This is a genomic window from Pseudosulfitobacter sp. DSM 107133 (assembly GCF_022788695.1).
Taxonomy (GTDB): Bacteria; Pseudomonadota; Alphaproteobacteria; order Rhodobacterales; family Rhodobacteraceae; genus Pseudosulfitobacter.
In genome coordinates this window covers 1-57,671 of sequence record NZ_CP085162.1, presented here as the reverse complement: position 1 = coordinate 57,671, position 57,671 = coordinate 1, and the positions used below count along the sequence as shown (strand labels likewise).

Here is a 57,671-nt window from a genome sequence, read left to right as displayed (position 1 = left end):
CCGCATCGCACAGCAGCCGCAGCTGGGTCGGCGTGGCATAAAGCACTGTCGCGCCTGCCTGCACCAGTTGCGCAACCTGCGCGCGCGGGTGCAGCCCCGCCAGCAAATGCAGATCGGCCCCCAGATGCGCCGCCTCGACAATCGCGAACAGCGCCAGCGAATGCGACGGCAGGCTGAGCACGCCATAGACATCGCGCGCGGACAGATCAAAGTGGTCGCGTGCAATGTCAAAGCTGGCAATCCACGAAGAATGGCTGCGCCGGATCGCCTTGGCCGCGCCGGTGGTTCCGCCGGAACGGCTGTGAGATACCCCCGCCGCCGCAGGCGACTGCGGCAGCACGCCGATTCCGTCCGGGCCGACTGAAAAATCACGACCGCCGAGGATGGCATTGCGCAGGGCACGGATTTCGCGCGCAAGGGCAGGGGCCTGCGATGGCGCGCCACCAATGGGGTGGCCCTGCACGAACAGTTGCGTCGCATCGCTCCAGCGGAAACGGTCCCTGGTCATGGGGTTTCGTTTCTGGCAGTCGTGGGATGTGCTGACGGCATCTGGGATATGTCTTTCGGAATGCAGTTGTGTGGCGCGCGACATAAGCCGGCGTTGTAGCTTTGTCTGGCGGCGCTGACCAGCGGTGCAAAAAGACCGCACAGGTTCAACAGGCTGTCGTCGCGCCAGTATCGGTCGGGGGGCGGCTTTTTGCTGATGACTCAAAGGCGGCTTTCGCACAGCGCCGCCTTGGTGAAGAATGACCGCCTAACAAGAGCGGTCCGGCCCCGAGTCGTGAACCGCCAGCGAGCAGGAGCATCGGCACCAGGTGTCTTATCAATACGCCACAGACCGGCATGGCGACATGTCGGCAAACACAGCCCCGTTCCAGATCCGTGGGCGGTTCCTGACGGCGCTTGCGCTTCGGGTCGACGCGGATGCGGATATGGAATCCTTCTATGCGCAGCTTGACGCGCAGCTGGAGCAAACACCGCAGTTCTATGACAAGGCACCTATGGTCCTTGATCTGACACATGCGCCGGCAACGGCAGAGCCGGATCGTCTGCGCCCGCTGATTGAGAATTTACGGCGTCGGAACCTGCGGGTTTTCGGCGTCCATGGCAGCGGCAGCGTTTCGGCGGATGCCTTGCAGGAACTGGGGTTGATCGAGGTGCCTGCGGGCAAGGATGCGCCGATGCCCGCGGACAGACAGGCGCGGCGCGGGTCGCGTGCCGCGCGGGTGGACATCAAAAACAAGGTGCTGCATGCGCCGGTCCGGTCGGGCCAGACGGTTGTCAGCGAACATGGTGACCTGACGGTGGTAGGCACGGTTGCGTCGGGGGCCGAGCTGATCGCCAGCGGTTCGATCCATGTGTATGGCGCCCTGCGCGGGCGGGCGATGGCCGGCGTGCACGGAGACGAAAGCGCCCGGATCTTCTGCCAGGTGCTTGATGCCGAACTGGTGGCCATTGCCGGACTTTACCAAACCAGCGAGACACTTGCCCCCGTCGCCCGCAAGGGCTGCGCGCATATCTACCTGGAAGAAGAAAAACTGCGTGTAGAGGTGATTTGATGAGCATTGAATTGAAGGAAAAGCCGCCTCTCGGGCGCGTTATCGTGATTACGTCGGGCAAGGGCGGCGTGGGCAAGACCACGTCGTCGGCGGCAATTTCGGCGGGGCTGGCCCAGCAGGGCTTTCGGACAGTCGTGATTGATTTTGATGTCGGGCTGCGCAATCTGGACATGACCATGGGCTGCGAGCGGCGCGTCGTTTTCGACTTTATCAACGTCATTCAGGGCGATGCGCGGCTGAAACAGGCCCTGATCCGCGACAAGCGGCTGGACAATCTGTGCATCCTGCCAACCTCGCAGACGCGCGACAAGAATGCGCTGACCAAAGAGGGGGTTGAAAAGGTTCTGGACGAGCTGAAGCAGGAATTCGACTATATCATCTGCGACAGCCCTGCGGGGATCGAACACGGTGCCCAGATGGCGATGTATTTTGCCGACGAGGCGGTTGTTGTGACCAACCCCGAGGTGTCCTCGGTGCGCGACAGTGATCGGGTGCTGGGGTTGCTCAGCAGCCAGACCCTGCGCGCCGAAAGCAAGGATGCCGCGCCGGTCAAGGCGCAGGTTCTGCTGACGCGCCACGACAAGGCGCGGGTCGAAAGCGGCGAGATGATGACGGTGGAAGACGTGCTGGAAATCCTCGCGGTTCCGCTGTTGGGGGTGATCCCCGAAAGCCAGGCGATTTTGCGCGCCTCGAACATCGGCACGCCCGTTGTGCTGGATCAACCGTCGGCTGCGCGGCGGGCCTATGAGGATGCGGTCAGCCGTCTGATTGGCAACGAGGTCGAGATGCGCATCGAAGGCGAGCGCCGTCCCAACCTGCTGAACCGTTTGTTCGGACGTGCGTCATGAGCTTTTTCAATTTTGCCCGCAAACCGCGCCGCCCCAAAAGCGCGCAAACCGCAAAGGACCGGCTGCAAATCCTGCTTGCGCACGAGCGCAGCGGGGGCGGCACGGCTGAAAACGATTACCTGCCGCTGCTGCAACGCGATATCGTGGCGGCGATCCGCAAACATGTCCCTATTGCCGAGGATGATGTCGAAGTGCGCATGGAACGCGGTGACAAGATGTCGAGCCTGGAGATCAACATCGAACTGCCGCGCTCTGCCGCGTCGTCCTAGGGCCGTAACCCCCTCAGGACACTGGTTGTCAGGAAAATGAGGGCTGCAACGCAGACAATGGAGGGGCCGGCAGGCGTGTCCAGCACATAGGCGGCGCGCAATCCGGCTATGGCCGAGCCGCCACCGATCACGGCGGCAATCACGGCCATTTCCTCGGGGGTGCGCGACAGCGGGCGGGCGGCGGCGGCAGGTATGATCAACATCGCCGCAATCAAAAGGACACCGACAACCTTGATCGCGACGGCAACGGTGACGGCAAGCGCCAGGGTCAGGACCAGCTGTTCGCGCTTGGGGTCGATACCACCGGCATAGGCAAGCTCTTCGCTGAGGGTGGATGTCAGCAGCGCGGACCAGCGCCAGCCGATCAGCCCGACCACCAGCGCGGCACCGCCCCAGATCACCGCCAGATCGCCGCGCGACACCGCCAGAATGTCACCGAACAGATAGGCCATCAGGTCGATGCGGATGCCCGACAGGAACGACACCGCAACCAGCCCGAAGGCAAGCGCGGAATGGGCCAGAACGCCCAGCAGCGTATCCATCGCGTAACCGCGCCCCGTCAGCAGTGTCACGGTCAGGGCCATCACCAGCGCCACGGCAACCGCGCCGGCAAAGATCGAGATGTTCAGCGCCAGCGACAGGGCCACGCCCAGAATCGCGGCATGGGCGGTTGCGTCACCGAAATAGGCCATGCGCCGCCAGACGACAAAGCTGCCCAGAGGTGCCGCGGCACAGGCAACGCCGACACCCGCCAGTGTTGCGCGGACCATAAAATCATCCAGCATCATCCAGCCGCCTTGGTTTTGGTGTTTTCGGGGTGTCCGTGGTCATGGGTGCAGGTTTCATCATGCCCATTCCCGTGGTCATGCCCGTGCCCATTCCCGTGGTTATGGTCGTGATCGTGGCGGTACAGGGCCAGTGCCCCGCCGGTGCCAGACCCGAAAAGCGCGCGATATTCCGGCGCCGCCGAGACGATTTCGGGCGTGCCTTCGCAGCAGACGTGCCCGTTCAGACAGATCACCCGATCCGAGGCGCTCATCACCACATGCAATTCGTGACTGATCATCAGAACGGCGCATCCGGTGTCTTTGCGCACCTCTTCGATCTGGCGGTAGAACGCGGCGGAGCCGGGTTGGTCCAGACCCTGCGTGGCCTCGTCAAGCAGCAGGATTTCGGGGTCGTTGATCAAGGCGCGTGCCAGCAGAACGCGCTGCATCTGGCCGCCCGACAGGGCAGACATCTGACGCCCCGACAGATCCGGCACCCCGGCGCGCGCCAGCGCCCGCGCGCCCGCGCTGCGGGATGTGCCGCCGGTCAGGCGCAGGAACCTTTCCACCGTGATGGGCAGGGTGGGGTCGATGTGCAGCTTTTGCGGAACATAGCCGATGCGCAGAGCGGGTTTGCGGGTGATCCTGCCGGATGCGGGGCGCACCGCGCCGATCAGGGTGCGCAGCAGCGTCGTCTTGCCGGAACCGTTCGGGCCGACGATGGTGACGATTTCCCCCGGTTCGATGGCCAGTGACACATGCGCCAGCACTGTCTCGGCACCATAGCCGACACTGACGTCTTCAACGGTGACAAGGCTCATGGTGCAGCGTTGTCGGCGCAGGCCGGACACAGGCCGACGGCTTCCACCATGGTGCGTTCGATCTGGAACCCGGTCGCGCGGGCCGCGTCACCAAGGGCACCGCGTGCAGGTGCTGACTGTGCTTCGGCAACGGAATCGCAGGCGCGGCAAATCATGAAGGCGGGTGAATGGTTGGCCCCGGGATGGGCGCAGGCAATAAAGGCGTTCAGCCGTTCGATCTTGTGTGCAAAGCCGTTGGCGACAAGGAATTCCAGCGCACGATAGGCCACCGGCGGCTGCGCCCCGAAACCGGCCTCGCGCAGGCGGTCGAGCGTTTCGTATGCGCCAAGTGCGCGGTGTTCTTGCAGAAGAATTTCCAGCGCGGCGCGCCGGACCGGGGTAAAGCGCAGCCCGTTGGCCGCGCAATGCGCCTCGGCAGCGGCCACAGCGGTGGTGATACAGCCCGCATGGTCGTGTTTGTCGAATCCGACCGGATCTGACGGCGTTTCACGATCTGTCTGTGATCCACTTGTCATGTTATTACATTTCCTGTACGCGACCTGTAACGTTATAAAATCACATGGAGTGAAAGATGTCCAGAAACCTCGCGTCCTTGTCGCTTGCGGCCACGCTGCTGGCTGGAACGGCCCTTGCGGATGTCCCGAAAGTGGCCGTGGATATCGCCCCTGTGCATTCGCTTGTGGCGCGTGTCATGCAGGGGGTTGGGGCGCCGTCGCTGATCGTGGCACCGGGGGCCAGCCCGCACGAATACACCCTGCGCCCGTCCGAAGCAGCGGCCTTGCAGGACGCGGATCTGGTGTTTTGGATCGGCCCCGATCTGACCCCCTGGCTGGAAAGCGCGATTGATACGCTGGCCGGAAATGCGACCGCTGTCGAACTGATCGAGACCGAAGGCACCACGGAACTGCCGATGCGTGAAAGCGCCTTGTTCGAGCCGCATCAGCATGGCGACGAAGGCCACGGTGAAGATCATGAAGGCCACGATCATGCGGGTCATGACGAAGGCCACGATCACGCGCACGAGGGTCACGACCATGCGGGGCATGAGGGTCATGACCATGCAGGGCATGAGGACCACGACCATGAAGGGCACGAGAACCATGACGGGCACGAGGGTCACGACCATGAGGGCCACGATCCACATGCCTGGCTGTCGCCGGACAACGGGGCGGTCTGGTTGAACGCAATCGCCGCCGCGCTGTCGGCGGCCGACCCGGACAATGCGGGCGCGTATTTTGCAAATGCCGCAGCAGGGCGCGAGGAACTGGCAAATCTGCGGACCCAGATCAACACCATCCTGGAACCCGTGCGCGGTGCCCATTTCATCGTTTTCCACGACGCCTATCAGTATTTCGAACAGGCATTCGACTTCCCGGCCTCGGGTGCGATCTCTGTTTCGGATGCGACCGATCCAAGCCCGGCCCGTATCGCCGGAATTCAGGCGCGCGTCGCGGATCAGGATGTGACCTGTGTTATGTCAGAACCGCAATTCAATCCGGGCATTGTGGCCTCGGTTATGGACGGTTCGACTGCGCAAACAGGGGTGATGGACCCGTTGGGATCCGACCTTGAACCGGGGGCGGACCTGTATCCGCAATTGTTGCGTAACCTTGCAACCGCGCTGGCGGGCTGCCTGTGACCGTCTGACGCTTTCCGCGCTGTTTTCCGACGGGTCGCGCCAGCGGCGCGTTGTTGCGAATGCCAGCGGACGGCCCGGTCGGGCGTCCGCTGGCAGATCAATCCTGATTGAATTCGCGTTGCAGGATGTACAAGGTCGCCAGCGTTACCAGCACGCCGGACACCAGATACAGGGCCGCCGCCCAAAGCCCGAATCTGCTGGCCAGAAACAGCCCGACCAGCGGCGCAAAGGCGGCTCCGAAAATCCATGACAGGTTGGTGGACAGCGCAGAACCGGAATACCGGCAATCGGGCGCAAAACGGTTGGGCACGATGGCGCTGGACTGACCATAGGACAGGCCGAAGATCAGGAAGCCGGGGATGATGTAGATGGCAGGATTGTCGTTCAGCGTACCGATCGTCAGGCACAGCAGCAGTGTCAGGACGCTTGACCACAACAACACGGCGCGCTTTGTGTAGCGGTCGGCAAGCACACCGGACAGAATGACAGTTCCGACCGACAACGCGCCTCCGACAAGCTGCCACAGGATGATCCGGTCAATCGCATGGTCGGTAAAAAGCAAGGTATAGCTGATCGGGAAAACCGTCAGCATGTGCAACAGCGCATAGCTGGACAGGGGCAAGAACGCCGACAACAGAATTGTGCGCCATTCCGTCCGCACCAAAAAGCCGAACGGAGCCGATTTCATCAGCGTTTCCCCGTCCGAGCCGAAATCTGTGGTCAGCAGCCGCAGACGTGCAAACAGGGACACCACATTTACCGCCATCACCGCGAAAAACGCGAAGCGCCAGCCGTGTTGATAGAATTCCTCGGGTGTCAGGAAACCGGTCAGCACAAAGAACATCGCGGCGGCCACGCAAAACCCGATGGGCCCGCCCAGTTGCGGCACCATGCCATACAGGCCGGTGCGATCCTGCGGGGCGGCAGATTTGAGTTGCAGTGTCAGCCCGTCCCAGGAGCCGCCCAGACCAAGGCCCTGAATAATGCGAAATCCCGCCAGCAACGCAGGGGCCACCCAGCCAAGCCGGTCGTAGCCCGGCAGCAGGCCAATCGCGACCGTCGAGGTGCCCAGAAGCATCAGGGCAACCGTGATCTTGCCGGCCCTGCCGATGCGTTTTTCCAGTTTCCGCCCCAGCAGACTGGCCACCGGACGCGCGAGGAACGCCAGCGCGAATATACCGAACGACGCCAGGGTCGCAGGGACCGGATCAAGGAAGGGAAAGAAGATCTTGGGGAAAACCAGCGCCGAGGCGATGGCAAAGACAAAAAAGCCGAAATAATCCGTCACCCGCGCCATCACCACCGTCGTGATGACATCATCAAGACGGACAGATTGCGGCACATATTCTTGCGCGTCATCCGAGCCAGGTGCGCTTTCGTAGGTCATGACAGAAATCCTTCGTCCTTGTTCTGCTAAGGATAGTGACAATATCAAAATTCGCCACAAGTTCCGACACCTGCGCCAATACAGCGCAGCTTTCGCGCTGTCCCACGACCGCCAGAGTGCTAATATTAAGGCGCTGACAAATCATGCAATAGGTCACCAATGTCTCTCACTCAATTCAGGATCGGCGGCAAAGCCTGCCGGTTTGCGCCTCTGGCCCTTACACTGATGACGTTGTCGGGGTGCAATCTGGTGGTGATGAACCCTGCGGGTGATGTCGCGTCACAGCAGGCTGACCTTATCATCTATTCCACCGTCCTGATGCTGATCGTGATTCTTCCGGTGCTGTTGTTGACGGTCTTTTTTGCCTACAAATACCGGTCCGCGAACAAAGAGGCGCGTTATGACCCTGAATGGGACCATTCCGTCAGCCTGGAAATCGTTGTGTGGACGGTCCCTCTCGCGATTGTGATCTGTCTGGCGGGGCTGACGTGGGTGGCAACGCACCGGCTGGATCCCTACCGCGACTTGCCGCGCATTTCCGAAACCCGGCCGATTGATGCCAACGTGACACCCCTTCAGGTGCAGGTCGTGGCGATGGATTGGAAATGGCTGTTCATCTATCCCGAATACAATATCGCCACCGTGAACGAGATGGCGGTGATCGAAAATCGTCCGGTCGAGCTGAAGCTGACATCAACCACGGTGATGAACGCGTTTTACGTCCCCGATATGGCCGGAATGATCTATGCGATGGCAGGGATGGAGACCGAGCTGAATGGCGTTATCAACAGCGTCGGCACCTATGAAGGCTTTGCTTCGCATTACAACGGTGCGGGTTTCTCGCGGATGCGGTTTGACGTTCAGGCGCTGGATCAGGCCGGTTTTGACAGCTGGGCGGGCGCTGCGGCGGCCAGCAACGATCCGCTGGATCGCGCGGCTTTTGTGCAACTGGACCAGCCCAGCATCGGCAACGACGTGCACTATTACGGGTCTGTCGAGGATGGGCTGTGGCAGCGCATTCTGAACATGTGTGTGGGCGATGACGACCTGTGCCTGAACGACATGATGATGGTCGATGCGCTTGGCGGGGGCGGCATTGACGGGCTGCTGAACCGCGAACTTTATCGGGGCCTGTGCTCTGCCGATGATCCGCAGGGCATGTTTTCGATCCTCCGCCCCGATCTGGCCGACCGCGCCGAAGAAATCAACGCATTGCTGGACTTTCTGCCGCCAGAGACTCCGCCGATGTCTGTGCCAACCGGGAATTAAACATGTCTACATCACCTTCCGAGGCTCTCGAACACTTTCCAGACGTCGCCAATCAGGTCCACTGGCTTTGGGGCAAGCTGGGCTGGGATGTCTTTCCCTTTTTCTATGACCCGCTGATTTTTGGCACCTTCATGGTGACCATGTTGCTGGGGGCCGGGCTGGTTGGATGGCTGACCTACAGGCGTCTGTGGGGCTATCTGTGGACCGAGTGGTTTACCTCTGTCGATCACAAGAAGATCGGCATCATGTATATGGTGCTGGCCATCGTGATGCTTGTGCGCGGCTTTTCCGATGCGATCCTGATGCGCATTCATCAGGCTCTTGCCTCGGCGGGCATTGTCGAATTTCTGCCGCCCTATCACTACGATCAGGTCTTTACCGCCCATGGCGTGATTATGATCTTTTTCGTGGCGATGCCGTTTATCACCGGGTTCATGAACTATATCATGCCGTTGCAGATCGGTGCGCGGGATGTGGCCTTTCCTTTCCTGAACAACTTCAGCTTCTGGCTGACCTTCGGGGGTGTTGTTCTGATTATGATGTCGTTGTTCGTGGGCGAATTTGCGGCAACCGGCTGGCTGGCCTTTCCACCGCTGTCGGGGCTGCAATTCAGCCCGGGTGTCGGCATGGATTACTACCTGTGGTCGCTGAACATCGCCGGGATCGGCACGACGCTGTCGGGGATCAACCTGATCGCCACCATTGTGAAAATGCGGGCGCCGGGCATGACCTGGATGAAACTGCCGATCTTTACCTGGGCTTCGCTGGTCACCAATGTTCTGATTGTCGCCTCTTTCCCCGTTCTTGCCGCCACCCTGGCCTTGCTGACGGCGGATCGTTATCTGGGCACCCATTTCTTTACCAATGAAATGGGCGGCAACCCGATGATGTACATCAACCTGATCTGGATCTGGGGCCACCCCGAAGTGTACATCCTGATCCTGCCGATCTTTGGCATCTTCTCGGAAATCGTACCGACATTTTCGCACAAACGGCTGTTTGGCTATACCTCGATGGTCTATGCGCTGGCTGTCATCATGGTGCTGAGCTATGTCGTCTGGCTGCACCACTTCTTTACGATGGGGGCGGGTGCGGATGTGAACTCGTTCTTCGGGATCACCACGATGATCATTTCGATCCCGACGGGGGCCAAGCTGTTTAACTGGCTCTTTACCATGTACAAGGGACGCATCTCTTTCGAGCTGCCGATGATGTGGACCGTCGCGTTCATGATCACCTTTACCATCGGGGGCATGACCGGCGTTCTGCTGGCGGTGCCGCCTGCCGATTATGTGCTGCACAACTCGCTGTTTCTGGTGGCACATTTCCATAACGTCATTATCGGCGGGGTGGTGTTTGGTGTGTTTGCAGGCATCACCTATTGGTGGCCCAAGGCGTTCGGGTTTCACCTCGACAAGTTCTGGGGCACCGTCAGCTTTGTTGGCTGGGTCGGTGGCTTTTGGGTCGCGTTCATGCCGCTGTATGTTCTGGGCCTGATGGGCGTGACACGGCGTCTGAGCCAGTTCGAAGACACCAGCTATGCGGTGTTGTTCGGCCTTGCTGCGGCGGGCGTTGCGTTGATTGCCATTGGTCTGGTGGCCTTTATCGTCCAGATTTTTGTGTCGATCCGCAACCGCGAGGCGCTGGCCTGCGGCGGTGACCCCTGGAATGGGCGCACCCTGGAATGGGCGACGACATCGCCGCCCCCCTATTACAACTTTGCGCATGTGCCGCGTGTCTATGCGCTGGACGCCTGGCATCACATGAAGGCCAACAACGGCCAGACGCCGCCAGAGACCTATGCGCCGATCCATATGCCCAAAGGCACGGCAACCGGGGTCGTGGTCGCGGGGTTGATGACCGCGATGGGTTTCGCGCTGGTCTGGCACATCTGGTGGCTTGCCGTGGTCGGTTTCCTGGGGTCGATAGCCTATGCGATCTTCCATACGTTCGACTATGATCGTGATTACTATCTGCAACCTGATGAAATCCGCGCCATTGCAAATGCCGGCAAATCGAATGTTCCGGCGGAGTAAACGGCCATGACAGCAACAACACATCCCAAGGAACCCGCCGAAGGGTTCGACTTTTACGGCGAACATCACGAAGAGGCCCATCACGAACCCAGCACCATGCTGGGGTTCTGGCTGTACCTGATGAGCGACAGCCTGATATTCGGCATTCTCTTTGCGGTCTATGCGGTGCTGGGCACCAGCTATGCCGCTGGCCCTGCGCCCTCTGATCTGTTCGAGATCGAAAAGATTCTGTTGTCGACCTTCTTCCTGCTGTTCTCGTCGATCACCTACGGGTTTGCGGTGATCAACATGCAGCAGGGCAAGCAGGGCCAGATGGTGACATGGCTTGTTGTTACCGGGGCCTTTGGTCTGGGCTTTCTGGGCATGGAAGTGCTGGAATTCCACCACCTGTGGCACCTTGGTGCCGGACCGGGGGCCAGCGCGTTTCTGTCGTCATTCTGGGTTCTGGTCGGCACGCACGGGCTGCATGTTACGGCGGGCACGATCTGGCTGGTGGTGCTGCTGGTGCAGGTGCAAAAGCACGGGCTGACCACCGAAAACAAGCGCCGCATCCTGTGCCTTAGCCTGTTCTGGCACTTTCTCGATCTGATCTGGATCGGGGTGTTTTCCTTTGTTTACCTCACAGGGGTGTTGCTATGAGCACCGACAACCACGACACGTCAGAAGCCCACGGCTCTTACCGCTCTTATATTATCGGTTTCGTCCTGTCGGTCGTCCTGACACTGATCCCGTTCTGGATTGTGCTTGGCGACGTCAATATCCATATCTGGCTGGCGTTGACGATCATCTTTGGGCTGGGTGCGGTGCAGATCATGGTGCATGTGTTCTATTTCCTGCATGTCACCGTGAAAGCAGAAGAGGGCTGGCAGGTGATGTCGCTGGTGTTCACGGGCATCCTGTTGCTGATTGTGTTGGTCGGGTCGATTTGGGTCATGACCCATCTGAACAACAACATGATGCCCGCCCATGACCAGATCGAGCGGATGCGCGGCCTGGAGTGAGCGGCGCACGTCGACCAACCTGGGCAGATGTGACGATCTTGTTGGTCGCGGGGGTCATGTTTGCCGGCATGATCGCCCTTGGCAACTGGCAGATGCGCAGGCTTGCCTGGAAGCTTGATCTGATCGACGCTGTGCAAACCCGCGCCTTTGGCGATCCGGTTCCGGCCCCTGCGGGTGATGCGCCTGAATATCTGCGCGTGTTCGCGTCAGGCCGTTTTGCCGGTGACCAAAGCCTGCGGATAAAGGCGGTTACAGATCTGGGCCCCGGTTTCTGGATCATGACGCCGCTGATCACCCAGGATGGTGCGATCTGGGTCAACCGTGGTTTCGTGCCAGGCGGCCTGAACCAGGGCGATTGGGACGCCGCCCCCGGTCCTGCCAGGGTCACCGGCCTTGTCCGGCTGGATCAACCCGGGGGGACGTTGCTGGAAAGCAACCAACCGGAAACCGGCCGCTGGGTCTCTGCCGACCTTGCGGAAATGACGCGGGCCGTGGGCCTGACCGAGGCGCAAACCGCCTATTTCATTGATGCAGAGGCCGCCGGAACCGGTGCGTTATGGCCGCGCGGCGGGCTGACCCGCCTGACGTTCCGCAACACGCATCTGGCCTATGCGCTGACCTGGTATGCGATGGCAGCCCTGTTTTTCGGCGCGATGGTCTATGTCGTCAAGGACCGCCTGACCACATTGCCTTGGCGTGGCAGCGACGCGGAATAGGGCTGTTGGCTGCATCCACTTGGGATGCACGGGGCCTGACCCCGCAACAGCGCCCAATTTTTAGACACCCTTTTTGAATTTATTGTAAAAACCAACCTTTGATATGTATTTCTGAAACTTTCGTATGTATCCATGGCCTTGTAAATATTCCCTTATAGGTTGAAGTCCGGTTTCCCGCAAGCTAGGACCAGCCGACGACAGGCTTGGACACTTGGCTTTATGAGCACGGCAATTTCACATGTGCAGCACCGCAGGGGCCCCTGTGTCGCGCGCTTCGAGATGTGCCGGAGCTCTCAGGTATATCCCCATAAAATGTCGTATTTTCAACCGCTTGATTCCCGCTGCACCCTCTACGGCCTGCGAAACCGTGATGGGGCAGGGCAGGGGCGATTGCATGCCCAGGACATTCCCCAGGTGCGCGTCACAACGGATATTCCCCCAGATGACGAAAGGAAGTCCCATGCTTTTGGATAGGCAAAAAGTTACACCGGCAGCGGACACGCTTCTTCAGGCGAATGCAGCACAGAACGGGATCTGGTTTGCCGAGCAGCTTAGCCCGGAGGGCTATATGTTCAACCTTGCCGAGTATCTGGCGTTGGAGGGGGACATTGATACCGCAGTGTTTCTGGAGACCCTGCACTGGCTGGCCAGCGAAATCGAAGCGCCCCGCGCCAGTCTTGTCCCGGACGAAACCGGATTGCAGGTGCGGATCGCGCCGCATTTTGAAGGTGACATTGCGCTGATTGATTTCGGCCACGAGGCCGATCCGATGGCCACGGCCCTTGCATGGATGCAATCCGACCTTGCGGATCACGCACGCGGGTTGTGGCGGTCGGCCCTGATCCGCCTGAACGCGGGTCACCATCTTTGGTATCATTGCGCCCATCATGTGCTGCTGGACGGTTTTTCCGGCGGCCTGCTGGCCCGTCGCTGCGCCGAAATTTATACCGCACGGCTGCGCGGCGACACGCCGCCCCCCCTGGCAATTGCCCCCGCCAAGGTGCTGCTTGAGGCAGAACACAGCTATCTGAACAGCACGCGCGCCGCCCGTGACCGCGCCTATTGGCGGGACAAGCTGGCAGCGGTGCCTGATCCCGTGACCCTGTCAACCGGCGGCACGCGCACCGGCGGCGTGGTCAGCGCAAGCCGTCAGCTGAACCTTGACGACAGCGGTCGGCTGCGCAGGTTTGCCACGCAATCGGGCGTCTCACTGCCACAGGTGATGGTTTCGGCCTTTGCCGGTTATGTGCACAGAATGACCGGCGTTGCCGATCTGGTGCTGGCCATGCCGGTGCTGGGGCGGCTGTCGCGGCGCGAACGTGCGGTGGCGATGATGGCAGCAAACGCCGTTGCGCTGCGTTTTGACTTTACCGGGGAAATCAGCTTCTCGGACCTGGTCCGCCAGGGCGGCCAAACCATGATGAGCGCGCTGCGCCATCAGAAATACCGCTTTGAACATGTCCGCCACGATCTTGGCCTGACGCGGGCCGACCAGCAGGTCGCGCGCATGGCTGTCAATTTCGAACCTTTCGACTATGCGCTGCATTTCGGACCTGTCGCCGCCAAGGTGACCAACCTGTCAAACGGGTCGGTCGACGATCTCACGGCCTTTGTCTTTGATCGCGGGAACGGCGCGGGGTTGACCCTGACCCTGAACGCCAATCCGGGGCTGTATTCCCAGACCGAGGTTGATCGTCACCTTGATCGCCTGCTCCGGTTTCTGCGCGAAATGGTGGCCCGCCCGGATGCCCCGGTGCGCGCCGCTGATATCTATCTGGCGGGCGAACGCCGGAACATCGCGGCGTGGTCCGACGGTGGCCCTGCTCCTGCGGGAGAAAGCTGGCTGGACGCATTCGACACGCATGTTCGCCGAACACCCGATCATACCGCTGTTCATGACGGCACGCGGTCTCTCAGCTATGGCGCGCTTGACGCGACAGCCGCAGGGATTGCCTGCCAGCTGCATCAGCGCGGAGTGAAACGGGGCGACATCGTGGCGCTGCTGCTGGACCGCACGGTCCTGTTGCCGGCCGCGATCCTGGCCTTGCACCGGCTCGGCGCGGCCTATCTGCCTCTTGATCCCGACGCCCCTGAAAAACGCAATGCGCTGATCCTGCAAACCGCCGCGCCCACGCTCGTGCTGGCCGCCCCCGACCGGAGTGATGCCGAAACCACCGGCGGGGTACAAAGCCTGACGCTGGACACCACAAGTCTTGACGGCGCGCCGGCCCGCTGGCCTGCCGACATCTGCCCGCGTGCTGCCGACGATCTGGCCTATGTGATCTTCACATCCGGCTCTACCGGTCAGCCCAAGGGCGTCGATATCGGCCATGCTGCGCTGTGGGCCGTGTTGGCCGCGATGCGTGACGCCATCGATCTGGATGCAACGACCCGCTGGCTGGCCGTCACCACAATCGCCTTTGACATCGCAACGCTGGAAATGCTGCTGCCGCTCTGCACCGGCGGCACGGTCGAAATCGCGCAGCGGCAGGAAACGCGTGATCCCGACCTGCTGAACACACGGATCGAGACATCGAACATCACCCATATGCAGGCAACGCCGTCGCTGTGGTCGCTTGCCCTCGAAGCCGCAGGGCCGGGCCTGCGCGCCGTGACCAAACTGGCAGGTGGCGAGGCTTTGCCAAGCGATCTGGCCCAACGGCTGGTCACGGGCGGGGCTTTGTTCAACGTCTATGGACCAACCGAAACGACAATCTGGTCCAGCATCGCACGGATCACCGCCGACAACGCAGCACGCCCTCCCATTGGCCGCCCCCTTGCCGGCGAACGGATTTTCGTGCGCGACCGGTTCGGCGCACCCGCACCTGTTGGCACCATCGGTGAAATCTGGATCGGGGGCGTCGGACTGGCACAAGGCTATCACGCGCGCCCCGACCTGACGCAGGACAGTTTTGTCGACAGCCCGCTGGGGCGCATCTACCGCACCGGCGATCTGGGCCGCTGGACTGAAACCGGCACGCTTGAACATTTCGGGCGGATTGATTTCCAGATCAAGATTCGCGGCCACCGGATCGAAACCGGAGAGATCGAAGCCGTCGCCCGCCAGTTCACCCCCATCGGGGCCGCAGCCGTCGTAAAGCCGCGCGATCAGGACCGGCTGCTGTGCTATTTCACCAGTGCCGAACCCGTCGACACGGCTTCACTTGATGCGCATTTGCGCGCCCATTTGCCGGGCTACATGATCCCCGCGGCCTATCTGCGCCTTCCGGCCTTGCCGCAGAACGCAAATGGCAAAGTTGACCGCAAGGCCTTGCCGCCGGTTCCAGCCGAGGTCCGTCGCGGCGGCAAATCCGCAACGGGTCCGCTGACGCCAACCGAACACCACTTGCTGGATCGGGTCCGCGCGGTATTGGACAATCAGGACATCGGAATAGACGACGATTTCTTCCAACTCGGCGGGAACAGCCTGACCGCCGCGCGCCTGATTGCCGCTTTGCGCCGCGATTACGGGCCCGATATTGCGCTGACCACCGTTTTTGCCAACCCCGACCTGCGCCGCCTTGCAGCCGAACTGGACCACGCCAGCGGCGCAGATCCGCTGGCCCCTGTTCTTGACCTGCGCAAGGCCGACACCGACGCGCCAACCGTCTTCTGCCTGCACCCGATCCTCGGGATCGGCTGGGGCTATGCCGCCCTGGCGCAAGCGCTGCCCCGGCGGGTGGGCATCTGTGCGTTGCAATCTTCCGCCCTGACCGAACCCGACACCTGGCCCGACATGCGCACCATGGCGCGTGACTATGTGGCCCGTATCCGCACCATCCAGTCCCATGGTCCCTATTATCTGGTGGGCTGGTCGTTCGGCGGCCTTCTTGCTCATGAAATCGCAAGCCAGCTTCAGGCGCAGGGCGCCCAGATCGCCTGCCTGTGCCTGCTCGACGCCTATCCGTTCCAATCCCGCATGGACGCCAACACCGAAGCCAGCCGGGTCCAACAGGCGCTGGCCTTCCTTGGCGAGGCGCCGGACCCCGCGCTGCACACGCTGGATGCGCTGGCCGAAAAACTGGTCACCCGCCCCGAGATCACCGCCCTTCGCACAACCATCGGCAAAGACCGTTTTGACAGGTTGCGCGGGCGCATCCGCGACATGGTCGAGGCCAATCTTGACCTCGCACAGCGTCACCTGCCGGCGCAGATCAACACGCCGGTCATTGACGTCTGTGCAACGCGGGGCAAATCGGCCGCGCTTGATACACTGCTGGAATGGCGCGGCACGCCGTGGGACCGCTATACGCGGGCCGGAACCCGACGGATCGAGGTCGATTGCGGGCATGATGATATGCTGGGACTGCACGGCATGGCGGCCTTTGTGCCCCTCTTGCAGGCCGCCCTTGGTCACCACGGTCCGGGCCCCGCGCTGGTGTCACAGGACCAGACCGGGCTTCATATTCCGTTCATCGAAAAACAGCGCGCCTGATCGCCCGTGCCCGGACGGTTCGGTGTCCAGCGCATCCAGACCCTAAGACCCGATAGGGGTGGATTCCGCCAGGGGGCAGGATCGTAGCATAAGGAATCTCTTGTGGCAGCGTACCAGTTGAACCTACTGTATTTCTTGCTCCGTAAGTCTCTGATTTTGCTAGGCTGAAAAATGTCCCAGGCAAACACTCGTTAAACAGGGAAAGCCAAGGCCGCCAGTGTGGACTTTTCTGCCTTTTGCAAAAAGCATGAAGCCGCGCATCGACGGGCCGAGGTGCGGCGATCCTACAGCTGTGTCTGCCACTTAATGGCAGCCAAACACCTACGACCTATCTGTTCCACACAACAGCAGCCAAATCGCCGTGCCGTGGGGCGGCCCGTCGATGTGCGGCGGCCTGCGGCCTTGTCTCAGACTTTCCGTGGCTCTTCTGCGAAGGTGGAGCCGGTGCCAGCCACCTTTTGGATCGCAGGCACCGGCGACGGGTGGATCGTCTGCGGCCAGGTCTTCGAGGACCGTAATCAAGTGAGATCGCCCGTCGTCTTCGCATGAGGCCTGAACGGATACGCAGCAGCTCACAGGCTCTGCACGACAAGCAAAGGACATGACGAAGATGATCAACGATACCATCGGCATCGACATCTCGAAAGCGCATCTTGACGCGCACCGGCTCAGCACCGCAACCCACGCCCGGTTCGACAATACCGCGACAGGCCTGCGCGCCTTCGAGCGCTGGTTGGGGCAGACAACGCCGGAGCGCGTGGTCTTCGAGCCCACCGGCCCCTACCACCGACGCCTCGAGAGCCATTTCTCAGGCCGCCTGCCGCTCGTCAAGGTGAACCCGCTGCAGGCCCGCCGCTTCGCGCAGGCCCACGGCACACGCGCTAAGACCGACGCGGTCGATGCCCGCATGCTCGCGCTCATGGGGCGCGCGCTGGAGCTGGTTCCGGACCAGCCAACCGACCCCAAACAGCGTGAAATCAAGGAGTTGCATGTCGCCCGCACCGGGCTGGTGCGGGATCGTACCGCGCTGATGAACCGCCTTGGCACGCAACAGCTCGACGTGACCCGCCGCCTGACCCGGGCACGCCTGCGTCAGGTCAACCACCAGATCGACAGGCTTAACGCCGAAATCGAACGGCGAAACCGCGATTGCCCGGAACGCGCCAGGGCAATCGGCATTCTCACCTCGATCCCCGGGATCGGTGCCATCACCGCACGGGCGCTGCTCAGCGAATGCCCCGAGATCGGCACTCTGGGGTCAAAGCAGATCGCGGCGCTCGCAGGTCTCGCGCCGATCACGTGTCAGTCCGGTCAGTGGAGCGGAAAGGCCCACATCCAGGGCGGGCGCAGGCTCCTGCGCGAGAGCCTGTTCATGCCCGCCCTCGTCGCCATGAAGCGAAACCCCGATCTGAGCCAGAAATACGATGCCCTCAGAGCCGCCGGAAAACCCCACAAGGTCGCGCTCGCCGTCCTCATGCGAAAACTCCTGATCCTCGCAAACACTCTCATAAGCGAAAACAGAGAATGGACACCAAAACACCCTTGACCAAGACGGATACTTGATTCCGCGCAGGTGGAAATCGGAATTCCGCAGATTATTTTACATAATTCATATTATAGAGCGTTGCGGTGCGTTTTGGGTGGATTCACAAACGAAGTGCAAATTCTTTACTAAAACAGAGAGTTGCACGGAGGATGAAGAATGGGAACCCACTACTGTCACCTGAAGCTGGACGAACGTCGCAAGCTTGCAAAGTGGCTTGAAGGCAAAATGCCGATTTCAGAGATCGCGGATCGACTGGGTCGCGACCCGTCCACGATCTACCGAGACATTAAGCGTAATCGGTACACGGACGACGAACTTCCTGAGCTAAACGGGTATCACGCGCTCGTCGCTCAGGACAAATATGAGCAGCGCCGCGCGATCCATCGCAAGATGATCATTCACCCTGATTTGAAAGCCGCGATCGAAGACCGCCTGAAGGCTGGCTGGTCCCCCGAACAGATCGCCGGCCGGATGCGGCTCGAACGGCACCCGATCCGCGTGAGCCACGAGACGATCTATCGCTTTGCCTATTCCAAAGACGGTCGCGAGGAACAGTTCTACCGCCATCTCCCTGAGCATCGCCGTCGCCGCCGGCCGCGTGGTTACCGCAGGCACAACAGAACCCACATATTCGACGTTCAAAGCCTGTCACACAGGCCTGAGCGCGTCTCAGAACGCCTGGAATTCGGCCATTGGGAGTGCGACTTGATGATGTTCCGCAAGGAGCATGGGAAGGTAAACGTGACGTCACTGGTCGAGCGCGTCAGCCGCTATGCCGTCGTGATGCGTAATGAAGATCGCCAATCCAAACCGATCATGGAGTCCCTGATCAACGGGTTGGCTCCCCTGCCCGCCGACGCGCGCCAGTCGATCACTTTTGATCGCGGCACCGAGTTTTCGGCATGGAAGCATCTCAAGGCCGGGATCGGTGCGGATGCCTGGTTCTGTGACCCGCAAGCGCCCTATCAGAAAGGCACTGTTGAGAATACGAACAACAGGCTGCGCCGATACCTGCCAAGATCAACCGCACCGACGGCGCTGACAAATCGATATTTGAGGTCGATTTGCCACCGCCTCAACGCAACGCCGCGCAAGTGCCTTGGCTACCGGACGCCCGCTGAGGTCTTTGAAAGCAACCTGATGGAAATACAGAACCGGTTGGAGTAAAACGAGATATCAAGAACTGCACTTCACCGTGAGTTCACATTGCCCGCGAGACCGGTGTTATCCGCGCCCGCGGGTCCAGGGTTCGGCCCCGTGTACATCCACAAATACGCGGTACACATGACTGGTCGCGGTGATGAACATCCTGTGGCCGTCGCGCCCGCCAAAGCACAGGTTTGACACAACCCGGGGCACCAGTATCTTGCCCAAAAGACCGCCTTCCGGGTCAAAGCAATGCACCCCGTCCGCTGCCGAAGACCACAGATTGCCCATCACGTCGCACCGCATCCCGTCGGGCAAACCCCTGTCGATTTCGGCAAAGACACCTTCGTCGCGCAATGTGCCGCCGTCGACCGCGAAGCGGCGGATGACCGAGGGCACCGAAGCGTCATGGCTGGACCCGCTTTCAGAGATATACAGCGTTTTTTCATCCGGTGAAAAACACAGCCCGTTGGGCTGGACGAAATCGGTGACCACGGCGCCGAGATCGCCATCGGGCGACAGGCGGAACACATTGCGCGCAGATTGTTCGGGCGGGCGGCGGCGGCCTTCAAAGTTCGAGAGAATGCCATATGTGGGATCAGTGAACCACACCGCCCCGTCCGAGCTGACAACAACATCATTGGGCGAATTCAGACGCTTGCCCTGAAACCTGTCGGCAAGAACACGCAGCGACCCGTCGGCTTCGGTGCGCACCACGTCGCGCGCGCCATGGCGGCAACCGACCAGCCGCCCCTGCGTGTCGCGCGTATTGCCGTTGTTGAACCCCGATCCTTCGCGATAGACCGACAGCCCTTCGGTGTCTGACCAGCGCATGATCCGCTGGCTGGGAATATCCGAGAACAGCAAACAGTCGTGATCGCCGCACCAGACCGGCCCTTCGGTCCAGGTAAATCCTTCGGCAATCACGTCCAGCGTCGACACAGGATGGACCAGGGTGGCAAAACGGTCATCGTGAATTTCCAGATGTGGCGGCATCGGTTTCATGCGCGGTCCCTCCTTGTGCTGGCGGCGATGACGATGGCAATGATGATGGTTCCGGTCAGCACGTTGCGCACGCCTGCGCCCGCGCCATAGCTGTTCAGCATCGACACCACGAGAAACATGAACAGTGCCGCGCCCCAGACGCCCGGCACGTTGGAATTGCCCCCGGCGATGGAACTGCCGCCGATGACAACCACGGCAATCGACATCAACAGGTATTCGGCCCCCATGTTCAGCGCCGCACCCCCCGAAAAGCTGGCCAGCAGATAGCCCGCAAGCGACGCAAAAACCGCCACCGTGACATAGGTGGTGGCGCGCACCAGCTCGACCGGCACACCGGCCAGACGGGCAACCCGCAGGTTCTGCCCCGTGGCCAGCAGCATCCGGCCCCAGACCGACCGCTCCAGCAGCACCCAGACCACGATGGCAAGGCCCAGCCCGACCCATGCCACATTCGGCAGGCCCAGAAAGCGGCCCGTGGCAAAATCCGCCAGTCCGGCGGGGGGTTTGATGCGCAGACCCCGGTTCGACCAGATCGCAATCGACTGGTAAATCAACGAGGCCGCCAGCGTTGCGATGATGGGCGGCAGGCGCAACAGGAAGATCAGGGCGTAATTGGCCAGCCCGGCCCCCAGCCCCACCGCCAGCGCAATGCCCAGCCCCAGAAAGGCCGTGCCGGCGTCAGAGCTCATCGCCTTGAGCGCCAGCGTCGCCGCCAGCGTCATGGTGGCCGGAATCGACAGATCGACATTGCCCGGCCCCAGCGTAATCACCAGCATCTGCCCAAGGCCCACGATGGCCGCAAAAGCGCCGAATGACAGCGCGGCATAGGCCAGCTCTCCGGCGCCACGCCCCGAGGTCAGCCCAAGGGTCAGACCAAAGGCCGCAGCGGCGGCCAGCCATGACCATATCCACGGTTTGCTCAGCGGATTCATGTCTCGGCCCCCTTGCGGCTGAAGATCAGGCGCGCGGTCAGCACAAGGATCAGGATCGCGCCCTGCGCGCCGATCTGCCAGTCGGGTGACAGCCGCATGAACGACAGGAACGACGCCGCCAGGGTCAGGGTAAACGCGCCGATCACCGCCCCTGTGGGGCTGACCTTGCCGCCGGTAAATTCACCGCCGCCCAGGATCACACCCGCGATGGACAACAGCGTGTAGCGCAGCGCGATATTGGCATCGGCCGATGTTGTCAGCCCGACCAGCGCCATACCGGCCAGCACGCCGAACAGCCCCGCCAGCCCATAGGCCAGCGCCTTGAGCCGGATCACCGACCAGCCCGCCCGCGCGACAGAGCGCGCATTGCCGCCGACCCCGCGCAACACCGTTCCAATGCCCGAACGGACAATCAACAGATGTGTGACAACGCAAATGGCCACAGCGGCCATCACGGCCATCGGCACAAAGGGCGGCTTGACCGTCATCAGCGCACGCAGCCAGCCCGGGCTTGCCCCGCCGGGGGATGCCAGAATGAACAGCGCCAGCCCGCCCCAGACAAAGGACATGCCCAGCGTGACCACGATGGCCGGCAGTTCCAGCGCATGAATGACCGCGCCCAGAACCGCATAGGACAGGATCAACCCCAGCAGGATCAGCAGACCCAGCAACGGCGTATCGTTCACAAAGGTGGCCGTCACGCAGGCCGTCAGACTGACAAAGGCCCCCAGCGACAGGTCGATATCGTTGACCATGATAATCATCATCTGCGCGATGGTCGCCAGCGCAATCGGAACCGCCAGATTGAACAGCAGGTTCACCCCGAAATAGCTCATGGCGCGGGGCTGCATGTAAAAGGTCGCGGCCAGAAGAATGGCCAGGGACACCACAGGCAGGATGATCCTGTGGCGGGCAAGAAAATTCATGATGCCTCCTGCATTTCAAAGGATGCACCCAGGATCTTTTCCTCGGTGATGTCGGCGCCGGTCAGTTCGGCGCTGATCTCGTGATTGCGAAAGACAAAGACACGGTCACACTGGCAGACCTCTTCGGTTTCGGTCGAATACCACAGGAATGTGCGCCCTTTGGCGGCCTCGGCGCGGATCATGGCATAAACGTCCTGTTTGGTGCCCACATCAACGCCGCGCATCGGGTCGTCCATGATGACCAAAGGTGCGCGCGACGCCAGCGCACGGGCAAAAAGCACCTTTTGCTGGTTGCCGCCGGACAACGACAGGATCGGGTTGCGCAGATCATCGGTGCGGATGCCAATGCGGGCCTTCCAGTCTGCCGCTATCGCCGTTTCGGCCTGCCGGTTCACGAAACCGCGCCTTGCGGTCTGTTGCAGAACCGAAATCGAAATGTTGCGCAGGATCGACCACAGCGGCAGCACCCCGTCGCGCGCCCGGTCCCCGGCGACAAAGACCACTTCGGGCGACTTGCTGGATTTCCATGCGGACGAACGCGACAGATACAGCCGCGCCAGCGCCTCTGCCTGCCCGTGCCCTGCCAAACCGGACAGGCCCACGATTTCGCCCTGACGCACCGCCAGCCCCTGCGGGGTGCGCAAGAGCTCGGGGCCAAAATCCCCCTTTGGGCCGGTGTCTTCGCCCGCTTCGGGGGCGACATGCCCCATCGCATCAACCAGCCCCTGACGGGTGAAGTCACCACAGGGGCGCTCGGCAACGATCTTGCCGTCTTTCAACACAATGATGCGGCTGGCGACCTTAAAGACCTCGCCCAGCATATGCGAAATAAAGACAACGGCCCCGCCCGCCGCACAGAACTGCCGGATGTGCTTCAGCAGCTGGTCGGCAATGCCCTCATCCAGCGATGACGTCGGCTCGTCCAGAATAACCAGCCGCGCCTGCGTGCCGCGCGGGGCAAATCCGATGGCAATCTCGATCATCTGGCGTTCTGCGATCGACAGGCTATCAACCTCGGCATTCGCGCTGATGCTGTGCCCCGGAAAGATCGTATCAAGGCTGGCGCGTATTTCGGCCCGCGCAGGGCGTCGCCAGCCGGGGCCTTTCAGCGCGCTGTGCGAAATCCTGAGGTTTTCGGCCACCGTCAGGTTCGGGCACAGCGACAGTTCCTGTAACACCGACCGCACACCGGCATCCAGCGCCGAATGGCCCGCCGAAAAGACAAGGCTGCCCGAAGAGGGCGCAAGCCCCCCGTTGATCAGGTTCACAAGCGTGGATTTGCCCGCGCCGTTATGGCCGACAAGCCCGATGCAATCGCCCGGCCCGACCGACAGGCTGACCCCGTCGAGCGCGCGCACCGGGCCAAAATGCTTGGCCGCGTCAACAAGCGTCACGATCGGGGCACTCTCATGATCTTGCATGAGTGCTCCATTCTTCAATTGGGAAACGCGGGCCGCCCCAAAGGGCGACCCGACGAAACATCACTTGGCGTCTGCGATGACCTGTTTGGCATCATCCAGCGCATAGGTCACATTGGCGACCGAGCCTTCCGGCGTCGTGGCCAGCGCATCGTCCAGCGTGTCCTGGGTGATCTTCAGGAAAGGCACCGTCAGATCCTTGGGCACGTCTTCGCCCGCAAGCACCTGCTGCGCGACCCAGAACGCCAGCGAGGCAACGCCCGGCGCGATCGACAGCGACAGGGTTTCATACCCGTTCGCGTCGCGTTGTTCGGCCCACCACTGAAGTTCGTCCTGACGATTGCCCAGCACGATCAGCGGCGTGTCACGGCCTGCGGCAGCAAAGGCCTGCGCCGTGCCATAGCCGTCACCGCCCTGTGTCACAACGCCCACGACCGGCGGCAGCGATGGCAGAATGCCGGCCACGGCCTTTTGCGCCACGTCTTGCGCCCAGTCGCCATGCACCGATCCGACAATGTCGAACTGGCTGTGCTCGGCCACGCCTTCGTGGATGCCTTTGGAAATCTCGTCGTCCACAAACACGCCTGCAAGCCCCCGGATTTCCAGCAGATTGCCACCATCGGACAGGCGCGTCGCCAGATAATCCACCTGTTCTTTGCCCATGGCGGCAAAATCCACCGCGATCCGCCAGGCGCAGGGCTCGGTCACGATGCCGTCAAAGCTGACCACCGTCACACCGGCGTCGCAGGCTTCCTTGACCGCGCCATTCAGCGCCGTGGGCGACGCGGCGTTCAGCACGATGGCATCATAGCCCTGAAGGATCATGTTCTGAATCTGCGCCGCCTGCTCGGTCGCCTGATTTTCGGATGTGGTATAGGCATCCGCCGCGGCCACCACCCCATCGGCAACCGCCTGCTTGCCGATCTCCTCATAGGTTTGCAGCATCGCCTGTCGCCACGAGTTGCCCGCGTAATTGTTCGAAAGCGCAATCCGCTTGTCGGATGTCGGGGTTTCGGCCAGCGCGGTTCCCGCAACCAGGGCAAGACCTGCCGCCCCCAGCAGCATTTTTGAAATTGTCATAATATTCCTCCCTATCGCGCATTGATCCTGCGCTGAAATCCAGTCCGGCAAGGACCAGGATGGCGGAATGATGTGGCCAGCGCCCCCACCTGTAAAGGCACGCGCCCGCAGAGATGATGCGGGAACCCGCAACCGATCTGCGGTTACAGGTGTTTCCTTTTTGCAATTTGCGGCCCAAACTTGCGGGGACGCGCACCGCGCGACAGGAGGAGACAATGGACAAGGCCCTGCAAGCCAATGCAAAGGGTGACGTATTTCTGCGCATCTCGACCCATCTGGCCGAACGTACCGACATCGCCTCGGCGCTTGAGGCGGTGGCGGATGAAATCGCAGAGGTCATTCCCTTTTCGCACGCCGATCTGTGCCTGTATGACCGGCCCGGCTGGATGGCCAGCTACGAGGTTGGCATTCAAACGCGCTGGTCACGGGCGCGCACGCGGGTTGACCGCTCACCGATCCGCGACCTGATCACCGGCAAATGCGATTTCATGCTGTGCAGCGACGCGATGCAGGATCCCCGCCAGACCTTTGCGGGCGCCTGTTCGGAACCGATCTTCAACCACGGGCTGCGCTCGCGGGTGCATGTGCTGATGAAGGTCATGGGCCAGTCCATCGGAACGCTGAACATCTCGCACGAAACACCGGGCCTATATACCCTGGAAACCGTGCAGCGCGCCCGGAATATTGCAGACGTCCTGTCGCCCTATTTCCATGCGATGCACACCGCCGAACAGGCCCAGCGGGCCACCCAGGTCGGACAGGAAGCGCAAAAACGCGAAGAAGGTTTGCGCCGCGGCGCGCTGGAACTGACCCAAACGCTTGAGCAGGAACGCCAGCGCATCGGCATGGACCTGCACGACCAGACACTGGCCGACCTGACGCGCCTGCTGCGCGAGGTCACGGGCGACGCCCCGCTTGACCGCGCTGCTTTGGCACAGGGCGTATCCGACACCATCGGCAACTTGCGGCAGATCATCGACACCGCGGTGCCGACCCTGCTTGAGCTGTTCGGCTTTGCCCATGCGGTGCGCGTCCACCTGGAACGCGCGGTCGGGATCGCGCCGGTGCGGATTGACGTGACCGACGACACCGGCGGCGCGCCCGACCGGCTGGACCCGACAACGCGCACCGCCCTGTTTCGCATCGCCCAGGAGGCCATCAACAACGCCGCCTATCATTCCGGCGCGCGCACGATCAAAGTGATGATCGAACCCGTGGCCCAATACGGCCTTGTCATGACAATCAGCGACGACGGGCGCGGTATTCCCGCCTCCCTGCACAGAAGCTCGGGCCTGTCGCACATGCGCACCCGCGCGCGTCTGATCTCGGCCGAGCTGGACATCCTGAACGATTACGGATGCAGGGTGCGCGTGATGCTGGAAAGCCGGACATGAAGGTGCTGATCGTAGAAGACGACCAGTTCCATGGCGCCTATCTTCAGGACGCTTTGGTCGAGGCCCTGCCCGAGGTGACTGAAATCATCCAGTTTTCGGATGGCGCGGCGGGCGAGGACGAGGCCCGGCGCGGCAAGATCGAAGCCATCGTGATGGATTTGCAGATGGACCGGCGCAACGGCATCGAAGCGGCCCGCGCGATCTGGTCCGAGCGCCCGCAAACCCGCATCCTGTTCTGGTCGAACTACGCCGACGAAGCCTACTTGCGGGGCATTGCCCAGATCGTGCCCGAGGACAGCGCCTATGGCTATATCCTGAAAACCGCCTCGCGCGAGCGGCTGAAGCTGGCCCTGCGCGCGGTGCTGATCGAAGGGCAGATCATGGTGGACCGTGAAATTCACCGCCTTCAGAAAAGCAGCACCTCGCCGCGTATGCGCATCGACGACAGCGAATTCGCGGTGCTGGTCGATCTGGCGCTGGGACTACAGGACAAGCTGATTGCCGAAAGACAGGGCATGTCGCTGAGAACCGTGCAGAACCGGCTGTTGTCGCTGTATGACAAGCTGGGTGTTGATTCCGAACTGGATGAACATATTGCCCTGAACAAACGTGTGCGCGCGCTGAACCGGGCCTTGTTCACCCGCACGATCAACATCGAAATACTGGATGCCGCGCAGCGCGATCTGGAAAAATGGCTGGCCGGACGCCGGACGTAATCAGCCATATTTTCACTTTTGATGAACTGTGACAGGCTGCCCGCAACCGGACCGGGGGAGCCAAGGCGTTTGGGCAAGGAATTTCAAAAGGCAATCACGCTGCGCCATCTGCGGGTCATTGCGGCATTGGCCGACCTAAAGCTGGTGGCACGGGTGGCGGTGGCCCTGAACGTGACCCAGCCCGCCGTTTCCAAGCAGATTGCCGAGCTGGAAAAGATCGTCGGCGCACCGATTGTGACGCGGGACCGCAACCGGCTGTATCTGACACCTATCGGCAACCGTCTGGCAGATCACGCCCGCCAAACCCTGAACCAGCTTGACCGCGCCGCCTTTGACATCGAAGCGATGGCCAGCGGTGTATCGGGCTCGGTCTCTATCGGGGTTGTCAGCTCGGTCGCGCCGTCCTTGTTGCCCGGAAGCATTGCGATTTTCAAACGCAGCACGCCGCAGGCAAATGTAACCGTTCTGGAAGGCCATTTTGTCGAGCTTTTTCCAGAGCTAGAGGCCGGTGCGATTGATCTGTTGATCGCGCGCATCTGGCAACCGCAGGAACTGCCCGGCATCGACCAGATGCCGCTGTTTTCCGAACCCGTCGTTGTGGTCGCAGGACGTCACCACCCGCTTGCCCAGCAGAACGAACTGGCATGGACCGATGTCATCCCGTTTCCGTGGATCCTGCCGCAAGCAAACTCGGTGGCACGGCGGGCGGTGGATGCGCTGTTTGCCACCAACGGGCTGACCGCGCCCAGCAACACAATCGCGTCAAATTCACTTGCGCTCAATCTTGAATTGTTGCGCGTGATGCCTGCCCTTGGCCTGATGCCGCTGCAACTGGCACAGGCACAGGCCGCGCGCGGGGAAGTCACGATCCTGCCGCTGGACACGCAGGGCCTGCTGTCCGAAGCGCGGTGCTTCTGGCGCGCCGACCAGATCACCCAGAACAGCACCCTGTCGCTGTTCCTGAAATGCCTGCAACAAACCACCGCCGAGATGCAAACCATTCCATTTAGTTAATGTACTGCGCCGAAAACTCACTTTTTTTGGTGATGTGCATGGATTACCTTAACCCGATGCAAGGTTTGGGAGGGCTTTCGTGTTATTTCTGCTGGCTATAGATGCACGGGTGATCCGTTGAACCCTCTGGCGCTTGTGGCGCTGCCCGCGCACGCGGTTCTGGCCCGTTTCGCGGCCCAAACCCTGACGCCCAGCGATTATCTGGCTGCCTGTCTGGAACATATTACGCTGTTCAACCCCAAGGTTAACGCCCTGACCGCGCTGGATGCGGAACGGGCGGTGGCGCAGGCGTCGCAGGCAACGCAGCGCTGGAAAGCCGGCACACCAATCGGCCCGCTTGACGGATTGCCCATTGGAGTCAAAGACCTGCAAGACACCAAGGGGCTGCTGACCACCCATGGCAGCAAACGCGGACGCGCCAATGTGCCCACCCAGGATCTGCCCATGGTCGCACGGCTGCGCGCGGCAGGTGCCATCATTCTGGCCAAGACGAATGTCCCCGAACTGGGCGCGGGCGGCAACAGCCGCAATCCGGTGTGGGGGGCCACGGGCAACCCGTTCAACCCCGACCTGATCGCGGGCGGCTCGTCCGGCGGCTCGGCGGCGGCACTGGCGGCCGATCTGCTGCCGCTGTGCACCGGCTCCGACACGGGTGGTTCCCTGCGCCTGCCGGCGTCCTTGTGCGGCATCGTCGGCTATCGCCCGTCGGTCGATGTGGTCGCACACCCGACACGCCCGCTGGGCTGGTCCGGCATTTCCGTTCTGGGGCCGATGGCGCGGACAATGGACGACTTGCTCTTGATGCTGAACGTCATTCAGGGCCATGACCGCGACGACCCCCTGTCGTCGCCCGCGGCCCCCGACAGGTTCGCCACCCTGCCGCAGGTCGACCTGAAAACCCTGCGCGTCGGATACAGCGAAGACTTTGGCGGCGCGCCCGTCGACCCCGCCATCCGCAAGACCTTTCGCGCGCGCATCGACGCGCTGCGGCCGCATGTGATGGACTGCCGCCCGGCCAGTCTTGATCTGGGCCAGATGGACCGCGTCTTTGACATCTTGCGTGCAGAAAGCTTTGTTGCGGGATTTGCCGAGGCTCTGAAAACGGCACCCGGGGATTTTGGTGACCACATCGCGCAGAACGTCGCGATGGGACAGGCCATGACGCTGGCCGACAGAAGCTGGGCACATGCGGAACAGACCCGCATCCTGCGCAACTTCAACAAGGTGATGGATGCGTTTGACATCATCCTGCTGCCAACCGCGCCGGTCTCGCCCTTTCCGTGGCAGCAATCGCACCCGACCGAAATCGACGGGCAGGTGATGGATGTCTATTACCGCTGGCTGGCGCTGATGTATCGCGGCTCTTTGACGGGCGGGCCCGCACTTACCCTGCCCTGTGGCCGCGATCCGCACGGCATGCCCTTCGGGCTTCAGATGCTTGGCCCCTTGCGCGGTGACGAACGGCTGCTGGCCACGGCCAAAGCGCTGGAAACCCTGTTTGACCGCGACGCAGACACCGCCCGCCCGCGTCCCGATATGGCGGCGCTTGCGGCTTCGAATGTTGACTTGCGTGCGATCGTGACCCATCCGCCCGTCCTGACATCAGCGGTTCCGTCATCAACACCCAACATCAGAACGGCGGTGTAATATCATGTGGTTCATCCCGATCGTTTTCATCGTCTTCCTGATCAGCGGCACCGCCTTTGCCTATCTGATGGGCTCGGTGTCGGTGCTGGCCTTTGTCGCCGTGGGCAAAACCCAGTTCCTGTCCATCATGCCACAGCGCATTTTTGCGCAGCTTGATGTTTTTGCCTTTATGGCGATGCCGATGTTCATCCTGACCGCTGAAATCATGAGCCGCGCAGGCGTCACGCGCAGCCTGATCGACTTTGCCATGTCCATCGTCGGGCGGTTTCGCGGCGGGCTTGGCCACGTCAACATCCTGACCAGCGTGTTCTTTGCGGGCATTTCGGGTTCGGCCATCGCAGACAGCGCCGCGCTGTCGCGCACCTTTGTCCCCGAAATGAAGGCGCGCGGCTACGATCCCTATTATGCCGGAGCGATTACAGCCGCCTCGTCCATGATCGGACCGATCATTCCGCCGTCGATCATCATGATTATCTATGGCGGCCTGACCGGCGCATCCGTCGCCGCCCTGTTCATCGCCGGTGTCGTGCCGGGGTTGCTGCTGGCGGCGGCCCTGATGCTGCTGAATGCGCTGATCGCCAACATCAAGGGGCACCCCGGCGGCAAATCGGACGATCTGCCGCAATTCCTGCCCAGCCTGCTGCACGCCGCACCGGCGCTGTGCCTGCCGGTAGTGATCCTGGGTGCGCTGGTCTTCGGCCTTGCCACCCCAACCGAAGGGTCGGCCATCGCCGTTATGGTCGCGCTGATCGCGGGCCAGTACTACAAGGGGCTGAACTGGAAGATGATCTTTGATGCCGTCGAGGCGACAGCCAAGATGACCGGCACCATCTTTATCATCCTCGCCGCCATCTCGGTGCTTGGCTATCTGGCCGGTCAGCTGGGCTGGTCGCAGGCACTGGCAAACTGGGTCGAATCCTTCGGGCTGACGGGCACGAAATACCTGTTCTTCCTGGTGGCCATCTTCCTGATCGCGGGCATGTTCATGGACACGCCCGTGGCGCTGACCCTGCTGATCCCGCTGTTTGCACCCCAAGCGCTGGCGCAGGGCATAAGCCCGATCCATCTGGGGATCGTGCTGTGTTTCAACCTGTGCGTCGGCCTGATTACCCCGCCGCTGGGCAAATGCCTGGTGGTCGTATCGGCGCTGACAAATCTGAACTACTGGCGGCTGGCCTATGCTGTGCTGCCCTTCATCGCCGTGCAGGTTCTGCTGCTGCTGGCGCTGGTCTACTGGCCTGCGCTTAGCCTGACGTTGCCGCAGCTGTTCGGCTTTTCCGTGAACTGAATAAGGGAGGACGACAAATGAAACTGACATCACTGACACTGGCCGCACTTATGGCCATGGCGGCCCCCGCCATCGCCGAGGTCAAGATTGCACTGGACGGCAAGCCCGATCTGGAACAATCGGGGTCTTACAACTGGGCCCATGCCTTTGGCAACGCGCTGAAAGACGCCGGGATGGAGGTGCGTGAAATGCCGCGCGACTCGGTCGGGAACGAGGCCGAGAAATTCGACCAGATTTCCACCGGATTGCTGGAGGTCTCTTTGTCCGACGTGCGCGCCATCGCCCAGATCGACCCCTTCGTTTATGGCGTGCGCTTGCCCTATATCTTTGATGATGCGGCGCATATGGACCGTGCGCTGGCTGCGGGCAAGGTCTTTGACCGGCTGAACGAAAAGCTGGCCGCCCAGGATGCAATGGTCGTTGCCTTTGTGCCGATCGGGCCGTCATCGGGCATTATCACCACAACCAAGGCCGTGCGCGCGCCTGCCGATATGGCCGACCTGCGGATGCGGGCATTGGATGACGCGCAGATTGCAATGTATCAGGCCTGGGGCTCGACCGGCACGGTGGTGCCCTGGGGTGAAGTGCCCGCAGGCCTGCAAACCGGCGTGATCGACGGCTACCTGAACTCGCCTTTCGTGCCGGTGATTTTCGGCCAGACCGATTTTGTCAGAAACTTCTCGGATGCGGGTGTGATTATCCCGATGCGGGCGATCCTGTTCTCGAAAGGCTGGTATGACGGCCTGAGCGACGACGAACGCGCTGCCGTCGATGCCGCCGTGGCGACAGCCGATGCCGCCAACCGCGCGTGGCTGGCCGAAGCGTCCGAATCCGGGCTGACCGCGCTTGAGGAAAAAGGCGTGACCGTACAGCGCCTGACCGCAGAAGAACGCGCCGTGTTCCGCGCAGCATCCAAGCCGGTGTATGAGTCGGACCTGATGCCTGCCGAAGACGTCAAGATCTGGACAGACCTGTCCGACAGCAACCGCTAAAAGCAACCGCCGGGCCCACAACCGGGCCCGGCATTTCCAGTGGAGACCGGCACATGCGCCACGTCATCATCTCGATCAGCAACAGCGTTCACGCCATCACGCGGCGGGCCGCGATTCTGGCTGTCTGCCTGATGTTCCTGACGGTCATGCTGCAAATCATTGCCCGCTATGTCTTTTCCGCGCCCCCGATCTGGACCGAAGATGTCGCCCGCTATGCGATGGTCTGGACCGGCCTGCTGGGCGCAACCCTGTCTTTCAAGACCCGCTCGGACGCGGTGCTGATGCAAAGCGTCTTTCCCAAACCGCCCCACATTCTGTCCGCACTTGGCGACGCCATCCAAAGCGCGGCCGTGCTGATTTTCGTCCTGCCGGTGGTCTATTTCTGCTTTGTGGGCCTGCGGGGCGGCTTTGCCAAAGGATATCTTGCCAGACAGTCGGGGCTGACCGCAGACACGCTTGGCATTCCGATGGTGTGGATTTCGGTGTCGGTGCCTCTGGCAATGATTATCATCCTGCTGCACCTCGCGGCCAGATGGGCCGGTGATACAGCCCGTGATACCACCCAGTCGCAGCTGGACTGATCTGGCAGGCAACAATCAACCATTGCGAGCGCAGAGGTTGCTGGCTAGAACACTCCCTGTCGGTTTCCGCAAGGAATCAAAAGGGAATCCGCCACCGGTCCGCCGGTGAACCGGAACTGCCCCCGCAACTGTAGGCGATGAGCGTGCAGCGATCATGCCACTGTGGCCCCGTGCCATGGGAAGGCCGCTGCCGTAACGACTCGCCAGTCAGGAGACCTGCCGACACCAAACGTAACGCGGCCCGGGCGGGGAGTCCGGGGAGGTGTCGAATGAAATTAATCCTGCGGTGCCCCCCGGCACCGGCCATCGCAAGCGCCCGTATGTCGACCGTTCCGGTTGCCGTGCAGGTCAGCCGTGGGTTCGCCATTCCCTCTTTGTCTCCGGGCGCATCACACACCGGAGACATACGATGTACAATAACACCCTGACGGCGGCCCTGCTGGGCGCGGTCTGTTTCGCGCCGATGGCGCAGGCCCAGACGAGCTATCCCCTGACGATCGAAAATTGCGGCGTCGACGTCACCTTTGACGCGGCCCCCGAAACGGCGATCACCGTCGGTCAGGCCGGCACCGAGCTGATGTATACGCTGGGACTTGGCGACAAGGTTGCCGGAACCTCGGTCTGGTTTACCAAAGTGCTGCCCGAGTTCACCGAACTGAACGCAGGCATCGAACGTCTGGCCGACAATGACCCCAGCTTTGAATCCGTGGTCGACAAGCGCCCCGATGTGGTTGTCGCGCAATATGAATGGCACATCGGCCCGCAGGGCATCGTTGCCACCCGCGACCAGTTTGCCGACCTTGGCATCGCGACCTTCGTGCTGCCCGCCGATTGCTGGGCCAAGGACAACAGCACCGGATCGGACGGCACCCGTCTGGCCATGTTCGAAATGGACAGCATCTATGCCGGTGTCACCCAGCTTGCGCAGATTTTCGACGTGTCCGAAAAAGGCGCGGCTCTGGTCGCGGATCTGAAAGCCCGCGAAGCGGCGGCCATCGAAAAGGCGGCGGCGCTGGATCTTGACGATGCTTCGGCCGTGTTCTGGTTCTCCTCCGCCGAGATGGACATCGACCCCTATGTCGCGGGCCGCAAGGGGCCTCCGGGTTACATGATGGACAAGCTCGGGCTGCGCAATGTCGTACAAAGCGACGAGGAATGGCCGGTTGTCAGCTGGGAAAGCATCGCCCGCGCCAACCCTTCGGTCATCGTCGTCGCCGAAATGGACCGGCGCCGTTTCGAGGCGGATGATGTGGAGAAAAAGCTGGAATTCCTGCGCAGCGATCCGGTGACCAGCCAGATGGACGCGGTCAGGAATGACCGTATCGTGATCCTGAATGCGCATTCGATGGACCCCTCGATCCGCAATGTCACAGCGCTTGAGACATTGGCCGAGGCCCTGCCGGAGTTTGATCTTCAATGAGTGATCTGGCTGCCCCCCGCGTCACAGGGCGCACACATGGGCTGTGGGTCGCGCAGGGGGCGGCCATATTGATACTGGCCGTTCTGGGCGGTGTCGTCATTGGTGAAACGCCGCTGCCGCTTTCGACGGTGGCGGCGGTCTTTGCCAACCGTATCTGGGACGCGGGGCTGGTCGTGGACCCCATCGACGCCGGCATCATCTGGAGCTATCGTCTGCCGCGCACCCTGCTGGCTGCCGCCTGTGGTGCGGGCCTTGCCCTGTCGGGTGTCGTTCTACAGGCTTTGGTGCGCAATGCGCTGGCCGATCCCTACTTGTTGGGCGTGTCCGCAGGGGCCGGAGCCGGTGCGGTTGCGGTCACCATTCTGGGCGTTGGCGGCGGTCTGCTGGGGATCTCGGGCGGGGCCTTTGTCGGGGCGACGCTGGCCTTTGCCGTGGTGGCAATGCTGGCACGCGCGGCGGGTGGCGGCTCGGCGCAGCTGGTGCTTGCGGGCATCGCCGGTTCGCAGCTGTTCAACGCGCTGACATCCTTTCTGATCGCCAAATCGGCAAATGCCGAACAGGCGCGCGGCATCATGTTCTGGCTGCTGGGCAACCTGTCGGGCGTGCGCTGGCCCGATGTGGTGCTGGCGGCACCCGTCACGGCGGTCGGCTTTCTGATCTGCCTGTGGTTTGCGCGGGCAATGGATGCGTTTTCCTTCGGCGTGTCCTCGGCGGCCTCGCTTGGCATCGCGGTGCGTCGGGTGCAGGTCATGCTGATCGGTGCCGTGACCCTGATGACCGCCACAATGGTCAGCCTGGTCGGCTCCATCGGTTTCGTGGGCCTTGTGATCCCCCATGCCATGCGCTTTGTCGTCGGGCCACGGCATGCGCGGCTTGTGCCTGCCTCGGCCTTGGCGGGGGCGGTGTTTCTGATCGTGGCGGATATCGCCTCGCGCATGCTGATCCCCGGTCAGGTTGTCCCGATCGGCGTGGTCACGGCTTTGGTCGGTGCGCCGGGCTTTGCGCTGATCCTTGTGCGCAACCGGAGACGGCAATGAGGCTCACAGCGAAATCCGTTGGCTGGGCGGCCGGAGCACGCGGCATTGTACAGGATGTCTCGCTGGAGATCGCCCCCGGCGAAACATTCGGCCTGATTGGCCCCAATGGCTCTGGCAAATCCACGCTGCTGCGTCTTTTGGCGGGGCTTTTGAAACGCCCTTCTGGCACCGTTCTGCTGGACGACCAGCCGCAAACCGCGCTCAGCCGGCGCGACATTGCCCAAAAGATCGCCGTCGTGGAACAAATCGCGGAAACCTCCGAGGCGCTGTCGGTGCGCGATGTGGTCGAGCTGGGGCGCACACCATGGCTGTCGGCCCTGTCCCCCTTTGGCGCGCAGGATCGCGCCATTGTTGCGCAGGCGCTGGATGCCGTGGGCATGGCCCATATGACACACCACCGCTGGGCGACCCTGTCGGGCGGTGAACGCCAGCGGGTGCAGATCGCGCGGGCACTGGCGCAGCGGCCTCGTCTTTTGATGCTGGACGAGCCGACCAACCATCTGGATATCCACCACCAGCTGTCGCTGTTGCGGCTGGTGGGCAATTTGCCGGTCACGGTGGTCATGGCGCTGCATGATCTCAATCAGGCGATGGGATGTGACCGTCTTGCGGTGATGGACGGCGGGCGGGTCATCGCCTGCGGACGCCCCGAAGAGGTGCTGAGCACCGCGCGGCTGGCGTCGATCTTTCGCGTCCATGCCACCCGCCTGCGCGACCCCGCCGACAACGCAACCGTCTTTCGTTTTCAATGCCCCGAAGCGTGACCGCGCACGCTTTTGGTCAAATTCTCACCAATGTGCCCATTTGAAACCAGGTCCGATTAATCGCCTGTAAAGGCCGCCGGTGTAAACGGTGCCCGGGAAACCTGTGACAACGCACAAAGGAGAGTTTTGTGATCCCCCCTACCAATGATCCCGTATGGATGCGCGCGCTGAAATCAGACCGCGAACTGTCGTCCGCGACGTTGGCGACAAAAATACTGATGACCCGCCTGCGTCGGGAAGTGCAGACCGAACCGGGCTCTATCGGTAACAAAATCGCGGAATTGCACGCCTATTTTGTCAAAAACAGCTTTGCTGTCAAAGACATCGCCATTTTCTAAGAGGTCTGGAATGAAAAACGCAATGATGACTGTCGCGGATGCGGCGAAACGAATTGAGGACGGTGCCGTGCTGCTGATTGCAGGCGACGAAGCGGTGCTTGCCGCCCTGCCAACCGGACATTGGATTGGTGGCACCTCGCTTTATTTTGTGACCGACACCGGCGGCCGGCTTGACCGGGACCACGTTTTTGTCACCGAGATTGACGAGGCGACAGATGCCCGAAGCGTGCTGCGCACCGGCAATGACCTGCCCGACCTGGCGCGGGACCGGTATGACAGCGGCATAACCATGATCCTGGTCCCCGCATTTTCCTCTGCCCATGCAGACTTTGCGATCCATGGGGCGTCCTATGACGGTCTTTTCGATCAACCCCTGATGGGCTGGGTCACCGGCGTGCATCTTGATGACATTGGCACAGTCAGCCCGAAGGTCTTTGATGGCGCAACGGGCAAAGCCTATGACGAGGGCGCGCTGCTTTTGCATGTTGCCCTGCCCCGGGGGGCCGCCACCGATCTGGATATCGTCAATATCTTCGAGCAGGACCCGGGCGCGGACACGATCGTTTTTGACGAGACGGGTTTTGACGTGACACAGGCCACGGTCAACGGCCAGAAAGTGGATTTTGCCGCCTATGTCGCCGAAAACGGGATCGACGTTAAGCTGCCCCTGGTCGCCAATTATTCGGGCGCCATGATCAATGTTTCGTTCCGTGCGGTCGACGCCAGTGCAGGCAAGGTCGCCTTTTATGCCCCCGTCGTGGCGGGTGTTGAATACCGGCTGGCGAAACCTTCCGGCTCTTATGCGCAGACTTTTGCAGAACAGATCTCGGGGGATGGCAGCACCCAGTTGTCATGCAATTGCATCCTGAACTATCTTTATGGCGAACTCGAAGGCGAGACGACCGGATCTTATACCGGGCCAGCGACCTTTGGCGAAATCGCCTATATCCTGCTGAATCAGACCATGGTGCGGATGCAGGTCGATACCGGGGAACAGCGCGCAGTGGCCTGACCCTAGCCAAAACGCTTTGGGGCAAAGCAGGTCTTTGCCCTTTGGCATTTCCGGCCCGTTCACACGCCGTCAATCAATATGTCCAGCGCCCGCTTCAGCGCGTCCCGCTGCTCTGCCAAAGACCCGACAGCCTCGCGCAACTCGGCCCCCGGCACCGCCGCCAGTTCCTGAACCCTGACAATCCACATCATGCCGTCAAATTCAACCGCCGGCGTCAGGCCCGGAAAGGCCGTGTAGCGCCCCGCCTCGCGCAGGGGTGCAACAACGCGCGAGGCGTCGATGCCAATCAGATCGGTCTGCAAATCCACAACCAGCTGCCCGCCGGTCAGGCGAAAAATGTCAAACTGCGCCACCTAAAAACTTCGAAACTGCGCCAGCGGCAGGCCCTCCTGGGCCACCTCTTCGGCATAGGCGTCGATCGCGGCCTTGTTTTCCAGACGCCACAGCCGGTTGCGTTCAACCTTGGACGCTTCGGCAATGGCCGCCTCTGCGACGCGCGACATGTTCAGGCCCAGCGTGCGCGCGGTTTCCGCGACATCCGCATCCAGCGTCAGATTCACCTTTACACGTCCCATTTTGGCCTCTCACAGAATGCGTATACATCAGGAGTATATAACCTGCGCCCACCATTTCAACCATCGCCCACCAGAATAAACGGCGCCCAATAGCGCGGGTGCGCGTATTTCACCTGTGGGTCGTCCCGCATCAGCCGCAGCATCGACCGGCGCAGCGCAGCGCTACGGGGCACCCCGGCCTGCATTTCGGCCACCATGCCCGTGGTCAGCACCGAGGTCGCATAATCATCCACCGGCCAGTGCGACACCAGTATCGACCGCGCCCCCGCATAGATGAACGACCGCGCCAAACCCGAAAGCCCTTCGGCCCCCGGCGTGCCATCGCCCGAGGCGGTGTTGCAGGCCGACAGGATAATCAATTGCGCCGACAGCCGCAGCCCCGCCGCCTCGGTCGCGGTCAGCAACGCATCGTCTTGCGGCCCCGGCGCGCCCGGCGGGGTGAACACCAGTGCAGGTTCCGCCAGCCCCGACAGCTCGCCCGCCAGCAGCCCGTGGGTGGCAAAGGCGACGATATCCACATCGCGCAAATCCGCGCCACGCACAGCGGTTTCCGTGGCCGCGCTCCCCAGAAACAGATCCGTCGCGGCAGCGCCTGTCAGCTGCGCCAGCCGCCGCAGTTCCCGCGCGGTGCCCGGCAGCGGCGCCAACCCCGCCACACCGCTCAACTGTTCGAACACGCCGCGACTGACATAGGCGCCGTCCGTCACCATGCCGGTCGGCGCATCGCTGTCGCGATAGGCAAAAACCGGATCGCCAAAGCCCACAAACGGGCGGCGCGGCCCACCCAGATCGGTCTTGTCCACCTTGCGCCGCAAGGCCCGCAGGCTGGACACATTGGGCAACACCGTCATTGCCGCCCGCCCGATCAGCCAATCGGTGTCGCGCAGCGCCTGCGGGTCTGCATCGTCGCCCACGGGCGCGCTGGCCACCAGCAAGCCAAAGGGCAGCGCGGTCAACGGCCCGTCCGGCACCACGATCAGATGGTCCGCCCCGTCAATGACCGCCGCCAGCGGGGCCAGCAGCTTTTGATACAATCCATAGGCAACCGCGCGGTCAAAGCCGTCTGCCGACACGCCGATGCTGGTGTCCTCCTCCAGCGCCGCCGCCGAGCGGTTCTGAGTCGTCACGTCCAGCATCCGCCGCAGCAGGCTGATCTGCGCCACCAACGCGTCCTGTTCGAAATTGGCCGCATGCCAGTCGGCTGCGTCAGGCGAAATCGCCCAGACAAAGGAGTCAAATTCAGAGGTCAGCGTGACAATCATCACCTCGCCCGGATGCAGGGTTTTCTGCACTTCGGCCACGCTCATCGGGCGCGGGTTGGTCAGCTCGCGAAACGCCGGAAACCCGTCTTCAATGCGCGCATCCAATGCGGCGATCTGCCGGCGGATGTCATTCAGACTGGCGCGCGCGCGGTCGATCTCGGCCTCGGCGGCGGCGCCGCGGGTGCCGACCGCATGGGCAAGCGCGCCCTGGTCGGCTTCGGCGCGGTCACTCAGGTCGCTGCGTTCACGCAGCAAGGCCGCCAGCGCGGCATTGCCCGCCTGTTGTCGCAGCGCCGCCTGCTGCAACGCCGCGCCCGCCACGCTGGAAGTGGCACGTTGCAGCGTCAGGAACACGTCGTCGCGGATCTGTTCCCGCGTCTGTGCCGGGGTCAGTTGCGCCAGCCCCCCCGTGGCCCACAAACAGGCCCCGCATATAAACAAGGCGCGCAGGATTGCCCCCGCGCGCCCCGTTATTGTGTGGGCAATCACGCCCGGCCTCAGTTGGTCAGGATGTAATAGCTGTTGCGCTTGCGGCCCTGGTTGGCCACGGCAACCAGGAAATACCCGTCCCATGCCGGTGTGAACGAGCAATAGATCTTGTCGGTATAGGTCTTGTCCAGACAGATGGTGTTGCCGTTCTCGTCGGTGACCAGCAGGTCAAGGTTCGCATCACCGTCACCCACAATAGCCAGCTCGGCAAAACGGCCGCCGTAGAAGGGCACTTTGAACAGGTCGACCTTGCCCGCGGGCAGTCGCGACAGGGTGCGCGACGCGCCCCCGATACGGCCCCGCGAACCTTCGGCCTGCGCGTCCTCGATCAGGCCGGTCACGGCAGGATCACCGCCCGCATATTCCAGCGCGGCTGTCAGCATGGCGTCGGCGTCCATCGGCGCATCGGCCCCGTCGGCCTCTTCTGTCACTCCGGCCATGTCTTCGTTGTCAGAGGTGGTTTTTTCACGCTCGACATCCTTGGCATCGACCCCCTGCATGATCTGCGCAGCGGCCAGCGCGGCGACGGCATTCTTGCCCTCCTGCGCATAGGCGAACAGGTCTTGTGCCAGCGCGACCTTGCCAACGGCGCTGACCTCGGCGGTGGCTTCGGTGGGCTGCACATTCTCGCCGGACTTGTCCTGTGCAAAACCCGTGATCGGTGCCATCGCAAGGGCTGCGGCCCCCATCATCGAGATTAAAGTGGTGCGTGTCATCAGTAGAAATCCTTTCAATTAAAGACAGTTCAGGGTTAGGCAATTGATAAGATCATGTCAGCGTAACTGCGCGTTTTCCAGACATTTTTTATGACAAACACCGTCAGGAATACCTTACCTTTGGCGGAAGATGCCCCTTATTCTTGCTGGGGTTGAATTTCTGCCAGCGACTGGCTCAGAACCCAGCCAAACACCGCCTCGTCCACCGCGCGCGCGCGGTCCTCGAAGGGTTGGCGCGCCACTTGCGCCCCGTCGGTGGCATAGCGGTCATAGCGATCGAACCACAATGCGTTCGACTGCGCGATGTCGGCATAGGCCGCCTGCGGTTGCGACTGGTTGTGGTGAAAGGTCGCGCGTTTGCGCAGGGCTTCGGTCATGGTCTGGCCCCCCTTGTATTCAGGATAAGGCACCGCAGCGACAGCGCTGTCAAAGGCAACGGCGGCCTGTTCACTTTCTCCCAACTGGGCCAGAATATCGGCGTATTGCAGCCGCAAGCGCATGGTGTTGGGCGGGGTCAGTCTGGCCATCATCTCGGTCTGCCCCAGCGCCTCTTCGATCACGGTGCGGGCCTCGTCCAGCCGCCCCTGAAACGTGCGCGCAAAGGCCTGCGCCTGACAGACTTCGGCCCAATAGGCAGGCCCCCATGTTTCGGGATCGCGCGCGTGATAGGCCTGCGAAATGATGCTTTGCGCCAGTTCCGGGTTGCCGCTGCCCCAGACCAGCCAGCCATAGGACACCGACAGAAACGCCGCCGTGCCTTCCTGATGCCAGGGCGACTTGCGATAGCTTTCCAGCGCCCCGCGGGTCAATTCCGCGGCTTCGGCCACCTCGCCACGCTGCGACAGCGCCGAGGCATAGGCGAAGCGCGCCGCAATGCTCCACTGGTGTTCCTCTGGCAGCATCGACGCCAGCGACCGCAGATGAAACGCCATCGTCTGAAAGCCCCGTTCGGTCAGCATCGCGTCGGGGTCGGCGTTCAGCGCGAACATCTGGGTGCTGACCAGCGCCAGCCCACGGTCGGGCGTTGCTTCAAGCTGCTCTGAAAAGGCAACCACAAAAGTCCGCGCCCGTTCCAGATCATCCAGTTCCAGCGCCATGTTCAACAGCCCCAACCCCAGGACAACGCCCCAGGGTTCTGTCGTGACACGGGCAAAATCCGCATCCGCATGGTCAAAATAGACCTGTGCCGCTGCCGCAATGTCGCCCGCATAAAACGATTGCGTCGCGCGCAGCATCCGCACGTTGGCCTGTATCATGTCGGGCAGGTCATCGCGCGCCTCAAGCCGCGCCAGCGGCGGCAGTGCCTGGTCCACGTCATAGATGCGCGCATACAGCATCAACAACGCTTCTGCGAAATCCGGCTCCCATGCGTCGGCCGCCAACTGGTCCTCTTCCTCCTCGGCAGCCGCCTTGCGCGCGCGGGCCAGCTGCGCCTGCCCTTCCCCCACATCGCCCAGCATCGCCGCCAGAAAGGCGCGGTTCAGTGCAACTATCGCCGTCGGCACCTCCTTCGCCGCATCCGCGCGCGCCAGCACTTGCGAAATCAGCGCATAACGCCCCGCAAGAAAGGCCGAAATCACATCGGCACCGTCTGCCGTCAGAAACAGCTCGCCGGGGCGGTCCAGACCCAGTTCGCCCGCATAGACAAAGCGGGCCGGATCCACCAGCGCCTTGTCCATTTCGGCAGCCAGTTCCTGCGCCGCAGGGTTGTTCGCCGACCGCGTCTGGCGCACCGCGACATAGGCCCGCTCAAGCGCCTCTTGCGCGATCAGCGCCTCGCCCATCTGAAGCGCGGCAATCCAGATCACCTGTTCCAGCGCCGAGCGGACGGGCGCAAATTCTTCGTCCTGCCCGCCGGGCACCGCATCCAGTTCGCGCAGTGCCGCTTGCGCGGTGCGCAGGGCGGCGGGAAAATCATGCTGAAGGTTGCGAATCCCCGCAAGGTTCTGCGAGGCCCAGAAATATTCGCGCGAGCCCGGCGCGTGCGCGCGCATGTGATCCATACGGGCCTGAAGGATCGGAATCGCGCGGTCAAAGTCTTTGTTGTCGGCAAAAATCCGGCCCAGCATTCCATACAACAGCTGGTATTCGGCCATGTCGCCTTCGTCCGAGGTTTTCATGAAATCAGCGACCAGACGGGCGTCGTCCAACAGTCCGGGGGCGTGGGTCTCGTTCGAGCGGCGGGCCTGAAAATCCAGCAGCCACAGCCGCAGGTACAGACCGTCGGTGCCGCCAGGGCGGTCCAGAAACCCGTCCAGCAAATCGCGCCGGATTTCCGCCGCGTCAGGGGCCAGCGCACGGGTCGCCGCCTGCGCCAGCAAATAGGACGCCTCGGTGATGTCTTTGCCATCCACATGCGTGCCCGGCTCAAGCCCCAGTGACACAAAGCTGCGCAGCACCGCTTCGGCGGCGGTATAGTCTTTCAGGTAATACAGCGCCTGCCCCAACAGCAGCATCGCCTCGACCCGCATCGCGCCGCCGTGTTCGGCGGGCGTGTCCAGTGCGGTGACCATCGGCGCGGCCACTTCGGCGGCCTGTTCATAGTACCGCAGTCTGATCGCCAGCCGCGTCACCAGAAGGTCAGGCACCCAGAACCCTTTGTGATCGCCCATGAAATCGGCATATTTGTCGACTTCGGTGTTCAACGCCTCGGCGGCGGCCATGGCCTCGGCGCGCCTGCCGCCATAGAACGCATCCTGTATAGCCTTCGAACGTTTCAGGATCCATTCGGCATAGCTGTCGGGCGTATGGTCCTGCGCCACAGCAGCAGGTGCCAGCCCAACCGCCAGCACCAGTGCCAAGATGCAGGACCGCGCGCCCATCAGTTCGCGTTGATCGTCTGGTCCAGCCACGGCAGGTAATTCGACACCCGCGTATAGGCCGAGAATTGCGCCGTTTCCAGACAGGACTGTGTGGCCTGATTGCTCAGACCCCAGCTGACGATACCCGCCTGAATGAACGTCCCGTCCTCAAGCGGCACCACCAGCGGCCCGCCGCTGTCACCCGAGCATGACCCCTTGCCGCCACCAAAGGTGCCCGAGCAGATCATGTTTTCGGTCATCGGTTCGCGGACATAGGTGATCAGCTCCTGCCAGACCTTCTCGGCCTCGCTGTCCTTCAGCCCGAACGCCTTGGCGGCATAGCTCAGCCCCTCGGCGGCGGCCTTGGCGCGGCCTTCCAGCATGACCTGGTTGCACTGGTCGCGCGACAGCATCTGGATCTCGGCCTGACGCATCATCTCGGTGCGTTTCGCGCCTTCGATCAGGCCCCAGCCGGTGACGACGGTGCGCACGCCGGGCTGGTCCAGCAGGTCGCCGAACGCGGCATCCGGCACCTTGATCGTCTGGTAAGGCACCTTGGGCGCGCGGGCCAGTTTGATCAGGGCGATGTCGTTGTCGAACTCGGTCCCTTCATAGCCGGGATGGCGATAGATCGCCTCGACCGGCACCGCGTCGCCCTTGCCTTCGGCAATCTCGTTGGTGCCGACCAGCACCGAAATCGCCCGCGGGGCAAGGTCACGGTAGACGCCGTTGGGGTCCTGCATGTGGATGCAATGCGCCGCCGTCAGAACCCATGTGTCCAGCACCATCGACCCGCCGCAAAACTGCGCGTCCACGGTCCGGGGCTGGCCCGCGATCAACAGGGCCACCTGCCAGGGCCACGCGCCCTCGGCGGCCTCTTCACCGCCGATCACACGGCCTGCGCTGTCGGCCTGCTGTGCCGCGGCCTCGGCCTTGGCGCCGCTTTCGGCAAAGGCAAAGGGCGACGCCTGCGCGGGGGGTGTTTCGGGCAATTCCAGCGTCTGCGCGTTCAGCGCCAGCGGCAGGGCCAATGCGGCCATCACTGCGGGTAGAAATCTCATTTGGGTCAGTCTCCTGTTTGGAATGGGGTCAGGGTCAGGTCCAGCCGGTGTACCGACAGGTCCGCGCCCTTGGGTTTCAGTGAAAATCCACGGCTTTGCGCCGGATCGGTGACGCTGGCCATATATTCGGCCACAGCCCCCATGCTGCTGGCGGGCAATCCGCCGCCGCCCAGAAAGGCAAGGGTGGTGCGCATGCTGCCGGGGTCTGCGGGGACCGACACCACGATCACCTGTTCATGCAGCACCGCATCGGCCACCAGCGCAAAGTCCATCTGCTGGCTGCCGCCGGCCTCGATCCTGTTCGACAGGTTGCGGGTGGGCCACAGCGTGTCGATGCTGTTGTCGGCGTTGATGTACAGGACCGTCACGTCCTGCATCCCGCCGGTGGTGTTGTCATAGCGCAGGCCCAGCACATCGCAGCTGTGCGCGCTGGCCCGTCCGGTCACCGGCTGCGGCGTGCCGTCGGGCGTGGCGCATTTGCCGCCGCGCATCCGCCCCGCGGTCAGGGTAAAGCTGACGGTCGGGCCGGTGGGGCCAAGGGCAAAGCCGGTCTTGACCGCCCCCTGCGCCATCTGCGCCAGCGCCTTTTCCAGCCGCAAGCGTCCCACGGCAAGCCCGATGCGCTGCGCCAATGCGTCGGTATCGCCCGCGCCCAGCCGGATGCTGGTGCCGTCACCGCCCGCGTCCAGCACGCCATCGGGACCGATCAGCGCAAATTGCGCCCCGTCCCAGACCACGCGGTGCGACGGGGTGGCGGCGTCCAGCGGCACGTCCACGCGCGCGGCCAGCGCGTCAAACCCATCCGTCAGATGCGCCTGCGCCTCGGCGCTGAAGTTCAGCGCGATCGAGGTGTCCAGCGCGCGGTCGGTGATCTGGGCATAGGCGACCTTCTCGGTCGGAAAGGGTTCCAGATACCGCAAATCCGCCTCGGTCGCGCGGACTTGCGTCACCTCGGCCTGACCGGCGGGGCTGTCGTCCAGCTGTCCCGCGTACAGCGCCACGATGCTGCCTTTGGTCACGCCGCCCAGCAGCCCCGCGCGCAGGGTCTGGCCGTCGACCTGCATCCGCAACAGTCCGGGCGCATCGCCGCCGATCACCGGCGCATCTGCCAGCGGTCCCTCGACATCGGGCGTCTGCGCCGCCTGCCCGCCCGCCGTGCGCATCCGCGCGGCGGCGGCTTGCACAAGGGCGGTATAGGTGATGTCGGGCACCTCTTGCATGACCGAGGTCAGCGCACGGGTGAAATCGCCGTGCCACAGGCGCGCGTCACCGACGGGGTATTCAAACGCCCGCTGGTCGGACTGCGCCGCATAAAGGAACACATAGTCGCCTGCGGGGGCCTGCCCCTGCCCCACCGCATCGCTGACCTGATCGTCAGGCAGGCCAAGCTGTGCCGGCGTGATATACCGCGCCCGCACGTCCGTCTCTGGCCCCGCGCGAAAGCCGGTGCCCGAGTGGCAGGCGTCCAGGATCGCCACCAGCTGCACCCCCTGTGCTGCGGCCTGTTCGGTGAAGGTGCCGAATTCGTCGTCCAGAATCGCGTTTTCGACCGCACCGATGCCACCGTTCCAGCCGCGCGTGTCGCGGGGCAGGAAAATCTCGTCCATGCCGCCGCCCTCGTCGCCGTTCAGGTCGGGGGCCTGCGCGCCGTGGCCCGAGAAATAGAACACCACCGTGTCGCCATGGGCCGAGGCCGCAATCGCCCCGCCCAGGGCGTCCAGTATCGCCACACGGTCCGGCAGCCCGCGCACCGCGCCATCGGGCACCCGCGCCGCCGCGTCAGACAGCACCGTGATCGCCGCCGCCGCGACACCGCGCCGCATCAGCGTGTCGGCCATCAGGCCCACGTCGTTGACCGGCCCCTGCAAATCCGCATCAAGATACAGATAATCCCCCACCCCCACCAGAACCGCGCGGGTTTCGGCGTGGGTGCCAAGCGGCCACAGAGCCAGCAGCAAAGGGATCAGTCGCGTCATCATGCCGGCAGGTTACGAAGGGGAAAGCGTTCCGTCTACGGGGCTGTTCAATCCTAACAGCGTTTTTCACATTCGGGCCAAGCCTCTGGCCCGCAAACACAAAAGCCCCCACACCATCGCTGGTATGGGGCGCGATTTCACACCTTTAAGGCGAGTGAACCCCGCGGGCGGCCACGTCGCGGCTGTGGTTTTCAGCTCGGTGCGGCAGGTCGAGGCCCGTCAGTTCCCCGGCGTGATCCGCCGCGCCCCGATGCGCCGCGCATCCGCAGGGGCGGGCACTGCGTCAATCGCGCGCAGAAAGCCGTTGAATTCCGGCGTCAGCCGCGTCGCCTGTTCGCCCGCCGCAATCACCGCGTCCACCTGTGGCGTTTCCAGCCGCAGGCGCGTGGGGATTTCGTTCAGATCGTCGCGCTGGTCGTTGTCCAGCACCTCGAACGACACCTGCCCCACGAACAGTTTCACGTCCTTGCAATCCCAGCCCGCCAGCGACCCGCGCAACGCCCGCACCCGCGCGGCAGACAGGCTGCACCGGTAGTCGATCAGGTCGTCGGCATATTGGTCCAGCGTCAGCCGCAGCACGTCATAGCCCACACGCGTCGCCGCCCCCATGGACGAATTGGCAATCGCCATTCCCAGCTGCACCCCGCCCGGACCGCGCAGCCGCTGGTTCCATTTGTAATCCTGCTGCACGCCCGCGTTGGCCACCAGAAACAACATGCGGTTGACGCGTACGGCCTGTTCCTCGGTCATCGGGCCGTAAGCGGTCTGCGATTTCACCCGCGCCACCGACAAACCCGTGGTGCCGAAATTGTCGGTGATCGCGCCGTCCAGCAGCTTGACCAGCTTGATCTTGTCCGGGTCGCGGTAGGTTTCCAGCGCCTTGCCATAAGCCCGCAGCGCCGAGGTGCTTTCGGGATTGAACCGCGCCGCGGTCAGCCAGTCGGGTTCGGAATAATCGCAGCCTTCGCGGTGCGCGGCCAGCGTGATCGGCGCGAACACCAGCGGAAAGGCGGCCGAGGCGGCAACAGCTTCGGACACGGGCAGATCGGCCAGATTGGAACACAGCGCGTCAAAGGTTTCCTGCGAGAACAGGAACGGCGTGTTGTTCGCCACGTCCGAGGCGTTGATCCACGTCGTCGCATAGCCCTTGGCCCACAGGTCGCGGAAGGTGGCCTTGTGCAGGATGCTTTCATCCAGGAACCGCGCAAAGGTCTTGCGCCCGTTGGCCCCGCCCGACAGCCCCTTGACCAGCGTCACCGGGTTCCACACGGCGGTGGCCATGTATTTTTCGGCGTTCTGGATCAGGTATTGTTCGCGGTAGACATCCAGCCCCCGCGGCCCGTGCAGCCCGTAATAGGCCGCCGTGACCGACCCGCCCGACACGCCGGTGACCAGCCGCACATGTTGCAACAACCCGTCGGGGTTTTCCGCCGTGCGCGTGGCATCGCGCAGCGCCTTCAGCATCCCGTAAGAAAACGCCGAGGCCCGCGTGCCGCCCCCGGAAAAGGCCAGCCCGATGAACACGTCGTCCCGCCCCATCAGGTTGCCGCCGAATGCGGGTTCCTGCACCGATCCGGGGTCGGCCAGATAGGGGTTGATCGGCGGGTTCAGCGCCGAGCAGGCCGCAAGAACCATGGCGCAGAACAGCGCCGTGCAAAGCCGGATATGAATCATTTCAGGCGCCCCCAAGCGCATGTGGAAAATGGATTAAGCAGCTATTCCTGCGTGGAAAAATGCAAGGCTTCGACTTCGATTGCAAATCCTTTTTCGGTGGCGGGCGCACGCGGGATCGCCCCGTGGCGCAATGCAATCGCCCGCACCAGCGACAGACCCAGCCCGTGCCCCGGTTTCGACCCCGTGTCAAAGCCGCGTGCAAAGGGCGTGAACAACTGTTCGCGCAACGTCGCGTCCACCCCCGGCCCGTCGTCCTGCACGCGCAGGCGCACCTTGGCCCCGTCGCGACGGACGGTGACGGCGATGGTGTCGCCGGGGCGGGTGTATTTCAGGCCGTTCTCGATCAGGTTGGACAGCAGTTGTGCCAACAGGTGCTCATCGCCCAATATCTGCGTGTCAGGGTCGATTTGCGTGGTGATCCTGCGCCCCTCTTCCTCGGCGACGGGCTGGTACAGCTCGACGATACCGGCGGCGATCTGGCCCAGATCGACGGGATGCAGCGTGGTGGTATTGCCCGCCTCGGCGTCCATTTGCGCGATGCTCAGCAGGCTGTCGAACAGGCGGATCGTGGCGCGGATCTCGTCGTCCAGCCCCGCGCGCGCCACCGCGTCCAGATCCAGCGCGTCCAGCCGCGTGCGGATGCGGGCCAGCGGTGTGCGCATTTCGTGGGCCACCGCGTTGCCCAACCGTTGATGCGCGTCGAACAGATGCGCGATGCGTGCCAGCATGGCGTCGATGTGGTCGGCCAGTTCGGCGTGTTCCGACCCGCCCTCGCGCGGCATCCGCAGGCCCAGGCCCCCTGCCCCGCCGACCTGCGCCAGCGCCGCGTTCATCCGCGCCGTGCGCCACTGTGCCTGCCGCGCCACGCCCCATGCGGCGGCCAGCCCCGCGACCAGCATCGCCAGGCCAAAGGCGGCAAAGACGCGGCGCATCTGGGCCAGCGTCTGTTCCACCGGCAACAGGCTGACCCCCACCAACAGGCCAAAGCCGCCGCGCAAGTCCTGCGCACGGGCCAGATAGGGGCGCCCGTCGATCTGGACCTGCTGCGCGGTGTCCTGCACCGCGATGCCATCGGGCCAGCCGTCCAGATTGCCCGCCAGCACCGCGCCCGCCCGGTCGGTCAGCACATAGACGCTGCCCGCAGGGTCGCCGCGCGTGCTGCGATAGGCGATCGCCTCGCGCAGGGCGACGATGCGGCGCTGGTCATAGAGGGCGGCAAACCCCTGCGCCTCGGCCAGCAGGCGGGTCTGCACAGCCTCGACCAGCCGCGCGCGCAACTGCGATTGCAGCACCAGCACCCCCGCCACCGCCATCACCAGCGGCACCAGCGCCACCAGCGCGACCGAACGGAAGGTGCCGTTCCTCATGCCCCGTCCGGCCCGAACCAATAGCCCGCCCCGCGTGCGGTGTGGATCCACGCGCGGTTGGTGTGCTGTTCCAGCTTGCGGCGCAACCGGCCCACATGCACGTCGACCACATTGGTTTGCGGATCGAAATGCAGGTTCCAGACGTGTTCCAGCAGCTGCATCCGGCTGAGCGGGGTGCCTGCGTGGGTGGCGAAATACATCAACAGTTCGAATTCCTTGGGCGACAGGGGAATATGATCCTGTCCGTGATGCACCGTGCGCGCCTTGACGCGGATTTCAAGCCCGTCGAACACCAGAAAATCGTTGTCCATGGGCTGTGCCTTGGTCCGGCGCACCAGCGCGCGGATGCGGGCGCGCAGCTCCTCGGGGGCAAAGGGTTTGGCAAGGTAATCATCGGCCCCCCGGTCCAGCCCGTGACTGCGGTGGCCTGCGTGCGCCAATGCGCTGACCATCAGGATCGCGCCGATGGTGCCCGCGTGCCGCAGTTCGGCCAGCATGTCGATGCTGTCGCCGTCGGGCATCATCCGGTCCAGGATCGCCAGCGGGAACTGCCCCGTTCGCGCGGTGGCAAGCCCTGCGGCGCATGTCGTCTCTAACACGGGGGTATAGCCCAGTTCGCTACATGCCTCGGCCAATGCGCGGGCCATGTCGGCGTCGTCCTCGACGATCAATATTCTGCCTGCCTCAGTCAAAGCTGACCACCTCCATGTCCAGCACGTTGGCACCGCTGGCCAGACGCAGCGCCGGGCCGTCCTCCCACGGGTCCAGCAGGTAATGCCGCGTCGCCCCGTCCGGCAATGAGATGCGCAGCAAGACCGCGCTGTCAAAGGTAAAATTGCGGGTCCAACCGTCGGGCAGATCGGTAATGGCGGTGCCGTTGATCGCGACGATCCGGTCGCCCCCCGTGAGACCTGCAAAGAACCCTGCGCCCTGATTCACAACCGCGCGGATGGTGCCGTCGGGGTCCAGAACCAGCCCCATGTCGGTCAGCTTGTACTGATCGCGGCGCTGGACCTGTTGCGGGGTGGCGGGGGTGATGTCGGATTGGACCACGACACGCGAAACCACCAGTGTCAGAGCCTGATTTCCCCGCTGCACGCCCAGCCGCACCTCTGCGCCCCCCTGTGCCAGCGCAAAGGCCAGATCGCCCGGCATGGTGATCGCATGATCATCCACCATGGTCAGGATATCGCCCGCCTGCACCCCTGCCAGATCGGCGGGTGTGTCGGGCTGCACCTGTTCCACCAGCGCGCCGGTGCCGTCATAGCCCAAGGCCGCCTTGATCCGCGGGACCAGCGGGCGCAGTTGCACGCCCAGCGGCGGATGTTCGGGCAGTGGGCCGCGCGCCACAAAGTCGCTTACGTCCGCCACCGGCACGGCGTAAGCGATGCCGACAAAGAACCGCGAACCGTCACTGATACGGGTGTTTATGCCCAGAACGTCGCCTGCGGCATCCACCAGCGGCCCGCCGCTGCTGCCCGGGTTGACGGCTGCGGAATGTTGCAGATAGCCCACGGGCTGCGTCGAGTCGATCTGGCGGGACAGCGCCGAGACGATCCCCTGCGTCAGGGTAAACGCCGCCTCAAGCGGGGCGCCGGTGGCAAAGACCCCCTGCCCGACCGCAACGCCGGACGCAGGCTGCAACACCGCATCGTGCGGCGTGGCCAGTTGCAGCACCGCCAGATCGCGCAGCGGGTCCACGGCGATCACCGTGGCGTCGATGCGGGTGCCGCCTTGGGTCACGACCACCACCTGCGCGGCCTTGCCGACCACATGGGCGTTGGTCACGGCGCGGTCATTGCTGCCAAAGACAAAGCCCGAGCCGAGGAAACGGTCCCGCCCGTCGGCGCTGCGCAGCATCAGGGTGGCCTCCAGCACGTGGGCGGCGGCCTGTGGGGCCATCTGGGCGGTGGCAAAGCGGGGCACTGCCGCCATACATATTAAAATAACAAGCAATATCAGACGCATATACAATCTTTCATCAATCTGCACAAACCCTAGACCGGAAATCGCCCCCGTACATGTGAAAAATGCCGTCATGAAAATTCGCCCGCTTGGCAGGTCGCGCATGCATCGCTAACTTTGACTTAATTCCAGACCAAAACCTATTTTCAAGGATGTTCCCATGACCCGTTTCACCACCCTGACCGCTGCCCTGATCCTGTCGGCCCTGCCCGCGCTGGCCGCCGACCCCGCGCCGCTGAAACAGGCCGAAGCCAGCCGCGTTATCTATGACACTGGCGTCGCCACCCGCGATCCGCTGCTGGTGCTGGCCGCCGCCAAGATGCGCCGGGGTCTGGGCCTGTCCCCCACCGACCGCATGGCCGAGGATGGCACCCCCGGCGACGGCGCGCTGGATGCCGATGCGATGCTGGCCACCGCGCGGGATCTGGCGGCAGGCGACGACATGATGCTGGGGTTGATCGACGACGTGGCATCCGAAAACACCAAGGGGGTGGTCAGCGGCCCGGTCTACAACAACGCGCGGATCGGCGGCGGCCAGACCGACACCTATCGCGCCGTGCCCTTCGAGGGCGGCACCTATGCCGAGATTTATGTCGAGGCCAAGGGCAGCAACGACCTGAACCTGAAGGTCACCGACGCTCAGGGGCGGCTGGTCTGTTCCGACACCGATTCCAGCGCCATCGCCTATTGCGGGTGGAGCCCGCGCAGCACCGGCGATTTCACCATCGCGGTGCAGAACGCCAGCGGCAGCAGCGCCGATTATGCGCTGATCACAAACTGATGGGCCGCGCTGTGTTGCGCCCCGCGCTGACCGCCCTGAGCTTGCTGGTGCCCCTGCCCGCGCTGGCCGAAAACTTTGCGCTGCTGATCGGCGCGTCGACCTATGACAACCTTGAGGAACGGTATTGGCTGCAAGGACCTGCGAATGACGTCGCCTTGGTGAGGACCTATCTGACGGACAGCGCGCCGGTGCCCTTTGCCGCCGACAACGTGACCGTTCTGGCCGATGGCGTCGAGGGCGCGGGGCGCCCGACCTTGCAAGGCATCCGCGACGGGTTTGCCGCCATGGCGGCGCGTGTGGGTCCGGGCGATTTTGTCTATTTGCACTTCTCGGGCCACGGCACGCAGGCCCCCGCGCTGCACCCTGAAACCGAGGAGGACGGGCTGGACGAGATGTTCCTGCCCGTCGACATCGGGGCGTGGGACGACAGCGTCGGCAGCGTCGAAAACGCGCTGGTCGATGACGAGATCGGCGTGCTGATCGGCAGCCTGCGGGCCAAGGGCGCGACCGTCTGGGCGGTCTTCGACGCCTGTCATTCCGGCACCGTCACCCGCGCCGCCCCAGCGGACGGCGAGGAGGTGCGGATGCGCAAGCTGGACCCGTCGGCTCTGGGTGTGCCTGACAGCGCGATGGCCGACGCCGAGGCGACATCGCGCGCCCTGCCCGACCCGCGCGCGCGCCCTGCCAGCCCGGTCGAGGGCGGCAATGGCGACGGCGCATTCATCGCGTTTTTCGCAGCCCAAACCACCGAGACGACGCCGGAAAAACGTCTGCCCCGTGGCGCGCCCGGACGCGTGTCGCAGGGCGTGTTCACCTATACGATTTTTGAAACCCTGGCCGAAAACCCCGGCGTGACCTATCGCCAGTTGGGTCAGGAAGTGCTGCGCAAATACGCGGTGCAGAACCTGGCCCTGTCCACCCCCATGTTCGAGGGCGATCTGGACGGCTATGTGTTCTCGGGCGAGGCGGGCGAGCAGATCCACCAGTGGCCGGTGCGCGAAGGGGCCTTTGGCCTGACCCTGCGCGCGGGGCAGTTGCAGCACATCGCCGAGGGCGAGATTGTCGCGCTGCTGCCCACCGCCGCCAGTGCCGTCAGCGATGCCGTGGGCTATGCCAAGGTGACGTTCACCGACACCTTCACATCCGAGCTGGAGCCGGTCGCGCACGCGGGCCTGCCGGCGCTGGATGTCGCGGAGCTGCCGAAAGGCAGCTATGCCCGCAAGCTGGCCGATGTGGTCGATTTCACCCTGCGCGTGGCGCGCCCCGATGGCGATGTGCCGGCGGTGGTGACGGCCACGCTGGACCTGCTGGAACAGGACGCGGGCGGGCGGCTGGTGCTGGTCCCTGCGGGGGCCGATGCCGACGTGCGGCTGGCGGTGATGCCCGACAGCACGCGCCCCGATGCAATCTGGCTGTTGCCCGGCACAGGGTATTTCGAGCCGTCCAAGGCCGCGCAAACGCCTTCGGTCGGCACCACCGACCGGCAGCCCGCCGAGGTGGCCGCGCTGATGCAGGATTCACTGGAACGGATGGGCCGCGCGATCAACCTGCTGCGGATGGGTGGACAGTACAGCGACACCGACCTGAACGTGGACCTGCGCCTGCAAACCAAGACCCGCCAACAGCGGGACCTGCGCGATCTGGACACGGTGGCGGTGCCGGTGCTGGTGCCCGACGATCAGGTGCATGTGCTGGCGCAGAACAACGAGGCGTTTCCGGTGGATGCCAACGTGCTGCACATCGGGTCGGATTACGCGATCACGCATTTCTACAGCGGGCGGCTGCAACCCGGTGACACGCTGAAAAAGGGGCTGTTCCGCATCACTGACGAGGCCTTTGGCCGCGACCGCGTGGTGGTGATCCTGACACCGGCCGAGCCACAGTCCGCCATCGAGGATCTGCGGTTTCTGGGACAGTCCGCGGTCGAGGTGATGCGTGGGGGTGCCGCGCAGGACAGCAGCTTTGCTGCGTCGCTGCGCAATGCCGGTTTCGGTCAGGTGACGCGGGGGGCCGTCGCGCTGGAGGACGACAGCGGTCCGGCGCCTGCGATCCTGCAATTCGACATCGACACGGTGGCGGGAAACTAGGCGGGCAGGGGGCGGATTTGGGGAAATTGCCCATGGGCAATTTTTGCCCGTCGCCCCCCTGAAACCAAAAAGTTGCCCATGGGCAACTTTTCAGTGAGTCAGCTTTTCTTGCGGTCTTCCATGAATTTATCCAGCGCCATCTGCAAGGCGCCGTCGGATATGTCCGCGTCAAATTCCAGCGTCACGATGCGGCCCTTTTTGCGCATGGTCACCGGCTTGTCCGCCATGTGGCGCCGGAATTCCTTGCCACCCACGGGGCGCGGTTTCGGCTCGGTGGCAGGGCGGGCCGCGCCCTTGAGCCGTTTGATCACCTCGAACCCGTCCAGCGTGGTGCCGCGCGCCTGTTCGCGGATGATCGCGCGGGCTTCTTCCAGCACCAGCTGACCGGTTTCGGGCCGCGCCAACAGCGGTTTCAGATCGCGGGCATGGCGTTCCTTGATGTCGCGGATCGAGGTGAACGCCTTGACCACGTCGCCGGGCAAATCCGCCAGCGCCAGATAGCGCGAGAGCCACGGCGGGCTGACCTCAAGCCGGGCCGCCATCGCCTTTTGCTTGCCGCCGTAATAGCGTTTGATCGCGTCGGCGTAGTCAATCGCGCGCTCGTAATCCGAGATGTCCTCGCGGTCGCGGTTTTCGATGTCGGCCAGGCGAAACGCCTCTTCGTCGGTCAGGTCGCGCACGTCGATCAGGTATTTGAACTGGGTGTAGTTGTTCGCCCGCAGCCAGCTGACGGCAAAGTGCCGCCGCGCGCCGCAGATCACCTCGTAGGTGTCGCCCTTGCGGCGCACGATTGCGGGAAATTCCTGACGGCCCTGCGCGCGGATACCGTCGATCAGGTCGCGGCAGTTTTCTTCGCTCAGCAGGTCATAGGCGCGGTTGTGGCGGTCCCACATCACGCAATCGGCGGGGTCGACCCAGCGCAGGGTTTTCTCCTCGATCTCGCCGGTGACGTGATCGGCGATGGTGGTTGACCGTTTCAGGAAACGGCTGCCGCGTGCGACTTCGGCGGCGGGGGCGGGTTCCGGTGCGTCGAGGTTTCCCAGAACATCATCATACAGGGCGTCGTGTTTCTTGCTCATAACAGTCCTTCCTTGCGCAGATCGGCGTGGTGGCTGGGCCATGTCTTGCGGATCAGCAATTCGATCTCGCGGTTGACAGAATCCAGATAGGCCCGGCAGCGTTTATGTGTCTCTGTGCGGGTCGCAGGGCCTGTTATTTCATAGACCGTGCCCAGGTCGGCGGCGGCGTTGTCGAACTCGGCGCTGTCTTTCAGAACCGCGCTCATCATGTCCATGGGGAACACCGCGTCCATCATCCGCTTGATCGCGGTGTGGGCCGATTTGTTGTCGTTCATCTTGGTGGCCAGAATGCGCAGGAACGCATAGTCGCGCGGACCACCTGCGGCGGCCAGTTCCTTGAGCGTGGCGCCCATCATCTTCAGGAAATGCGCGGTGCTGCCAAAGTCGATGTTGTTGGGCGGGGCCGGGATCACCAGCGCGTCCGCCGCACGCAGAACCGACAGCGACAGCATCCCCAAGGCAGGGGGCGGATCCATCAGGATCACGTCGAACTGGTCGCGGATCGTGGCGATGCCGTCGCGCAGACGGTCCAGCACAAAGGACTGTTCGCGCACCATCCGTGCCGCGAATTCGTATTCGGCATCGTAGAGCCCCAGGTTCGCGGGGATCAGCGCGATGCCCGGCCAATAGGTCGCCCGCAGCGCATAGTGCAGCGAGGTCGGGCCGCCGTGGCGGAAGAACGGGTAAAGCGTATCCTCATCCTCGTCCACGTCCACATCGGGGTTCAGCCCGAACACTGATGTGGTGCTGGCCTGGCTGTCACAGTCGATCACGCAGACGCGGTAGCCTTTCAGCGCCAGATATTGCGCCAGATGGCAGACGACGGTGGATTTGCCGACGCCGCCCTTGAAGTTCTGAACCGCCAGCACCAGCGCCTCGTCAGTCTCGGCGCGGTGGGGCAGGGTGCTGAACAGCGCGCGCATGCGGTTGATGTCGGCCAGCTCGTATCCGGTGCGCCGGCCGGTTTCGGGGTCCTTGTCCGGCATCGGCAGACGGCCATCGTCCTCGGCGTCGCGAATGGCCTTTTCGCTGCGGCCCACCATCTCGGCGGCGCGGCGCACGGGAAACCGCAGGTCCAGCTGTTTCTCGGTGCCGGGGGCATAGATGCGGTCGCGCAGCCGGCCGATCACGGTGTCGGCGCGGCGGGCGAGGTTTTCAAGGTCTTCCAGACGGACGCGGGGAAGGGCAGGGTTGTCCATGATGGCTCGCAATACAATGAGGATGCGCCGAATCATGAACCCTTGGGGCTGGATGGTAAAGTGCGAAGTTTGACGGAACATGCCCAAAAAACCGCAAGCTGGGGGTTCTGCCGTCAAAGAGTGGAAGTTTACGCGTATCACCAGCCCAACACCGTCATTCTACAGGGGTTTGGGCACGGTGCACCCGATTTGTAAGCTTTGCGTTAGCGGTGCGTGCGGTGATCTGTCGGAACGCGCAACACCCCACAAAAATCAAATATGAAAAACCCTGTCTGGTTCTGGATTCTAATAGTTCTTGTTCATGGCCTGTAATGCACTGGAAATACACGAAAAACAGTCACTACGCTTACATATCGGGGCCGCTTGGCTTACGGTTCGGGGTGGCGGGCCTTACGTCTGGGGGCCTGTCCGCTTACGGATCGGGGCGGGCCCAAAGCTTACTTTTCGGGGGCGTCCCAAGGGGGTGAAAAATGCCGTTTTTTCTGCAACAATATCAGCGTGATGCGAATCGGGTGGGTGTTTTGCCCCGAATCAAAGCTTACGTTTCGGGTGATTTACCAAAGCGCCCTTTCGTGATAGCTTACACGACAACAACTACAAAAGTAAGTTTGAGCAGGTAAGTCCAATGGCGAAGGACGTGAAACCCAAACCCGTTCGCACGGTCGAAGCGCGGCCCAATGCCGACACGCTGGTGAAACCCGGCGAGCTGGTGGACCTTGTCGAGGTCACACCGCTGACGCTGGCCGACCGGCGTATCTACAACCAGCTTCTGGAGAACGCGTGGGATGCCATCGACAAGCCGGTGACCCATGTGATTTCCAAGGGCGACCTGCGCGGGTCGCACAATTCCAACGACCGGGTGGGCGAATCCATCGAGCGGCTGATGGCCTGTATCGTCAAGGTGCGCATCACCCGCGACGGTGCGCCGGCCATCGAGCGGGTGCAGTTGCTGGGCGGGAACATCGAATCCAGCCGCCGCGACGGATTGTTCGAATATGAAATCCCCACGCGTCTGCGCAAGATCATCAAGGACAGCACGGTGTTCGCCCGCCTGCAACGCGAGGTGATGTTTGCGCTGTCATCGAAATATGCGCTGACGCTGTACGAGATGATCCAGAAACGCGGCAAGCTGCGGTGGCGGTCGTCGGAACGGTTCAGCCTGGAGGACCTGCGCGGGATTCTGGGCGTGCCCAAGGGCAAGCTGACCTCGTGGTCGAACCTGAAGCTGCGGGCGATCGAACCGGCGCTGGTCGAGGTCAACGCGCTGAGCGATTACGTGGTGTCGGTCGAGCCGATCAAGACCGGGCGGCGGGTGACCCATGTCGAGCTGCGCTGGTGGGCCAAGGACGCCAGCGGAACGGCGACGGCGGAGCGCGAGTTGCAGTTTTCCAAGGTCGGGCGCAAGCAGCGGACCCAAGGCGACACGGTGCCCGCACGGCCCGGCTGGCTGGAGGCGCGGGGGCAGGCGCTGCGGTCCGAGACCTACGAGACGGCGCGGCTGCGCCATCCGGGGTTTGATATCTACCACGTCGAGGGGGAATGGCGGGCATGGGCCAGGGACCGCGCACCGGCAACAGACCCTGACAAGGCGTTTCTGGCGTTTTTCAGGACGTTTGCAGAGCGGAATCCGCTTTGA

The 57,671-nt window shown here is 63.0% G+C and carries 50 protein-coding genes and 1 riboswitch (1 of these 51 running past the window's edge); of the genes, 27 read left to right on the top strand and 23 right to left on the bottom strand.

The features are described from left to right. Window positions 1–508, bottom strand: the beginning of a protein-coding gene (locus DSM107133_RS24705) for an AMP-binding protein (RefSeq protein ID WP_162791982.1). It extends 686 nt beyond the left edge of the window; 508 of the gene's 1,194 nt are visible here — the first part of the coding sequence; its start codon is at window positions 506–508; the stop codon falls past the left edge of the window. A gap of 307 nt (window positions 509–815) precedes the next feature. Here DSM107133_RS24705 and minC point away from each other — a divergent pair, with 307 nt between their 5' ends. Genes minC through minE form a run of 3 tightly spaced genes read left to right on the top strand, consistent with a single transcriptional unit; the run spans window position 816 to window position 2,676 of the window. Further along, window positions 816–1,559, top strand: a complete 744-nt coding sequence (minC, locus tag DSM107133_RS24700; protein ID WP_240310445.1) for a septum site-determining protein MinC — start codon at window positions 816–818, stop codon at window positions 1,557–1,559. After that, window positions 1,559–2,407: a septum site-determining protein MinD gene (minD, locus tag DSM107133_RS24695; RefSeq protein ID WP_114292503.1), complete on the top strand. Its 849-nt coding sequence runs from the start codon at window positions 1,559–1,561 to the stop codon at window positions 2,405–2,407. Before minC ends, minD begins: the two co-directional genes overlap by 1 nt. Next, window positions 2,404–2,676, top strand: a complete 273-nt coding sequence (gene minE, locus DSM107133_RS24690; RefSeq protein ID WP_114292504.1) for a cell division topological specificity factor MinE — start codon at window positions 2,404–2,406, stop codon at window positions 2,674–2,676. Before minD ends, minE begins: the two co-directional genes overlap by 4 nt. Here the strand turns inward: minE and DSM107133_RS24685 are convergent. Genes DSM107133_RS24685 through DSM107133_RS24675 form a run of 3 tightly spaced genes read right to left on the bottom strand, consistent with a single transcriptional unit; the run spans window position 2,673 to window position 4,779 of the window. Continuing rightward, window positions 2,673–3,461 (bottom strand): metal ABC transporter permease, encoded by a 789-nt coding sequence (locus tag DSM107133_RS24685; RefSeq protein WP_114292516.1) that lies wholly within the window; start codon window positions 3,459–3,461, stop codon window positions 2,673–2,675. The genes minE and DSM107133_RS24685 overlap by 4 nt on opposite strands. Next, window positions 3,461–4,264 carry a metal ABC transporter ATP-binding protein gene (locus DSM107133_RS24680; protein ID WP_114292505.1) on the bottom strand — a complete coding sequence of 268 codons (804 nt, stop codon included), beginning with the start codon at window positions 4,262–4,264 and terminating at the stop codon, window positions 3,461–3,463. Before DSM107133_RS24680 ends, DSM107133_RS24685 begins: the two co-directional genes overlap by 1 nt. Beyond that, on the bottom strand, window positions 4,261–4,779 hold the full coding sequence (locus tag DSM107133_RS24675) for a transcriptional repressor (protein WP_114292506.1): 519 nt from the start codon (window positions 4,777–4,779) through the stop codon (window positions 4,261–4,263). The genes DSM107133_RS24680 and DSM107133_RS24675 overlap by 4 nt, the downstream gene beginning before the upstream one ends. A 56-nt stretch (window positions 4,780–4,835) precedes the next feature. On the opposite strand from DSM107133_RS24675, the gene DSM107133_RS24670 reads away from it, so the two are divergent. Continuing rightward, the gene (locus DSM107133_RS24670; RefSeq protein ID WP_114292507.1) at window positions 4,836–5,903 is read left to right on the top strand and encodes a zinc ABC transporter substrate-binding protein; all 1,068 of its coding nucleotides are present in this window, start codon (window positions 4,836–4,838) and stop codon (window positions 5,901–5,903) included. 97 nt (window positions 5,904–6,000) lie between these two features. On the opposite strand, the gene DSM107133_RS24665 is transcribed toward DSM107133_RS24670, so the two are convergent. Beyond that, window positions 6,001–7,290: an MFS transporter gene (locus tag DSM107133_RS24665; RefSeq protein ID WP_114292508.1), complete on the bottom strand. Its 1,290-nt coding sequence runs from the start codon at window positions 7,288–7,290 to the stop codon at window positions 6,001–6,003. 159 nt (window positions 7,291–7,449) lie between these two features. Here DSM107133_RS24665 and cyoA point away from each other — a divergent pair, with 159 nt between their 5' ends. The 8 genes from cyoA to DSM107133_RS24625 all read left to right on the top strand — a co-directional run bounded on the left by cyoA (window position 7,450) and on the right by DSM107133_RS24625 (window position 19,460). Continuing rightward, the gene (cyoA, locus tag DSM107133_RS24660; RefSeq protein WP_240310446.1) at window positions 7,450–8,559 is read left to right on the top strand and encodes a ubiquinol oxidase subunit II; all 1,110 of its coding nucleotides are present in this window, start codon (window positions 7,450–7,452) and stop codon (window positions 8,557–8,559) included. Between the two features lie 2 nt (window positions 8,560–8,561). Further along, the gene (cyoB, locus tag DSM107133_RS24655) at window positions 8,562–10,595 is read left to right on the top strand and encodes a cytochrome o ubiquinol oxidase subunit I (RefSeq protein WP_114292509.1); all 2,034 of its coding nucleotides are present in this window, start codon (window positions 8,562–8,564) and stop codon (window positions 10,593–10,595) included. Between the two features lie 6 nt (window positions 10,596–10,601). Then, window positions 10,602–11,234, top strand: coding sequence for a cytochrome o ubiquinol oxidase subunit III (cyoC, locus tag DSM107133_RS24650; protein ID WP_114292510.1), 633 nt, complete (start codon window positions 10,602–10,604; stop codon window positions 11,232–11,234). Then, entirely contained in the window at window positions 11,231–11,596 is a 366-nt protein-coding gene (gene cyoD / locus DSM107133_RS24645; RefSeq protein ID WP_114292511.1) for a cytochrome o ubiquinol oxidase subunit IV, read from the top strand. Before cyoC ends, cyoD begins: the two co-directional genes overlap by 4 nt. Next, window positions 11,593–12,312, top strand: coding sequence for an SURF1 family protein (locus DSM107133_RS24640; RefSeq protein WP_240310447.1), 720 nt, complete (start codon window positions 11,593–11,595; stop codon window positions 12,310–12,312). Before cyoD ends, DSM107133_RS24640 begins: the two co-directional genes overlap by 4 nt. Before the next feature lie 460 nt (window positions 12,313–12,772). After that, complete coding sequence (locus tag DSM107133_RS24635) at window positions 12,773–16,747, top strand: non-ribosomal peptide synthetase (RefSeq protein WP_162791983.1); 3,975 nt, start codon at window positions 12,773–12,775, stop codon at window positions 16,745–16,747. A 601-nt stretch (window positions 16,748–17,348) separates the two neighbouring features. Further along, window positions 17,349–18,293, top strand: coding sequence for an IS110 family transposase (locus DSM107133_RS24630; protein WP_114291353.1), 945 nt, complete (start codon window positions 17,349–17,351; stop codon window positions 18,291–18,293). Window positions 18,294–18,449: 156 nt separating this feature from the next. Continuing rightward, window positions 18,450–19,460 (top strand): IS30 family transposase, encoded by a 1,011-nt coding sequence (locus DSM107133_RS24625; protein WP_243253598.1) that lies wholly within the window; start codon window positions 18,450–18,452, stop codon window positions 19,458–19,460. Between the two features lie 57 nt (window positions 19,461–19,517). On the opposite strand, the gene DSM107133_RS24620 is transcribed toward DSM107133_RS24625, so the two are convergent. The 5 genes from DSM107133_RS24620 to DSM107133_RS24600 are packed head-to-tail and all read right to left on the bottom strand — an operon-like array spanning window position 19,518 to window position 24,800. Further along, window positions 19,518–20,444, bottom strand: coding sequence for an SMP-30/gluconolactonase/LRE family protein (locus tag DSM107133_RS24620; protein ID WP_114292464.1), 927 nt, complete (start codon window positions 20,442–20,444; stop codon window positions 19,518–19,520). Further along, a complete protein-coding gene (locus DSM107133_RS24615) occupies window positions 20,441–21,376 on the bottom strand; it encodes an ABC transporter permease (RefSeq protein WP_114292465.1) in 936 nt (311 codons plus the stop codon). Before DSM107133_RS24615 ends, DSM107133_RS24620 begins: the two co-directional genes overlap by 4 nt. Next, window positions 21,373–22,302, bottom strand: coding sequence for an ABC transporter permease (locus DSM107133_RS24610; protein WP_114292466.1), 930 nt, complete (start codon window positions 22,300–22,302; stop codon window positions 21,373–21,375). The genes DSM107133_RS24615 and DSM107133_RS24610 overlap by 4 nt, the downstream gene beginning before the upstream one ends. Further along, window positions 22,299–23,723, bottom strand: coding sequence for a sugar ABC transporter ATP-binding protein (locus tag DSM107133_RS24605; protein ID WP_114292467.1), 1,425 nt, complete (start codon window positions 23,721–23,723; stop codon window positions 22,299–22,301). The genes DSM107133_RS24610 and DSM107133_RS24605 overlap by 4 nt, the downstream gene beginning before the upstream one ends. Before the next feature lie 60 nt (window positions 23,724–23,783). Continuing rightward, window positions 23,784–24,800, bottom strand: coding sequence for an ABC transporter substrate-binding protein (locus tag DSM107133_RS24600; protein WP_114292468.1), 1,017 nt, complete (start codon window positions 24,798–24,800; stop codon window positions 23,784–23,786). A 215-nt stretch (window positions 24,801–25,015) separates the two neighbouring features. On the opposite strand from DSM107133_RS24600, the gene DSM107133_RS24595 reads away from it, so the two are divergent. The 12 genes from DSM107133_RS24595 (at window position 25,016) to DSM107133_RS24540 (ending at window position 37,003) form a co-directional block, all read left to right on the top strand. Beyond that, complete coding sequence (locus DSM107133_RS24595; protein WP_114292513.1) at window positions 25,016–26,194, top strand: ATP-binding protein; 1,179 nt, start codon at window positions 25,016–25,018, stop codon at window positions 26,192–26,194. Next, window positions 26,191–26,910: a response regulator transcription factor gene (locus DSM107133_RS24590; protein ID WP_114292469.1), complete on the top strand. Its 720-nt coding sequence runs from the start codon at window positions 26,191–26,193 to the stop codon at window positions 26,908–26,910. The genes DSM107133_RS24595 and DSM107133_RS24590 overlap by 4 nt, the downstream gene beginning before the upstream one ends. Window positions 26,911–26,931: 21 nt before the next feature. Beyond that, entirely contained in the window at window positions 26,932–27,924 is a 993-nt protein-coding gene (locus DSM107133_RS24585) for a LysR substrate-binding domain-containing protein (RefSeq protein ID WP_114292470.1), read from the top strand. A gap of 117 nt (window positions 27,925–28,041) precedes the next feature. Next, window positions 28,042–29,571: an amidase gene (locus DSM107133_RS24580; protein ID WP_114292471.1), complete on the top strand. Its 1,530-nt coding sequence runs from the start codon at window positions 28,042–28,044 to the stop codon at window positions 29,569–29,571. Between the two features lie 4 nt (window positions 29,572–29,575). After that, on the top strand, window positions 29,576–30,859 hold the full coding sequence (locus DSM107133_RS24575) for a TRAP transporter large permease (protein WP_114292472.1): 1,284 nt from the start codon (window positions 29,576–29,578) through the stop codon (window positions 30,857–30,859). A 17-nt stretch (window positions 30,860–30,876) separates the two neighbouring features. Further along, a complete protein-coding gene (locus DSM107133_RS24570) occupies window positions 30,877–31,851 on the top strand; it encodes a TRAP transporter substrate-binding protein (RefSeq protein WP_114292473.1) in 975 nt (324 codons plus the stop codon). A gap of 53 nt (window positions 31,852–31,904) precedes the next feature. After that, a complete protein-coding gene (locus tag DSM107133_RS24565; protein WP_114292474.1) occupies window positions 31,905–32,432 on the top strand; it encodes a TRAP transporter small permease subunit in 528 nt (175 codons plus the stop codon). 43 nt (window positions 32,433–32,475) lie between these two features. Beyond that, window positions 32,476–32,671: riboswitch (cobalamin riboswitch) on the top strand. 170 nt (window positions 32,672–32,841) lie between these two features. After that, window positions 32,842–33,852 (top strand): ABC transporter substrate-binding protein, encoded by a 1,011-nt coding sequence (locus DSM107133_RS24560; protein WP_114292475.1) that lies wholly within the window; start codon window positions 32,842–32,844, stop codon window positions 33,850–33,852. Further along, window positions 33,849–34,889: an iron ABC transporter permease gene (locus DSM107133_RS24555; RefSeq protein ID WP_114292476.1), complete on the top strand. Its 1,041-nt coding sequence runs from the start codon at window positions 33,849–33,851 to the stop codon at window positions 34,887–34,889. The genes DSM107133_RS24560 and DSM107133_RS24555 overlap by 4 nt, the downstream gene beginning before the upstream one ends. After that, window positions 34,886–35,653, top strand: coding sequence for an ABC transporter ATP-binding protein (locus tag DSM107133_RS24550; protein ID WP_114292477.1), 768 nt, complete (start codon window positions 34,886–34,888; stop codon window positions 35,651–35,653). Before DSM107133_RS24555 ends, DSM107133_RS24550 begins: the two co-directional genes overlap by 4 nt. A gap of 158 nt (window positions 35,654–35,811) precedes the next feature. Continuing rightward, entirely contained in the window at window positions 35,812–35,991 is a 180-nt protein-coding gene (locus DSM107133_RS24545; protein WP_240310442.1) for a hypothetical protein, read from the top strand. A 10-nt stretch (window positions 35,992–36,001) separates the two neighbouring features. Further along, entirely contained in the window at window positions 36,002–37,003 is a 1,002-nt protein-coding gene (locus tag DSM107133_RS24540; RefSeq protein WP_114292479.1) for a hypothetical protein, read from the top strand. Between the two features lie 59 nt (window positions 37,004–37,062). On the opposite strand, the gene DSM107133_RS24535 is transcribed toward DSM107133_RS24540, so the two are convergent. From DSM107133_RS24535 to DSM107133_RS24485, 11 genes are all read right to left on the bottom strand, one after another. Beyond that, the gene (locus DSM107133_RS24535) at window positions 37,063–37,356 is read right to left on the bottom strand and encodes a CcdB family protein (RefSeq protein ID WP_114292480.1); all 294 of its coding nucleotides are present in this window, start codon (window positions 37,354–37,356) and stop codon (window positions 37,063–37,065) included. Continuing rightward, a complete protein-coding gene (locus DSM107133_RS24530; protein WP_114292481.1) occupies window positions 37,357–37,578 on the bottom strand; it encodes a type II toxin-antitoxin system CcdA family antitoxin in 222 nt (73 codons plus the stop codon). It abuts the gene before it with no gap. 56 nt (window positions 37,579–37,634) lie between these two features. Next, a complete protein-coding gene (locus DSM107133_RS24525; protein ID WP_162791978.1) occupies window positions 37,635–39,329 on the bottom strand; it encodes a CHAT domain-containing protein in 1,695 nt (564 codons plus the stop codon). Window positions 39,330–39,337: 8 nt separating this feature from the next. Next, window positions 39,338–40,045: a hypothetical protein gene (locus DSM107133_RS24520; RefSeq protein ID WP_114292483.1), complete on the bottom strand. Its 708-nt coding sequence runs from the start codon at window positions 40,043–40,045 to the stop codon at window positions 39,338–39,340. 137 nt (window positions 40,046–40,182) lie between these two features. After that, window positions 40,183–42,897, bottom strand: coding sequence for a hypothetical protein (locus DSM107133_RS24515; protein WP_162791979.1), 2,715 nt, complete (start codon window positions 42,895–42,897; stop codon window positions 40,183–40,185). After that, window positions 42,867–43,907: a serine protease gene (locus DSM107133_RS24510; protein WP_114292485.1), complete on the bottom strand. Its 1,041-nt coding sequence runs from the start codon at window positions 43,905–43,907 to the stop codon at window positions 42,867–42,869. The genes DSM107133_RS24515 and DSM107133_RS24510 overlap by 31 nt, the downstream gene beginning before the upstream one ends. Before the next feature lie 5 nt (window positions 43,908–43,912). Continuing rightward, on the bottom strand, window positions 43,913–45,886 hold the full coding sequence (locus DSM107133_RS24505; RefSeq protein ID WP_114292486.1) for a caspase family protein: 1,974 nt from the start codon (window positions 45,884–45,886) through the stop codon (window positions 43,913–43,915). Between the two features lie 216 nt (window positions 45,887–46,102). After that, window positions 46,103–47,557: a patatin-like phospholipase family protein gene (locus tag DSM107133_RS24500; RefSeq protein ID WP_162791980.1), complete on the bottom strand. Its 1,455-nt coding sequence runs from the start codon at window positions 47,555–47,557 to the stop codon at window positions 46,103–46,105. A gap of 41 nt (window positions 47,558–47,598) precedes the next feature. After that, window positions 47,599–48,924 (bottom strand): HAMP domain-containing sensor histidine kinase, encoded by a 1,326-nt coding sequence (locus tag DSM107133_RS24495; protein ID WP_114292488.1) that lies wholly within the window; start codon window positions 48,922–48,924, stop codon window positions 47,599–47,601. Further along, a complete protein-coding gene (locus tag DSM107133_RS24490; protein WP_114292489.1) occupies window positions 48,921–49,616 on the bottom strand; it encodes a response regulator transcription factor in 696 nt (231 codons plus the stop codon). Before DSM107133_RS24490 ends, DSM107133_RS24495 begins: the two co-directional genes overlap by 4 nt. Beyond that, window positions 49,609–50,859, bottom strand: coding sequence for a trypsin-like peptidase domain-containing protein (locus DSM107133_RS24485; RefSeq protein ID WP_162791981.1), 1,251 nt, complete (start codon window positions 50,857–50,859; stop codon window positions 49,609–49,611). Before DSM107133_RS24485 ends, DSM107133_RS24490 begins: the two co-directional genes overlap by 8 nt. A 190-nt stretch (window positions 50,860–51,049) precedes the next feature. Here DSM107133_RS24485 and DSM107133_RS24480 point away from each other — a divergent pair, with 190 nt between their 5' ends. Further along, on the top strand, window positions 51,050–51,670 hold the full coding sequence (locus DSM107133_RS24480; RefSeq protein WP_114292491.1) for a hypothetical protein: 621 nt from the start codon (window positions 51,050–51,052) through the stop codon (window positions 51,668–51,670). Further along, window positions 51,670–53,757, top strand: a complete 2,088-nt coding sequence (locus DSM107133_RS24475) for a caspase family protein (RefSeq protein ID WP_114292492.1) — start codon at window positions 51,670–51,672, stop codon at window positions 53,755–53,757. The genes DSM107133_RS24480 and DSM107133_RS24475 overlap by 1 nt, the downstream gene beginning before the upstream one ends. Before the next feature lie 98 nt (window positions 53,758–53,855). On the opposite strand, the gene DSM107133_RS24470 is transcribed toward DSM107133_RS24475, so the two are convergent. Further along, window positions 53,856–54,836, bottom strand: coding sequence for a ParB/RepB/Spo0J family partition protein (locus tag DSM107133_RS24470; RefSeq protein WP_114292493.1), 981 nt, complete (start codon window positions 54,834–54,836; stop codon window positions 53,856–53,858). After that, entirely contained in the window at window positions 54,833–56,035 is a 1,203-nt protein-coding gene (locus tag DSM107133_RS24465) for an AAA family ATPase (RefSeq protein WP_114292494.1), read from the bottom strand. Before DSM107133_RS24465 ends, DSM107133_RS24470 begins: the two co-directional genes overlap by 4 nt. A 625-nt stretch (window positions 56,036–56,660) precedes the next feature. Here DSM107133_RS24465 and DSM107133_RS24460 point away from each other — a divergent pair. After that, window positions 56,661–57,671: a RepB family plasmid replication initiator protein gene (locus tag DSM107133_RS24460; RefSeq protein ID WP_114292495.1), complete on the top strand. Its 1,011-nt coding sequence runs from the start codon at window positions 56,661–56,663 to the stop codon at window positions 57,669–57,671.

What these genes read in the sequence shown, in the direction of transcription:
- DSM107133_RS24680 (WP_114292505.1), bottom strand. Translation starts at nt 4,264, where the DNA reads ATGAGCCTTGTCACCGTTGAAGACGTCAGTGTCGGCTATGGTGCCGAG.
- DSM107133_RS24540 (WP_114292479.1), top strand. Translation starts at nt 36,002, where the DNA reads ATGAAAAACGCAATGATGACTGTCGCGGATGCGGCGAAACGAATTGAG.
- DSM107133_RS24595 (WP_114292513.1), top strand. Translation starts at nt 25,016, where the DNA reads ATGGACAAGGCCCTGCAAGCCAATGCAAAGGGTGACGTATTTCTGCGC.
- DSM107133_RS24630 (WP_114291353.1), top strand. Translation starts at nt 17,349, where the DNA reads ATGACGAAGATGATCAACGATACCATCGGCATCGACATCTCGAAAGCG.
- cyoA (WP_240310446.1), top strand. Translation starts at nt 7,450, where the DNA reads ATGTCTCTCACTCAATTCAGGATCGGCGGCAAAGCCTGCCGGTTTGCG.
- cyoC (WP_114292510.1), top strand. Translation starts at nt 10,602, where the DNA reads ATGACAGCAACAACACATCCCAAGGAACCCGCCGAAGGGTTCGACTTT.
- DSM107133_RS24545 (WP_240310442.1), top strand. Translation starts at nt 35,812, where the DNA reads ATGCGCGCGCTGAAATCAGACCGCGAACTGTCGTCCGCGACGTTGGCG.
- DSM107133_RS24585 (WP_114292470.1), top strand. Translation starts at nt 26,932, where the DNA reads ATGAACTGTGACAGGCTGCCCGCAACCGGACCGGGGGAGCCAAGGCGT.
- DSM107133_RS24665 (WP_114292508.1), bottom strand. Translation starts at nt 7,290, where the DNA reads ATGACCTACGAAAGCGCACCTGGCTCGGATGACGCGCAAGAATATGTG.
- DSM107133_RS24470 (WP_114292493.1), bottom strand. Translation starts at nt 54,836, where the DNA reads ATGAGCAAGAAACACGACGCCCTGTATGATGATGTTCTGGGAAACCTC.
- DSM107133_RS24625 (WP_243253598.1), top strand. Translation starts at nt 18,450, where the DNA reads ATGGGAACCCACTACTGTCACCTGAAGCTGGACGAACGTCGCAAGCTT.
- minE (WP_114292504.1), top strand. Translation starts at nt 2,404, where the DNA reads ATGAGCTTTTTCAATTTTGCCCGCAAACCGCGCCGCCCCAAAAGCGCG.
- DSM107133_RS24565 (WP_114292474.1), top strand. Translation starts at nt 31,905, where the DNA reads ATGCGCCACGTCATCATCTCGATCAGCAACAGCGTTCACGCCATCACG.
- DSM107133_RS24510 (WP_114292485.1), bottom strand. Translation starts at nt 43,907, where the DNA reads ATGAGATTTCTACCCGCAGTGATGGCCGCATTGGCCCTGCCGCTGGCG.
- DSM107133_RS24605 (WP_114292467.1), bottom strand. Translation starts at nt 23,723, where the DNA reads ATGCAAGATCATGAGAGTGCCCCGATCGTGACGCTTGTTGACGCGGCC.
- DSM107133_RS24615 (WP_114292465.1), bottom strand. Translation starts at nt 21,376, where the DNA reads ATGAATCCGCTGAGCAAACCGTGGATATGGTCATGGCTGGCCGCCGCT.
- DSM107133_RS24635 (WP_162791983.1), top strand. Translation starts at nt 12,773, where the DNA reads ATGCTTTTGGATAGGCAAAAAGTTACACCGGCAGCGGACACGCTTCTT.
- DSM107133_RS24500 (WP_162791980.1), bottom strand. Translation starts at nt 47,557, where the DNA reads ATGATTCATATCCGGCTTTGCACGGCGCTGTTCTGCGCCATGGTTCTT.
- DSM107133_RS24575 (WP_114292472.1), top strand. Translation starts at nt 29,576, where the DNA reads ATGTGGTTCATCCCGATCGTTTTCATCGTCTTCCTGATCAGCGGCACC.
- cyoB (WP_114292509.1), top strand. Translation starts at nt 8,562, where the DNA reads ATGTCTACATCACCTTCCGAGGCTCTCGAACACTTTCCAGACGTCGCC.
- DSM107133_RS24560 (WP_114292475.1), top strand. Translation starts at nt 32,842, where the DNA reads ATGTACAATAACACCCTGACGGCGGCCCTGCTGGGCGCGGTCTGTTTC.
- DSM107133_RS24465 (WP_114292494.1), bottom strand. Translation starts at nt 56,035, where the DNA reads ATGGACAACCCTGCCCTTCCCCGCGTCCGTCTGGAAGACCTTGAAAAC.
- cyoD (WP_114292511.1), top strand. Translation starts at nt 11,231, where the DNA reads ATGAGCACCGACAACCACGACACGTCAGAAGCCCACGGCTCTTACCGC.
- DSM107133_RS24495 (WP_114292488.1), bottom strand. Translation starts at nt 48,924, where the DNA reads ATGAGGAACGGCACCTTCCGTTCGGTCGCGCTGGTGGCGCTGGTGCCG.
- DSM107133_RS24460 (WP_114292495.1), top strand. Translation starts at nt 56,661, where the DNA reads ATGGCGAAGGACGTGAAACCCAAACCCGTTCGCACGGTCGAAGCGCGG.
- DSM107133_RS24675 (WP_114292506.1), bottom strand. Translation starts at nt 4,779, where the DNA reads ATGACAAGTGGATCACAGACAGATCGTGAAACGCCGTCAGATCCGGTC.
- DSM107133_RS24610 (WP_114292466.1), bottom strand. Translation starts at nt 22,302, where the DNA reads ATGAATTTTCTTGCCCGCCACAGGATCATCCTGCCTGTGGTGTCCCTG.
- DSM107133_RS24590 (WP_114292469.1), top strand. Translation starts at nt 26,191, where the DNA reads ATGAAGGTGCTGATCGTAGAAGACGACCAGTTCCATGGCGCCTATCTT.
- DSM107133_RS24475 (WP_114292492.1), top strand. Translation starts at nt 51,670, where the DNA reads ATGGGCCGCGCTGTGTTGCGCCCCGCGCTGACCGCCCTGAGCTTGCTG.
- DSM107133_RS24480 (WP_114292491.1), top strand. Translation starts at nt 51,050, where the DNA reads ATGACCCGTTTCACCACCCTGACCGCTGCCCTGATCCTGTCGGCCCTG.
- DSM107133_RS24550 (WP_114292477.1), top strand. Translation starts at nt 34,886, where the DNA reads ATGAGGCTCACAGCGAAATCCGTTGGCTGGGCGGCCGGAGCACGCGGC.
- DSM107133_RS24530 (WP_114292481.1), bottom strand. Translation starts at nt 37,578, where the DNA reads ATGGGACGTGTAAAGGTGAATCTGACGCTGGATGCGGATGTCGCGGAA.
- DSM107133_RS24520 (WP_114292483.1), bottom strand. Translation starts at nt 40,045, where the DNA reads ATGACACGCACCACTTTAATCTCGATGATGGGGGCCGCAGCCCTTGCG.
- DSM107133_RS24670 (WP_114292507.1), top strand. Translation starts at nt 4,836, where the DNA reads ATGTCCAGAAACCTCGCGTCCTTGTCGCTTGCGGCCACGCTGCTGGCT.
- DSM107133_RS24600 (WP_114292468.1), bottom strand. Translation starts at nt 24,800, where the DNA reads ATGACAATTTCAAAAATGCTGCTGGGGGCGGCAGGTCTTGCCCTGGTT.
- DSM107133_RS24555 (WP_114292476.1), top strand. Translation starts at nt 33,849, where the DNA reads ATGAGTGATCTGGCTGCCCCCCGCGTCACAGGGCGCACACATGGGCTG.
- DSM107133_RS24505 (WP_114292486.1), bottom strand. Translation starts at nt 45,886, where the DNA reads ATGATGACGCGACTGATCCCTTTGCTGCTGGCTCTGTGGCCGCTTGGC.
- DSM107133_RS24570 (WP_114292473.1), top strand. Translation starts at nt 30,877, where the DNA reads ATGAAACTGACATCACTGACACTGGCCGCACTTATGGCCATGGCGGCC.
- DSM107133_RS24620 (WP_114292464.1), bottom strand. Translation starts at nt 20,444, where the DNA reads ATGAAACCGATGCCGCCACATCTGGAAATTCACGATGACCGTTTTGCC.
- DSM107133_RS24685 (WP_114292516.1), bottom strand. Translation starts at nt 3,461, where the DNA reads ATGCTGGATGATTTTATGGTCCGCGCAACACTGGCGGGTGTCGGCGTT.
- DSM107133_RS24485 (WP_162791981.1), bottom strand. Translation starts at nt 50,859, where the DNA reads ATGGCGGCAGTGCCCCGCTTTGCCACCGCCCAGATGGCCCCACAGGCC.
- minD (WP_114292503.1), top strand. Translation starts at nt 1,559, where the DNA reads ATGAGCATTGAATTGAAGGAAAAGCCGCCTCTCGGGCGCGTTATCGTG.